Origin of the sequence: Sorangium sp. So ce124 (assembly GCF_051525235.1) — a bacterium.
GTDB lineage: Bacteria > Myxococcota_A > Polyangia > Polyangiales > Polyangiaceae > Sorangium > Sorangium atrum.
Genome location: NZ_CP150312.1, coordinates 9599310 through 9656980, shown reverse-complemented (window position 1 = coordinate 9656980; position 57671 = coordinate 9599310). Strand labels below are relative to the sequence as shown.

The 57671-nt window shown below is 71.8% G+C and carries 47 protein-coding genes (2 of these 47 cut by a window edge); 23 read left to right on the top strand and 24 right to left on the bottom strand.

Annotated features, from left to right (window positions below; all coding sequences use genetic code 11):
• The 7 genes from WMF19_RS36380 to radC form a co-directional block, all read left to right on the top strand.
• Positions 1-287 carry the final stretch of a hypothetical protein gene (locus WMF19_RS36380; protein ID WP_437894566.1) on the top strand. The gene continues 1924 nt to the left of window position 1, outside the view, so only the last 287 of its 2211 coding nucleotides appear in the window; its start codon lies off the left edge, out of view; its stop codon occupies positions 285-287.
• A 341-nt stretch (positions 288-628) separates the two neighbouring features.
• Positions 629-1438 carry a hypothetical protein gene (locus WMF19_RS36375; RefSeq protein ID WP_437894565.1) on the top strand — a complete coding sequence of 270 codons (810 nt, stop codon included), beginning with the start codon at positions 629-631 and terminating at the stop codon, positions 1436-1438.
• Positions 1439-1695: 257 nt separating this feature from the next.
• Positions 1696-2979, top strand: a complete 1284-nt coding sequence (locus WMF19_RS36370) for a hypothetical protein (RefSeq protein WP_437894564.1) — start codon at positions 1696-1698, stop codon at positions 2977-2979.
• A 311-nt stretch (positions 2980-3290) separates the two neighbouring features.
• Entirely contained in the window at positions 3291-4034 is a 744-nt protein-coding gene (locus WMF19_RS36365) for a hypothetical protein (protein ID WP_437894563.1), read from the top strand.
• Positions 4035-4277: 243 nt separating this feature from the next.
• Positions 4278-5186, top strand: coding sequence for a hypothetical protein (locus WMF19_RS36360; protein WP_437894562.1), 909 nt, complete (start codon positions 4278-4280; stop codon positions 5184-5186).
• Between the two features lie 187 nt (positions 5187-5373).
• Positions 5374-6288 carry a hypothetical protein gene (locus tag WMF19_RS36355; protein WP_437894561.1) on the top strand — a complete coding sequence of 305 codons (915 nt, stop codon included), beginning with the start codon at positions 5374-5376 and terminating at the stop codon, positions 6286-6288.
• Between the two features lie 138 nt (positions 6289-6426).
• Positions 6427-7206 carry a RadC family protein gene (radC, locus tag WMF19_RS36350; protein ID WP_437894560.1) on the top strand — a complete coding sequence of 260 codons (780 nt, stop codon included), beginning with the start codon at positions 6427-6429 and terminating at the stop codon, positions 7204-7206.
• Here the strand turns inward: radC and WMF19_RS36345 are convergent.
• The gene (locus WMF19_RS36345; RefSeq protein WP_437894559.1) at positions 7203-8399 is read right to left on the bottom strand and encodes a tetratricopeptide repeat protein; all 1197 of its coding nucleotides are present in this window, start codon (positions 8397-8399) and stop codon (positions 7203-7205) included. The genes radC and WMF19_RS36345 overlap by 4 nt on opposite strands.
• A gap of 91 nt (positions 8400-8490) precedes the next feature.
• On the bottom strand, positions 8491-9228 hold the full coding sequence (locus WMF19_RS36340; protein ID WP_437894558.1) for a hypothetical protein: 738 nt from the start codon (positions 9226-9228) through the stop codon (positions 8491-8493).
• Between the two features lie 264 nt (positions 9229-9492).
• On the opposite strand from WMF19_RS36340, the gene WMF19_RS36335 reads away from it, so the two are divergent.
• From WMF19_RS36335 to WMF19_RS36320, 4 genes are all read left to right on the top strand, one after another.
• Entirely contained in the window at positions 9493-10830 is a 1338-nt protein-coding gene (locus tag WMF19_RS36335; protein ID WP_012239102.1) for a Stp1/IreP family PP2C-type Ser/Thr phosphatase, read from the top strand.
• Positions 10831-10986: 156 nt separating this feature from the next.
• The gene (locus WMF19_RS36330; RefSeq protein ID WP_437894556.1) at positions 10987-12573 is read left to right on the top strand and encodes a hypothetical protein; all 1587 of its coding nucleotides are present in this window, start codon (positions 10987-10989) and stop codon (positions 12571-12573) included.
• A 62-nt stretch (positions 12574-12635) separates the two neighbouring features.
• The gene (locus tag WMF19_RS36325) at positions 12636-14111 is read left to right on the top strand and encodes a hypothetical protein (RefSeq protein WP_437894555.1); all 1476 of its coding nucleotides are present in this window, start codon (positions 12636-12638) and stop codon (positions 14109-14111) included.
• 5 nt (positions 14112-14116) lie between these two features.
• Complete coding sequence (locus WMF19_RS36320) at positions 14117-15061, top strand: RluA family pseudouridine synthase (protein ID WP_044966392.1); 945 nt, start codon at positions 14117-14119, stop codon at positions 15059-15061.
• Between the two features lie 85 nt (positions 15062-15146).
• Here WMF19_RS36320 and WMF19_RS36315 read toward each other — a convergent pair whose 3' ends face one another.
• A complete protein-coding gene (locus WMF19_RS36315; protein ID WP_437894554.1) occupies positions 15147-16055 on the bottom strand; it encodes a M23 family metallopeptidase in 909 nt (302 codons plus the stop codon).
• Between the two features lie 220 nt (positions 16056-16275).
• Between WMF19_RS36315 and WMF19_RS36310 the strand changes: the two genes are divergently transcribed.
• Positions 16276-17658, top strand: coding sequence for an LA_2272 family surface repeat-containing protein (locus WMF19_RS36310; protein WP_437894553.1), 1383 nt, complete (start codon positions 16276-16278; stop codon positions 17656-17658).
• Here WMF19_RS36310 and WMF19_RS36305 read toward each other — a convergent pair.
• From WMF19_RS36305 to WMF19_RS36290, 4 genes are all read right to left on the bottom strand, one after another.
• Complete coding sequence (locus WMF19_RS36305; RefSeq protein ID WP_437894552.1) at positions 17597-19897, bottom strand: CapA family protein; 2301 nt, start codon at positions 19895-19897, stop codon at positions 17597-17599. The two genes, WMF19_RS36310 and WMF19_RS36305, sit on opposite strands and share 62 nt — an antisense overlap.
• 417 nt (positions 19898-20314) lie before the next feature.
• Positions 20315-21424: an HPP family protein gene (locus tag WMF19_RS36300; RefSeq protein WP_437894551.1), complete on the bottom strand. Its 1110-nt coding sequence runs from the start codon at positions 21422-21424 to the stop codon at positions 20315-20317.
• A 118-nt stretch (positions 21425-21542) separates the two neighbouring features.
• The gene (locus WMF19_RS36295) at positions 21543-23459 is read right to left on the bottom strand and encodes a hypothetical protein (protein ID WP_437894550.1); all 1917 of its coding nucleotides are present in this window, start codon (positions 23457-23459) and stop codon (positions 21543-21545) included.
• 200 nt (positions 23460-23659) lie between these two features.
• The gene (locus WMF19_RS36290; RefSeq protein WP_272095417.1) at positions 23660-24202 is read right to left on the bottom strand and encodes a hypothetical protein; all 543 of its coding nucleotides are present in this window, start codon (positions 24200-24202) and stop codon (positions 23660-23662) included.
• A 36-nt stretch (positions 24203-24238) separates the two neighbouring features.
• Between WMF19_RS36290 and WMF19_RS36285 the strand changes: the two genes are divergently transcribed.
• Positions 24239-24853: a hypothetical protein gene (locus WMF19_RS36285; RefSeq protein WP_437894549.1), complete on the top strand. Its 615-nt coding sequence runs from the start codon at positions 24239-24241 to the stop codon at positions 24851-24853.
• 86 nt (positions 24854-24939) lie between these two features.
• Positions 24940-26718: a hypothetical protein gene (locus WMF19_RS36280; protein WP_437894548.1), complete on the top strand. Its 1779-nt coding sequence runs from the start codon at positions 24940-24942 to the stop codon at positions 26716-26718.
• 68 nt (positions 26719-26786) lie between these two features.
• Here the strand turns inward: WMF19_RS36280 and WMF19_RS36275 are convergent, their stop codons facing one another.
• The 6 genes from WMF19_RS36275 to WMF19_RS36250 all read right to left on the bottom strand — a co-directional run bounded on the left by WMF19_RS36275 (position 26787) and on the right by WMF19_RS36250 (position 31477).
• Positions 26787-27035, bottom strand: a complete 249-nt coding sequence (locus WMF19_RS36275; RefSeq protein WP_272095413.1) for a hypothetical protein — start codon at positions 27033-27035, stop codon at positions 26787-26789.
• Positions 27036-27265: 230 nt separating this feature from the next.
• Positions 27266-27748 carry a ribonuclease E activity regulator RraA gene (rraA, locus tag WMF19_RS36270; protein ID WP_437324342.1) on the bottom strand — a complete coding sequence of 161 codons (483 nt, stop codon included), beginning with the start codon at positions 27746-27748 and terminating at the stop codon, positions 27266-27268.
• 64 nt (positions 27749-27812) lie between these two features.
• Complete coding sequence (locus tag WMF19_RS36265; RefSeq protein ID WP_437894547.1) at positions 27813-29204, bottom strand: sigma 54-interacting transcriptional regulator; 1392 nt, start codon at positions 29202-29204, stop codon at positions 27813-27815.
• Positions 29205-29354: 150 nt separating this feature from the next.
• Positions 29355-30281: a Grx4 family monothiol glutaredoxin gene (gene grxD, locus WMF19_RS36260; RefSeq protein WP_437894546.1), complete on the bottom strand. Its 927-nt coding sequence runs from the start codon at positions 30279-30281 to the stop codon at positions 29355-29357.
• A 153-nt stretch (positions 30282-30434) separates the two neighbouring features.
• Entirely contained in the window at positions 30435-30953 is a 519-nt protein-coding gene (locus tag WMF19_RS36255; protein ID WP_437894545.1) for a hypothetical protein, read from the bottom strand.
• Positions 30954-31075: 122 nt separating this feature from the next.
• Positions 31076-31477, bottom strand: a complete 402-nt coding sequence (locus WMF19_RS36250) for a hypothetical protein (RefSeq protein ID WP_437324338.1) — start codon at positions 31475-31477, stop codon at positions 31076-31078.
• Between the two features lie 154 nt (positions 31478-31631).
• Here WMF19_RS36250 and WMF19_RS36245 point away from each other — a divergent pair, with 154 nt between their 5' ends.
• Positions 31632-32282, top strand: a complete 651-nt coding sequence (locus tag WMF19_RS36245; protein ID WP_437324337.1) for an RNA polymerase sigma factor — start codon at positions 31632-31634, stop codon at positions 32280-32282.
• Positions 32279-32539: a hypothetical protein gene (locus tag WMF19_RS36240; RefSeq protein WP_437793273.1), complete on the top strand. Its 261-nt coding sequence runs from the start codon at positions 32279-32281 to the stop codon at positions 32537-32539. Before WMF19_RS36245 ends, WMF19_RS36240 begins: the two co-directional genes overlap by 4 nt.
• Before the next feature lie 67 nt (positions 32540-32606).
• Here WMF19_RS36240 and WMF19_RS36235 read toward each other — a convergent pair whose 3' ends face one another.
• Entirely contained in the window at positions 32607-35624 is a 3018-nt protein-coding gene (locus WMF19_RS36235; protein ID WP_437894544.1) for a beta-propeller domain-containing protein, read from the bottom strand.
• A gap of 428 nt (positions 35625-36052) precedes the next feature.
• Here WMF19_RS36235 and WMF19_RS36230 point away from each other — a divergent pair, with 428 nt between their 5' ends.
• Positions 36053-36976, top strand: coding sequence for a hypothetical protein (locus WMF19_RS36230; protein ID WP_437894543.1), 924 nt, complete (start codon positions 36053-36055; stop codon positions 36974-36976).
• A gap of 196 nt (positions 36977-37172) precedes the next feature.
• On the opposite strand, the gene WMF19_RS36225 is transcribed toward WMF19_RS36230, so the two are convergent.
• Positions 37173-40061, bottom strand: a complete 2889-nt coding sequence (locus WMF19_RS36225; RefSeq protein ID WP_437894542.1) for an Hsp70 family protein — start codon at positions 40059-40061, stop codon at positions 37173-37175.
• A gap of 131 nt (positions 40062-40192) precedes the next feature.
• Here WMF19_RS36225 and WMF19_RS36220 point away from each other — a divergent pair, with 131 nt between their 5' ends.
• Entirely contained in the window at positions 40193-40702 is a 510-nt protein-coding gene (locus WMF19_RS36220; protein ID WP_272095399.1) for an OmpA family protein, read from the top strand.
• A gap of 653 nt (positions 40703-41355) precedes the next feature.
• Positions 41356-42018, top strand: a complete 663-nt coding sequence (locus tag WMF19_RS36215; protein ID WP_272095398.1) for a hypothetical protein — start codon at positions 41356-41358, stop codon at positions 42016-42018.
• 102 nt (positions 42019-42120) lie between these two features.
• On the opposite strand, the gene WMF19_RS36210 is transcribed toward WMF19_RS36215, so the two are convergent.
• Entirely contained in the window at positions 42121-43017 is an 897-nt protein-coding gene (locus tag WMF19_RS36210) for an NmrA family NAD(P)-binding protein (RefSeq protein ID WP_437894541.1), read from the bottom strand.
• Between the two features lie 140 nt (positions 43018-43157).
• Between WMF19_RS36210 and WMF19_RS36205 the strand changes: the two genes are divergently transcribed.
• Positions 43158-44090: a cupin domain-containing protein gene (locus WMF19_RS36205; protein WP_437894540.1), complete on the top strand. Its 933-nt coding sequence runs from the start codon at positions 43158-43160 to the stop codon at positions 44088-44090.
• A gap of 43 nt (positions 44091-44133) precedes the next feature.
• On the opposite strand, the gene WMF19_RS36200 is transcribed toward WMF19_RS36205, so the two are convergent.
• From WMF19_RS36200 to WMF19_RS36190, 3 genes are read right to left on the bottom strand one after another with little or no spacing between them, the layout of a single operon-like run.
• On the bottom strand, positions 44134-44964 hold the full coding sequence (locus WMF19_RS36200) for a MetQ/NlpA family ABC transporter substrate-binding protein (RefSeq protein WP_437894539.1): 831 nt from the start codon (positions 44962-44964) through the stop codon (positions 44134-44136).
• A gap of 60 nt (positions 44965-45024) precedes the next feature.
• Entirely contained in the window at positions 45025-45705 is a 681-nt protein-coding gene (locus WMF19_RS36195) for a methionine ABC transporter permease (protein WP_437894538.1), read from the bottom strand.
• Positions 45698-46720 carry a methionine ABC transporter ATP-binding protein gene (locus WMF19_RS36190; RefSeq protein ID WP_437894537.1) on the bottom strand — a complete coding sequence of 341 codons (1023 nt, stop codon included), beginning with the start codon at positions 46718-46720 and terminating at the stop codon, positions 45698-45700. Before WMF19_RS36190 ends, WMF19_RS36195 begins: the two co-directional genes overlap by 8 nt.
• Positions 46721-46985: 265 nt before the next feature.
• Between WMF19_RS36190 and WMF19_RS36185 the strand changes: the two genes are divergently transcribed.
• Together WMF19_RS36185 and WMF19_RS36180 are read left to right on the top strand one after the other, a co-directional pair.
• Entirely contained in the window at positions 46986-47957 is a 972-nt protein-coding gene (locus WMF19_RS36185; RefSeq protein WP_437894536.1) for an aldo/keto reductase, read from the top strand.
• Positions 47958-48306: 349 nt separating this feature from the next.
• Positions 48307-50748, top strand: coding sequence for a GH36-type glycosyl hydrolase domain-containing protein (locus WMF19_RS36180; protein WP_437894535.1), 2442 nt, complete (start codon positions 48307-48309; stop codon positions 50746-50748).
• A gap of 119 nt (positions 50749-50867) precedes the next feature.
• On the opposite strand, the gene WMF19_RS36175 is transcribed toward WMF19_RS36180, so the two are convergent.
• Positions 50868-52208, bottom strand: coding sequence for an amidohydrolase family protein (locus WMF19_RS36175; protein ID WP_437894533.1), 1341 nt, complete (start codon positions 52206-52208; stop codon positions 50868-50870).
• Positions 52209-52984: 776 nt separating this feature from the next.
• On the opposite strand from WMF19_RS36175, the gene WMF19_RS36170 reads away from it, so the two are divergent.
• Positions 52985-53443 carry a hypothetical protein gene (locus WMF19_RS36170; RefSeq protein WP_437894532.1) on the top strand — a complete coding sequence of 153 codons (459 nt, stop codon included), beginning with the start codon at positions 52985-52987 and terminating at the stop codon, positions 53441-53443.
• 177 nt (positions 53444-53620) lie between these two features.
• Here the strand turns inward: WMF19_RS36170 and WMF19_RS36165 are convergent, their stop codons facing one another.
• From WMF19_RS36165 to WMF19_RS36150, 4 genes are all read right to left on the bottom strand, one after another.
• Positions 53621-54499: a transglutaminase family protein gene (locus WMF19_RS36165; RefSeq protein ID WP_437894531.1), complete on the bottom strand. Its 879-nt coding sequence runs from the start codon at positions 54497-54499 to the stop codon at positions 53621-53623.
• 224 nt (positions 54500-54723) lie between these two features.
• Positions 54724-56601: an Hsp70 family protein gene (locus WMF19_RS36160; RefSeq protein ID WP_437894530.1), complete on the bottom strand. Its 1878-nt coding sequence runs from the start codon at positions 56599-56601 to the stop codon at positions 54724-54726.
• Positions 56598-57251: a DUF2760 domain-containing protein gene (locus WMF19_RS36155; protein WP_437894529.1), complete on the bottom strand. Its 654-nt coding sequence runs from the start codon at positions 57249-57251 to the stop codon at positions 56598-56600. Before WMF19_RS36155 ends, WMF19_RS36160 begins: the two co-directional genes overlap by 4 nt.
• Positions 57252-57352: 101 nt before the next feature.
• Positions 57353-57671 carry the 3' portion of a hypothetical protein gene (locus WMF19_RS36150; protein ID WP_437324324.1) on the bottom strand. 293 nt of this gene lie beyond the right edge of the window, so the window shows 319 of its 612 coding nt (coding positions 294-612); its start codon lies off the right edge, out of view; the stop codon is at positions 57353-57355.

Below are 57671 nucleotides of genomic sequence, written 5' to 3'. Positions count from 1 at the left end.
TCGTGACGGTGACACGGGGGGAGAAGCTGGCCGTGAGCGAGGCGAAGGGTGGGACTACCGTCAACGTCACCGAAGAAGCAATCCCTCAATTGACGAACGCGATGAAGAAACTGAAGGATAAAAAACTCGACGGAGACGTCGCCAGAGTCGAGATCCTCATCCAACGGGGAGCCACGCTGGAAAATAACTATGGTACCAAGGACGGGTACTTGTTCAACAAGATAACTGGCAAGACCGTCCAAATCGAAGGCTTTCCGCTCCTCTTCATCAAGGTCGTCAAGCTGTGAATGAATCGGGCCCTGAATTCTACGCATGGTGTGACGAGGCGGACAGGTACGACGCGTTTGCGGCGGCCCTCTCCGCCCTCGCCTACCCCGGGGGACGCTGCGACGTCAGCCTCTCGACGCTTGGAGCCTCTGAGGACTTGTGGCGCCATGGCGTCCCAGTCGACGATGCCCTCGCGGTGACGCGTGCCGCCTTCACGACAGGGTCGGAGGTGCGTGCGCAGTTCGGTGCGCGGTGGCGTTGGTTGGCCAGGACCGGCTTGAGTCTGGCGTGCTGGGGCGAAGCGTATGAACGCCGGTACCCCCACGGCCCTCTGCGCGTCGGGACGGGCGAGCGGAAGCATGTGTTCCCCTCCCGCCTCGCGATCGCCACCGGCAGCGGCGTGCGCTCCACGCAGGCCGAGGCAGCGATCTCATCGATGGAAGTCCAGCTGGAGATGGCGGAGATCTTGCTGGGCCTGTGCGCGCCCGACGGGCACGCCCGCGTCAGGGCCGGCGCGTGCACGGCTGTGTGGTGGAGCTGGCCCGCACCGCTCGAGGCATGCGCGACCTACCATGCGGACGCATGGGTTGCGCGCGATCTCGCCCTCTCCTGGGCGCACCTCTACGACGGCGACATCGTAGGGCGCGCCGCGCGCTTGTCGCTGGATGCGCTCGCCGCGCGTGTCGAAGCCGCTCCGAAAGGAGCACGAGTCGGCATCGCGACCAACCTCGAGCGCATCGAGGAGCACGTTCTGCTGGATATTGAGGCGTCCCGTTCGCGGACCGAACGGCCGACACGGCCCGACGCCATTCGACGCGTACCCCGCGCCGTCCTCCCGGGCGACGTCGAGCTCACACGCGAACAGGTCCTTCGGACGCTCTCCATCCCGCCCGTCACGCTACTCGAAGCGCTCGAAGCTTCGGCGGTGCCGGACGATGAATGGCGCTCCGCCGAAACACGCGCGCGCGAGATCATCAATGAGACAAAAGCCGGCGCGCCCACCTACGAGGCGGACGTCACCTCGCGCAAGCACGTCCAGTTCATCGAGCGCCACGCCCCCTACCACGTGCGTCGCCTCTCGAGCGGCGGCGTGGTGCTGGCTACGCACCCGTACCGCACGCTCTGGCCACTCTGGGCCGACGCCCTCTTCTTGCTGGGCATCACGTCCTGACGCGAGTTGCCCGCCTGCTCTCCCTCTCAGGTTTCCACCTGGATATGCGGGACGGCGCACCCCTCCCTGAGCGCGCGGAGCGCGCGATTAGGGAGGGGCGGACCGCGCGCAGGCGCGGAGCGCCGAGCACGGGCCGGGGGTGGGCATCCGCTCTCGCGGAGCCGTCCTCCGCCCTTGCGGAGCCGTCCTCATCGACGGCCAACCCCGAGGGGTGGAACCCGGACGATCCGTGGGCGTACGCGCTCGGGGAGAGCGAGGTGCCGTGGGTCGATGTGCCGGACATCGCGGAGGTGGAGGGGGCGTTCGAGGAGGGGAGGGACCCGTACGCGGCGTATGCGGACGGCGTGATCGCGGCGCTGGAGGCCGACGTGAGCGGCGGGGTGGTGGTCGCGCGGGCGGACTTCGTGGCGCACGTGCGGGCGTGGCGGGCGAACAGCGCGGCGCTGGAGATCGCGCTGCGCGACCGGATGGGGGTGTCGCTGGCGGAGACGAACGCGTTCCTGAAGGCGCAGAACCGGATCACGGCGGTCGTGCGGCGGTACATGGATGCGTCGGACTGGTTCGTCGACACGCCCGTCCCGGCGGACCTGCGGGCGCAGGTGGACACGGTGCTCAAGCCGCGGTTCGACGCACTCGCGGACCAGATGAAGGATAGCCTGAACCAGTGGACGGGGGACGGGCTCAATCTGGAGCAGACGCAGCTCTACCAGACGATCAGCGCGTTCGCGGGCGCGATGTCGACCGTCGCCGAGGGGTTCGGGGCGTACGCGGAGGTGATGCAGACGCTCGTGCACGCGACGACGCGCATCGGGGTGGGGTTCGTGCCAGTGGTGGGGCCTGCGCTCGACCTGTGCGAGGCGGTCACCGGGAAGGCGTGGTGCTTGCCGTCGGGGGAGGAGCTCAGCGACGAGGAGCGGATCTTCTCGGGGATGGGGTTCGGGCTCGGCGCGGTCGGGCCGATGTGGCGCGCGGTCAAGACCAGCAGCGGGCTCAGGCCGGCCGCGATCCGGGTGGCCGGGGAGATCGCGGAGATCGAGGAGGTGTTCGCCAAGATCGTGAAGACGAACCGCGTCAGGGGGTACAAGACGCTCACCGGGGCGATCACGAAGTTCGAGGTGAACATCTTCGAGAAGAAGGCGGCGAAGTTCCTGGTGGACGACGGCCGATCGCTCGTCGGGGTCGGCGACGACGGCGTGCGCGAGGTGGTCGGGATTCCGAAGACCTCGCGCCCCAAATCCAAGGAAGCGATGGCTCCCGACTTTGTGTCCATATCCCGGGGGCACAAGCTGATCATCAGCGAAGCGAAAGGCGGAAAGATCTATGTTGACGACGTGCGCAACCAGCTGTCAAACGCGATGAAGGCCCTGAAGAAGAAGAGGCTCGATGGAGACGTGGAGCGGGTCGAGCTCATCATGGAGCAGGGCGCGGAGTTCGAACCGAAAAAGTACACGGTCAAGGATGGCTACCTGTTCGATTCGGACGAGGGCAAGACCGTGCCCCTGATAGACTTCGACAAGTTCATCATGGTGATCCGCCTATGAGCGAATCAGGCCCCCACTTTTTTGCGTGGTGTGACGAGGTAGAACGGCTCGATGCGTTCGCCGCGGCGCTGTCGGCCCTCGTCATCCCGGGGGATCTCATCGGCCTGATGATGAGCGCGAGCATATCGCGCGAGACGCATTCGGTCGACGAGGTTCTCGCCATGGTCCGCGCCCACTTCGGAGGTTTGAAGAGCGCTCACATACTGTCCGGCGTGAATCTGCGCGATTCCGAGCGCGACATCTGTGCCGGCATCGCGTGCTACCCCGAAGAGAGCGAACGTCGCTCTCCAAGCGGCCCTCTCAAACTGCGAATGTGCGAGAAGCGGGATTTCTTCCCGTTCGAGATTGCCGTGGGCAGGTACAGCCCACGCTTCGTGGAGGCCGAGGCCGCGGTCGCCTGCCACCTGGTCCAAGGTGACATCGAGGACCTTCTGCTCCGCCTCTGCGCGCCGGACACGAGCGGGCGCGTGCTGACCGGCGCCTGCACTGACAAGGAGGACTGGCTAGCCCCCATCGAGATGTGCGCCACCTACAACGCAGACGCCGCGGAGATCGCGCGCGATCTGGCCCTCACGTGGTTGAGCCTTCACGACAAGGAGAGCGTTTCACGCATCGCAGGCACGTCTCTGGATGCGCTGCACGCGCGCATCGACGCCGCGCCGCGCGGGGCGCGCGTGCCCATGAAAGGCACGAGCGAGCTTACACGTTCCCTCTCGCGCGAGACCGTGCTCAAGGCGATCGCGACGCCGCCGGCTGCGCTGCTCGATGCCCTCGAGGCGGCAGCGGTGCCCGATGACACGTGGCGCGCCGCCGAGCCCGAGGCGCACGAGATCATGGCGCTGCTCCGCCAGCTCGGGGAGGCCCCAGCCGGCCAGGGGCCGCCCGCGTTTAGCGTGAGGGTCACGTCGGCTAGCCACGTCCGCTTCCTCGAAGAGCACGCGCCTTTCCACGTGCGCCGCCTGCCGAGCGGCGGCGTGATGCTGGCCACGCACCCGTACCGGACGCTCTGGCCGCTCTGGGCCGACGCGCTCTTCGTGCTCGGCCTGATGTCCTGACGCACGTCGTGCACCCTCTCGCTTCTCCGAACATCAAATGCCTGCGGCAGGTACCAGAGGGCGCACCCCTCCCTGAGCGCGCGGAGCGCGCGATTGGGGAGGGGCGGACCGCGCGCAGGCGCGGAGCGCCGAGCACGGGCCGGGGGTGGGCATCCGCGCTCCCGGAACAGTCCTCCTCCCTTGCAGATCGGTCTTCGTCGACGATCATCACCGAGGGGTGGAATCCGGATGATCCGTGGGCGTATGCGCTCGGAGAGAGCGAGGTGCCGTGGGCCGCGGTTCGACGCGCTCGCGGACCAGATGAAGGACAACCTGAACCAGTGGACGGGGGACGGGCTCGATCTGGAGCAGACGCAGCTCTACCAGACGATCAGCGCCTTCGCGGGGGCGATGTCGACGGTGAGCGAAGGGTTCGAGGCGTACGCGGAGGTGATGCAGACGCTGGTGCACGCGACGACGCGCATCGGGGTGGGGTTCGTGCCCGTGGTCGGGCCGGCGCTCGACCTGTGCGAGGCCGTCACCGGCAAGGCGTGGTGCTTGCCGTCGGGGCAGGAGCTGAGCGACGAGGAGCGGATCTTCTCGGGGATGGGGTTCGGGCTCGGTGCGGTCGGGCCGATGTGGCGCGCGGTCAAGACCAGCAGTGGGCTCAGGCCGGCCGCGATTCGGGTGGCGGGAGAGATCGCCGAGATCGAGGAGGCGTTCGCGCAGATTGTCAAGACGAACCGCGTCAGGGGGTACAAGAACCTCACGGGGGCGATGACGACCAAGCCGGTAAACATCTTCGAGAAGAAGGCGGCCAAATTCCTGGTGGACGACGGCCGGTCGCTCGTTGGGGTCGGCGACGACGGCGTGCGCACGGCGCTCGGCATTCCGAAGGAGTCACCGACCGGCACCATCGAGGGGAAGGCTCCCGACTTCCTCTCGGTGTCCAGCGGGCACAAGCTCATCCTGAGCGAGGCAAAAGGCGGAACGATCGACGTCTTCGAGGTGCGCAATCAGCTCACGAACGCGATGGAGGCGGTGAAAAAGAAGGGGCTCGCTGGAGACGTGCAGCGGGTCGAGCTCATCATGGAGCAGGGGGCGGAGTTCAAGCCGGATAAGTTCATCGTGAAGGACGGCTACCTGTTCGACACGGAAAGGGGAAAACCGTAACCCTGAAAGGCTTCGACACATTCATCATGGTGATCCGGCTATGAGCGAATCAAGACCTCACTTCTTCGCCTGGTGTGACGAGCCAGAACGTATCGATGCATTCGCGGCGGCGCTATATGCGCTGGTGATTCCAGGGGATCTCATGAGCGTGGACCTGAGCACCGATATTTGGTGCAAGACGTCCTCCATGGACGAAGCGCTCGCGATGGTCCGCGCTCACTTCGGAGGAAGGAACAGCGCTCACGTATCGTCCGGCGTGATGCTGAGCGATTCTGAGCGCGTCATGGTGTTCAGCGCCGCGTGCTACCCTGAAGAAAGCGAACGTCGTCGTCCCTTCGGCCCGCTCAGCATGGCGGCGGGTGAACGCAAGTGGGATTTCTACCCGTACGAGATCGCCGTGGGCAGCTACAGCCCGCGCTTCGTGGAGGCCGAGGCGGCGGTCGCCTACCACATGGTTCAGGGCGACATCGAGGACCTCCTAGTCCGGCTCTGCGCGCCGGATGCTAGCGGGCGCGTGCCGACCGGTGCGTGCACGGACAAGGAGGACTGGATCGCCCCGGTCGAGATGTGCGCAACCTACAACGCGAACGCCGGGGAACTCGCGCGCGACCTCGCCCTCTCGTGGGTGAGCCTCCACGAGAAGCAGAGCGTCTCGCGCATCGCACGCACATCGCTGGAGGCGCTGCACGCGCGCGTCGACGCCGCGCCGCGCGGCGCGCGCGTGCCGATGAAAGGCGGCAGCGAGCTCACGCGTTCGATCTCGCGCGAGACCGTGCTCAAGGCGCTCGCAACGCCGCCGGCAACGCTGATCGAGGCGCTCGAGGCCGCGGCAGTGCCCGACGACGCGTGGCGCGCGGCCGAGCCAAAGGCGCACGAGATCATGGATCTGCTCCGTCAGCTCGGGGAAGCTCCCGAGGGCGAGGGCCCGCCTGCATTTCGGGCAGACATCACGACGCGCGGGCACACGCGCTTCCTCGAAGAGCACGCGCCCTTCCACGTCCGCCGCCTCCCGAGCGGGGGCGTGGTGCTGGCCACCCACCCCTCCCGCACGCTCTGGCCGCTCTGGTCCGACGCGCTCTTCGTGCTCGGCCTGATGTCCTGACCCGCATCGGGACTGGCCAGACTCGCAACTGCCTGGCGGCCGCCACCCTCCGCCGCCGCTCCGCCGCCTCGCCGTCGCGCGCGCCCCCGCGGCGCCCCGGGCCGGCGGGCGGGCCCGCCGCGTGCTTGTCGCTCGCGCATGAGCCCGTGGAAGCGCGCCGCCTTGCTCCCCGATCACCTCCCCGAGACGTGTACCGACGACCCCGCGGCGCTGGCCGCCTTCGTCGGCCCGCGAGAGCGAGCGCTCGAGGAGGGGATCTGGTCGCTCGGCGACGCCGACCTGCTCGCGATCGTGCTGGGCACAGGGCTGGTCGGCACCCCCGTGACGCTCGTCTCCGCCGCGCTCCTCTCGCGCTTCGCGGGGCTGGAGGGGCTCGCGCGGCTCGGCCCGCACGCGCTCGCCGAGCACCCCGGCCTCGGGCTCGCGAAGGCGCTCCGGATCGCCGCGTCGCTCGAGCTCGGGCGGCGCGCCTTCGAGCGCGCCGTGCGCCCGCGGCCTCCGGTGCGCACCTCGGCCTCGATCGCGGCGTGGTGCGCGGCGCAGCTCGGTCCGCTCGATCACGAGCAGATGTGGGTGATCTCGCTCGACGGCCGCAACGGGATGAGGGGAGCGCGCAGGGTCGCGCAGGGCGGGCTCCACGGGTGCTCCGTCACGGCGAGGGACATCCTCCGCGCCGCGCTCTCCGACGCGGCCTCGGCGCTCGTCCTGGTGCACAACCACCCGAGCGGCGACTCGGCGCCGTCGCCCGAGGACGTGGCCATGACCAACGCGGTCGCCGCCGCCGGCGAGGTGATCGGCGTGCCGCTCGTCGACCACGTCATCCTCGCGCCGGACGGGCATTACTCCTCGTTGCTCGATCTCGGGATGATCGCGCCCGGCGATGCGCCGCGCGGCGCCGCCCCGCCGAGCCGAGGCTAGTCGCGCTGGCCGACCAGGAGGCCGTGCCGCTCGCCGCCGGGCGCCCCTCCGGTGCCTGGCACGCTCGCGAACCGCAGCGTCGCGCCGCCCCAGTCGACCGAGGGGCTCCCCTTCAGCAGCGAGGTATAGAGCGCGCTCGCCTGCGTCATGGGGCAGCCGATCGCCTCGCGCACGAGCGTGAGCGACGCGCCCGTCGCGTAGCTCACCGGCGCCTGCCTGCCGTCCTCGCCGATCACCGTGACCTTGAAGACGTCGTCCTCGGCGCGCGCGGCGCGGTCCGGATCGGTCAGCGCCAGGTGCAGCGCCTCGATCGCGCCGCTCCCGGGGCCATTGTTCGGGGAGTCGAGGGTCACGTGGAGCTCGAGGAGCGGCGCCGTGTAGCGCACGATCTGCCGCGCCGCCGCTCCCTCCGCCGTCGCGGGCGCCGCGCGCGCCTCGCGGCGCCTGAGCTGGGCCTCCATGACGAGCGCCGACCGCGCGAGCTCCCGCTCCGTCTTGCCGAGCAGCCGGCGCGCGCGCATCTCGGCGAGCGCGCGCTGCAGCACCTCGCGGTTCCTCGCCGCCTGCTCGTGGCTCCGCTCGCGCGCGAGCAGCGCCTCGAGCTCGCCCAGCGCTCGCTCGTGCTCCCCGATCGACGCGAGCGCGTCCGCGAGCGTGAGCCGGGCGTCGGCGAACGAGGGCGCGCGCCTCACCGCCTCGCGGTAGGCCGCGATGGCCGGCGCGATCTCCCGCCGCGCCTCGTGCGCGAGCCCGAGCGCGAAGGCCGCCCGCGCGTCCTCCGGCGCCGCCTCGCACGCGCGCGCGAGCCAGCGCGCCGCCTCGTCGTAGAGGCGCAGATCGTAGAGCACGACCCCGAGCTCGCGCAGCGCCCGCGGATCGGGCGGCTCGATCGCCGCGCCCCGCCGGAGCTCCGCGGCCGCCTCGTCGAGCCGGCCGAGGCGGACCAGGGCGCGGGCGTAGGCGAGGCGCGCCTCGATCTGCTCCCCTCCGCCGGTTTCCACCCCGCGCGCGAGCGCCCTCGCCGCGTCCGCCCAGCGCTCCTCCGCCGCGTACGCGGCGCCGAGCGCGAGCCACGCCCCCGCGTCGTCCGGCGCGCCCGTGACGTGCGCCTCGAGCCCGGCGATCCCGTCCGCCATGTCTCCGCGGCTCAGCAGATCGAGCGCGCGCGCTCGCTGCGCTCCGGACGACGTCATGGCGGCAGCGTACGCCGGCGCGGCGGCGCGGGTCGAGCGCCCGAGCGGGCCGGGCCTCGCCCGCGGCGGGGCCTCACCCGCGCCTTCGGCGTCAGTAGCCCTGCGGAAGATCGCCCGCCAGGCACGAGACGGTGTTCGGCGCCCCGCGCGACGACCACTTGGCGCCGGTCGGCACCCCGCCGGCGAAGCGCACGCCCTCGTGTGGATCCCACGACGGCGTCTCGCCCGGGCGCAGCGAATGTGTCCCGCTCTGGTAGAACGCGATGATGTACGTGTGCCCCGCGACGCGGCAGCCGAGCCGCCTCGCGAGCGCCTGCGCGAAGGACCGGCCGGTGTGCCCGAACGCGCTGCAGCAGCGGAGCCACACGACGGCGTCTGGCCCCGCGAGCTCGGCCCTCAGGGCGTCGAGCGCCTCATCGAGCGGCGAGCCGGGCCGGAGCGCGGCCTCGTCGAGCCGCGTCTCTCCCATGCGCATGTAGCCCCAGCCGCCGTGCCCCCAGGCTTGCAGCGACGCGATCTTCCGGCCGCGCTCCCGCGCTGCGCGCGCCGCCCAGCCGAGCGCCTCGGCCCAGCTCGCGGCGGACTGCCACGCGTCGGCCGCGCCCGTCATGCGGTGCAGGAGCGCACCGGCGCGCCAGATCGGCGTGAGCCCGATCGTCGCGCCCACGGCCTCGCCCAGGACCTCGAGGTCCCCGGTCTCGGCGGAACCGGCGGCGTCGGCCGCAGCTGGGCGCGCGCGCGCCGCCGCGTCATCGCGCCGCCTCGCGCCGTTCGCCCGCCGCGCGCTACCCCACCCGACGTCGGTGTTATCGAAGAGGACGAGCCGCATACAACCCCCATTCTACGCGCTCTGAATGTACCGCCGCTCGCAACCGCGGCCACGCGGTCGATTCCCCACCCGCCCCCCGAGCGTCTCCCGACGCCGCACGCCGCACGCGCCGCACGCGCCGTACGCCAGCGGCCACGCCCCGGGCGCGGTGAGGGCGCGATGGACGGGAGGAGGTCGTCCGTCGACGTCCTCCACCGCCTGGTTCGTGGTGGGCGCAATCGGTAGTGATTTCCTCCCGCGCCCTCGGTTAGCCTGCCCGAACCGATGGGCCTGTCCGAAAACATCAGGTTTTATGCGGCGACCGATGTCGGCCGCATGCGGGACCACAACGAGGACAACTACCTCGTCGACAAGAAGCTCGCGCTCTTCGTGGTCGCCGACGGGATGGGCGGGCACGCCGCGGGCGAGGTCGCGAGCGCCCTCGCCGTCCGCATCATCCACGAGGAGCTGAAGAAGGAGCGGGACCTCATCGAGAACCAGGCGCGCAGCAACGTGCGGCGCGCCGCGATGAAGGAGGTCCTCAGCCTGCTCGAGCACGCCGTCCAGCGCGCGTGCGCCCGGATCCACGAGGAAGCGAAGGCCGACACGACGAAGCGCGGCATGGGCACGACGCTCTCCGCGCTCCTCATCGCCGGCTCGCACGGCTACATCGCGCACGTCGGCGACAGCCGCATCTACCTCCTCCGCGAGGGCCGCATCCAGCAGGTCACCGAGGATCACACCGTCTACAACGAGCTCATCAAGCGCGGGAAGCTCACGCGCGATCAGATCGAGAAGGTCGCGCAGAAGAACGCGATCACCCGCGCCGTCGGCGTGTACGAGCGCGTCGAGGTCGACACGCTCACGATCGAGGTGCTCCCGGGCGACCAGTTCCTCCTCGCGTCGGACGGGCTCCACGGGTACATCGCGCACACCGCGGAGCTCGAGCCGTTCTTCGAGGAGGAGAACGGCGAGATCGCCGCCAACGGCCTCATCGATCTCGCGAACAGGAAGGGCGGCAAGGACAACATCACCGCGATCCTCGTGCGGCTCGGCCAGGGCGACCACCGCGACAGCGTCCGCGCCCGGCTGCTCGCCCTGAAGCGCGACGTGCTCGCGAAGATGCCGCTCTTCGCGCGCCTGCAGGAGCGCGAGATGCTCCGGGTCATGCAGGTCGCCGAGGTGCTCTCGTTCGAGCCCGGCCAGATCGTGGTGCGCGAGGGAGATCGCGGCGACGAGCTCTTCATCGTGCTCTCGGGCCTCGTCCGGATCATCCGCGGCGAATCGGTGCTGAGCGAGGTCGGCCCGGGCGAGCACTTCGGCGAGATGGCCCTCATCCGCAGCATGCCGCGCTCGGCCACCGTCTCGGCCGTGGAGCAGAGCGAGCTCATCGCCGTCCGCCGCGCCGATTTCTTCGAGATCCTCCGCAAGGAGCACGAGCTCGCCGTGAAGCTGCTCTGGCAGTTCCTGGGGGTGCTCGCCGACCGGCTCGACCAGACGTCGCGCGACCTGAGCACCGCCCGCGAGGAGCTCGCCGCGGAGGACATCACGAGCGAGATCTTCCCCGACAGCGAGGAGGGGAAGAGCCCGTTCGCCCCCGAGGAGCGCTCCTCGGCGCGCTGAACGGCGCCCCCGCGGCCGCGGACGACGCGGAACGACGCGGAACGGAGCGAATTGCTGCGGCGTGAGCGGCGGGGCGCGACCGCGCGAGCCGGGCGAGCGATTCGCGGATTGACACCCTCCTACCCCGGCCGGTAGCGTCCGTCCGACGGATAACCCATGAGCATGCACGGCAGAAGGTACTGCGAAGGCCATCTCGCTCGCGTCGCCATCAACGTGGCTGGGGGCTCGGCGTTCGCGTCGCTCGCGCTCGCCGCGGCGGCTCTCCTCGCCGCGTCCCCCGCGGCCGCCGACGAGCCGCGGAGCGCCACCGAGCCGCGGCTCATGATGGAGACGGGCGAGATCACGAGCGTCGTCGACGCGTTCGACGACGGCGACACCTTTGATCTGAACTTCAGCTTCGGCTTCGAGTACGCGTCGAAGAGCGCGAAGATCCGGCGCGAGACGAGCATCGCCGGGCCGGGGCTGTCGTCGGGCGGCTACACGTCGAACCTGCTCAACGTGGCGACCTACAACGAGGCGACCTCGAAGCTCAACCTGCGCCTCGACGTCGGCCTCTACCGGGACCTGGCGCTCTACCTCAGGATGCCGCTCATCCTGAACCACACGCGCGAGCTCACCGATCTCAACGGCAGCGCCGGGGCGGAGGCGCAGGCCGTCGCGCTCGCGGGAGCCCCGGGGGAGCAGCTGTTCCAGATGCCCTTCACGTCGCCGAACCGGAGCGGCATCGAGTACCTCGCCGTCGGCCTCGACGTGAACATCATGAACCAGGCGCGCGACCGGACGAAGCCGACCTGGCTGTTCGGGGTCGAGGGGCGCTTCCCCGTGAGCGAGCCGATGCACGCCTGCACCGAGGCGCCGAAGAGCGGCCAGGTGAAGTGCGCCGATCCGACGGACGTCAACCGGAACAACAGCAGCGACAGCGAGTTCGAGGGGGAGGGGATCGCCCAGCGCGACCCCGGCGTGTCGCGCGGCACCATCGGCCTCGAGGTCCACACGTACCTGTCGAAGCGGATCAAGTACGTCGAGCCGTACGGCGGGTTCAAGGCGCTGTTCGAGTTCCAGCAGGAGTCGAGCGACTACGGCCTCACCGACCTGAAGACGTCGCTGGTGAACCACCCGCCGCTCGTCGGCAGCGTGATGCTCGGCGTGATGATCGTCCCCTGGGAGAACCGCGAGAAGTACACCGGGCTCACGCTCGATCTGCGCTTCACCGGCGAGTACCACTCCGAGGGGCGCGACTACTCGGAGCTGTTCGACGCGCTCGGATCGAGCGACGCGAGCTCGCTGCGCCAGCCGCAGTGGGCGGCGTTCCGCGACAACGACGCGTACGATCCGGACCTGTGCAGGACCGGCGATGCGAGGGCCTGCTCGCCGTCGATCGTCGACCAGGGCTCGCAGCGGACGTACTTCACGGGGCTCAGCGACGTCCAGCCGTACGGCTCGTACCGCGCCTCGGCGAGCGTGACGTGGAGGGCGGCCGAGCTCGTGAAGTTCCAGATCGGCGCGGGCTTCCGCCACGATGGCGGGCACGGCATCGGCGGCGACCAGCCGTGCAACTCCCAGTACAAGGACAGCCTCGGGGCGGCAGGGCCTTGCCGCCGTCAGGACGCGGACGGGCGCCTCACCGTCACCGGCAGCCCGAACCCCAACTACCGCCCGACCATCAACGCGGTCGGCCGCCGCTTCTACGTCAACGACAGCAACACGTTCGACCTCTTCGCGAGCGGCACGATCATGTTCTGATCGACGCCCCGAGCGGCGTGGCCACCGCGGCGAGCGCCGCCTCTGGCCGAAGCAGCAACCCCATGATCGACCCCTGGCACCTCCGCGGTGGCGCGGGCGCCCTGGCGCTCGCCGCGGCGCTCGCCGCCGCGCTGCCAGCGTCGGCTCAGCCTGAAGACGCGGCGTCGGCCGCGCGCTCCGGAGGACACGAGCGATCGCCGCGCTCGGCGCAGCCGCCGCGACCCGCGCAGCCGTCGAGGTCGGCCGTGGTGCTCGCGACGGCCGTCGCGCCCGAGGCCGAGGAGCGCGCCGCGCCGCTCGCCAGCGCGCTCGACGCGCTGCTCTCGGACACGGCGCAGGACCTCGGCCTCTCGGTGGATCTGGCAAGCCGCGTCGCCTCGCGATCGCGGCCCGACGAGGCCGAGCTCATCGAGCGCGCGCGCTCCAGCGACAAGCTCTTCATCGCGCCGAGCCTCGAGCTGCGCGGCGACGAGGTGGAGCTCAGGCTCTCGCTTGCGTCGGGCGGATCGAGGTCGCTGAGGGTGCGGGTCGAGCGCGTCGCGCGCGATGACCTCGCGGTGCGCGCCGCGGTGATGCTCCGCGACCTGCTGGCCGAGCTCGACGTCGGCGCCGCCGCGGCCTCTGCGTCGGCCCGCGAGGCGCCGTGCCCCGAGCGGTGCCGCGGGCGCCTCGCCACGCCGGCGCGCAGCATGGGGAAGGCGACGCTCGCGGCCAACGCGACACTCTACGGAGGCCTCGTGGGCTTCTCGATCCAGCGATCGAGCGGCTCGGACGATCCGCGCCTGCTCTACCCGCTCCTGGCGGTCGGCGCCGGCATCGGGCTCGGCGGCGCGATCATCATCGCGGAGGAGTGGGACGTCGGCGTGGCCGACGCGTGGTACCTCGGGTCCGGCACGTGGTGGCCGACGATCGCGGGGCACCTGATCTACCAGGGCCGCTTCGCGCAGCACGCGGAGGATCCGGGCCAGGAGCGCTGGGCTTCCGGGCTGATCGGCGGGACCGCCGGGATCACGCTGGCGGCGCTCGGGCTCTCGCTGGGCCGGATGTCCGAGGGCGGCGCGCTGATGGCGCAGTCGGGCGGCGGGCTGGGGCTCATGCTGGGCGGGCTGGTCGAGTGGGCGGGGCGGGGCGACGTGCAGCGGACGCCGATCGCCGGGATGGGCTACGGCGCGGCGCTCGGCTGGCTGGCGGCGGCCGCGGCGGCGACGCAGCTCGACGTCACGCCGTCGGAGATCATCGCGATCGACGTGGGCGCGATGCTCGGCGGGCTGGGCGCCGCCGCGCTGGCCAGCCCGCTCGTGTTCGAGTCGCCGACCGAGGCGCAGCAGCGGGCCTGGGTCGGCGCCACGGCCGCGGGCTTTCTGCTCGGGGCGGGCGTCGCGTGGCGCGTGACCCGCCCTACCGCGGCCGGCGCCCGCAGCGCGGGCCCCTCGTGGAACCGGTTCGGCCTGCCCATGTTGGGAGTGATAGGAGAGAGCGTGGTCGGGAGCCGGCGAGCGCCCGCGCTCGGCCTCGGGTGGCAGGGGGCGATTCCGTAGGAGCTATGAAGATCACGATCACCGAGCTGGATGCAGGGACGCGCCTCGACAAGCTGCTCGTGCAGCTTCTCCCCGGGCTGGGGCGGGCGGGCGCGAAGCGGCTGTTCTCCGAGGGGCGCGTGCGCGTGCTCGGGGTGGGGAAGAGCGGCGCTGGCCGGCGCGCGTCGAAGGGCGACGTCGCGGCGGCCGGCGAGGTGCTGGAGGTCGACGTCGAGCCCACGGAGGCCTCCGGCGCGGCGACGCCGGATCCTTCCGCGCCGCTCGACGTGGTGCTCGAGCGCGACGATCTGGTGGTGGTGAACAAGCCCGCCGGGGTGCCGACGGCGCCGCTCCATCCGGGCGAGCGCGGGACGGTCGCGAACGCGCTCGTGGCGCGGTACCCCGAGATGGCGGGCATCGGCTTCTCTCCACGGGAGCCCGGGCTGTGCCACCGGCTCGACACGGACACGAGCGGCCTCGTGCTCGCGGCGCGCACGGCCGCGGCGTTCGCGGCGCTGGGCGCCGGGCTGAAGGAGGGGCGGCTCGACAAGCGCTACCTGCTGATCTGCCAGATCGGCGATCTCCCCGAGATGGGCTCGATCGAGGTGCCGCTCGCGCCGCACCCGAAGGACAAGAAGCGGGTCTACCCGTGCATCCACCCGCGCGACGTGGCGCGGTACGCCCCGAGGCCGGCCGCGACGATGTACAAGCGCGTGCGGCAGGTGGGGCTCTGGGAGCTCGTCGAGGCGCGGGCGCCGCGGGCGCTGCGGCACCAGATACGGGCGCACTTCGCGTCGGTGGGGCACCCGCTGGCAGGCGACGTGCTCTACGGCGGGCCCGCGGTGGAGGGGCTGAGCCGCCACGCGCTGCACGCGCACTACATCGGGTGGGGCGGCAGCGACGCGGTGCCTGCGTTCGTTGTGACGTCGTCGCTTCCCGCGGACATGGCGGCGCTGGTCGGCGAGGCCTGAGCCGCGGGCTCGCCCGGGCGCCGCGCCGCCTCAGGGCGCGCTCGCGCCTCGCCCGAGCGAGCGCGACACGCGCGCCTCGCCCGGGTCAGGGCGCGCTCGCCTCGACGACATGGCCGTCGACGTCGCGCGCCCGCGCCGTGATCTGGAGGTCGTCGGCCGACGCCGTCCCGCCGAGGTCGCTGAAGCGGAACGCGATCACGTACGCCGACGACTGCGCGTTGAACTTCGCCGGCTCGATCCGGATGCCTCCGAGGCTCTGTTCGTCGATGGTCGCGGCGTCTCCCTCTCCTGTATATTTGCGGTTCCACTCCTCGTAGTTGAACACCCGCTCCTCGATGACCTCTCCCGTCGACCGGCTGGACGTCGCGACCGCGACCTCGACGAGGCCCGGGGAGATGCCTGGCAGGGTGGCCTCGACCTCGACCGAGACGCTTGACGTGGAGTCCTCGTCGGTGCGGCGCGCGGAGAGCGCCGGGGGCAGCCCGCCCGGCGTCGGGAGGAAGCGGAGCGGGTGCACGCAGAACACCTTCTCGTGCCCTCCCTCGCGGATCTCGAAGTGCAGGTGGGGGAACAGGCTGCTGGCGGCGAGGCCGGTATAGCCGATGTGCTGACCGCGCCCGACCTGATCGCCGGTCTCGACGACCGGCATCGCCAGGTGGATATAGGTGCTGTAGAAGCAAGCGCCCGGCGGATCGCAGTGCTCGATCTGCACAACGACGTCCTCGAAATCCTGGTAGCGGCCTGCGCGTATCACCTTTCCGTCGGCGACCGCGTACACCGGGGTGCCCATGACGGTGGGGATATCGATGCCGCGGTGGAAGTCGTAGACGCCATCGCGCGAGGTCTGAAGGCGGGGACCGAAGCTCGACGACATCGGCTGGATCTCGTCCGTCCCCCCGATCGGCCACACGAGGTCTGGGCCTTCAGGCTCCGAGCCGCAGCCGGCGGCGAGCGCGGAGAGGGCCAGCACGGGCGCGAGAGACGATGGCTTCATGGTGGCGAGTCCGTGGTGCGTGGGCGAAGCGCAGGTGGCGAGTCCACGGCGCAGCGCCGCCCCCGCAGGGTATCGAAGCACCGCGCGGAAGTCGAGCCAGGGGTGCTGTGATGGATCCATGCGGCGCCGTGATCGACCCGCGCGGCGTGACGCCGCACCATGGCTCGATTCATCGCCTGCGGAGCAGCCTTTCGGCGCTGCACGCGTGTACGATGGTGCGATGTCGCGGTGCGCGCGCCGAGCGAGGTGTTCTCTTCGGACCGCGCCGATCGTCGCGGCCTGCGCGCTCGCCCCGGCCGTGCTGGCGCCGCGCAGCGCTCTCGCGCAGCAGCCGGCGGACGCGGCGCCCGGGCGCGCCGCGCCCCGATCTGCCGGGCCGAGCGACCCATCCGGCGCCGGCGGCGCGGGCGGGGAGCGGGCGCGCCGCGGCCCGGATACGCCGTATTTCCCCGTCAACCTGTCGCTCATTTTCCCGCTGAGCACCAACGCCACGGCGCCCGATCTCGCGACCCACCTCGATCTCGCGCTCCTGCTCGGGCGCGTCGGGTTCGTGGACGGCGCCCAGGTCGGCCTGTTCTCGTGGACGTCGGGGGATCTGCGCGGGTTACAGCTCGGGGTCGCGAGCGTCGTCTCGGGGCGCGCCGAGGGGCTGCAGCTCGCGGGGGGCTTCGCCTTGGCGGACGCCCCGCTCGCGGGGGTGCAGCTCGCGGGGCTCTTCGGCTGGGCGAGCACGACGGTCGCCGGCGCGCAGATCGCCGGCGTCGCCAACCAGACGTACGCCGACGTCGACGGCCTGCAGGCGGCCGGCGCCGTCAACGTCGCTCGCGGACAGGTGACGGGCGTGCAGGCGGCTGCCGTCAATATCGGCCGCGTCGATGGGCTCCAGATCGGCGCCATCAACGTCTCGCAGGAGCAGCGCGGGCTCCAGATCGGCATCATCAACGTGGCCCGCAAGATCGACGGCCTCCAGATCGGCGTCATCAACGTGACCGACAACCTCGAGGGGGAGTCGCTCGGCCTCATCCCGCTGCCGCGCGAGGGGGGGATCCGGCTCGCGCTCTGGGGGAGCACTGGCCTGCACGGCAACGTCGGCCTCAAGTTCTCGAGCCGGTATGCCTATACGATTTTGAGCTTCGGGCTCCACAGCGAGCCGCGCGCGCCGAACGCCGACGAGGGGCGCGCGGCGGAGCGCGAGCCCCTGTACGCCGTGGGCCTCGCGATGGGCTCGCGCCTGCCGCTCGACGTCGAGGACCTCTCGCTGAGCGCCGATGTCGGCGCCTACCACCGCGGCCCGTTCCAGGGCGATCTCCCCGGGCGAAACGAGGTGCTCAAGGCGCGCGTCTCGGCCTCGTACGCGCTGGCGGAGCGCCTCTCGCCGTTCGTCTGCGCGGGCGGCTACATGACGTTGCGGGGCCAGGGCGCGCTCGACGTCGGCGGCGGGCCCGAGCTCTGCCTCGGCGTCGAGCTCGGCCTGCTCGACGCCGCTCGGCGTGTTCGCGCGCCCGCCGCGCCCGCCGCCGTCGCGGGTCGCGGCGGCGCGCTCAGGGCGTCGCCGGGGCCAGCGCGTACGACCGGTGCGTCATCGTCACACCGAGGCTCGTGAGCGCGGGATCCGTGGCGGTGCAACGCACGAAGCTCCAGTCGTTCGGCGTGGCGAACCCGAACCCGAGGGAGCTGTCGGCGACCGTGCCCTCCCACTCGATGAGCGACACGTCGTCGAGGAACGAGGTGGCCTCGCCGCTCGCCGGCACACCCGCCCTGAAATAGAACCGGACGGAGCCCGCGTTCGCCGGCGGGGTCAGGTCGACGGTGAACGGCTGCCAGCCGTAGGTGCCGGCCGCGCGCGTGAACACGACGCTGTTCGACACGCTGGTCCCGCCGCTCGTGTACCAGTAGACCTGCACACGCATCTGGCCGGCGTTGTCTCCCTTCATGTAGCCGGTCAGGGTCAGCTTGCGGCCAGGCTCGAACTTGACCCGGTTGTTCATGTAGGTGGAGACCTCGGAGGTGCTGTTCGACTTGCGCAGGAACACCATCGCTCCGGTCCCGCCATGGACGACGCTGTTCTCGATGTAACGGTATTCGCTCATCGACCACATCGAGCCTTCGTGCGAGGTGTCGTCGACGTCGCCGTCCTCGAAGTCGCCGTAGAGCATGATCTCCCGGCCGTAATCGCAGCTCGCGGCGGCCGTCGTCCGGACGGCGGCGAGCGAGTCCGCCGGGCTCGAGCGCAGGTGCGCCAGGGGGGCTGTGCGGCGGCTCGTGAGCGGCGCGCTCCGCGTCTCCACGGCGTCGCTCGTCGTGTACTGCGAGGGGCTGCTCGCCGCGACGGCCCGCGGGCCGCTCGCGAACACGACGGCCCCGGTGAGGCCGTCCGCCGCTTCGCCGGGCGCGGGCGCCGCCGGCAGCGTCGTGGAGAGGTGACCGATATGGCGGATCGCCCGGCCGAGCCAGGCGCCGCCCACGAGCTTCGGGACGTAGTCCTCGTTCTGGAACGGGATGAGCTGCACGCGGTGCACCGCGCGGTTGCCGCTCGCGTCCTCGTCGATGTCGATGGCGGCGAGGTACGACTGGTACGTCTCGAAGACGTCCTGATCGAAGACCATGTTGCCGAGCGACATGAAGATGTAGCGGGGGCCGGCGCCGGCGTTGTACAGCCCGATGCCGTGGATCGTGTGCGGGTGGTGCGCCACGACCATGCCGGCGCCCTTCTGGACGAGCTGGGTGAACCGCCGCCGCATGCCGGACGACGGATAGTCGCTGTACTCGATGCCTCCGTGCACCACCGGGATGGCGAAGCGCCCGACCGCGTCCTGCGCCATGAAGTCGCTGATCTCCGTGAGGCCGAGCTCGAGCGCGCCCGCCTTGGGAGGAGGTCCGTCGGAGGCGGTGAGCGCGTACTCCGGGAGCGTCGTCCCGTCGTTGACGATCTGGTTGAACCCCTGGAAGGCCACGTCGACGCCGCGGAGCGTCCGGTAGAGCACGGTGCCCTTCGCCATCGTCTCGTCGAGCCCTGCGCCGAACCAGTCGAGGCCGGCGTTCGGGACGGCGGTGAGCGTGTCGGCGACGCCTGCCCCCAGGTAATCGAACATGTGGTTGTTGCCGAGGCTCACGGCGTCGACGCCGGAGAGCGTGAGCGCCCTGACCGTCTCGGGGTAGGAGAAGAACGTGAACGACTTGTAGGGGTGGGGCGTCTGCGGGTTGGCGGTGACGGGGCACTCCAGGTTGACCTGGGTGTAGTCGGCCGACGAGAGGACGTCGCGCAGGAAGGTGAGGATGGCGCTCGCGTCGGCTTGCCGCGTCGCGGGGCGGATCAGGTCGCCCACCTCTCCCTCGATGCCGTCTTCGTCGCTGTCGATGAAGCGCCGGCCGAACATCGTGTCGCCTCCCACGAGGATCCGCGCGCGGCCAGCGCGCTGCTCGGTCAGCACGACCCGGCCGACCCCGGCAGCCGCCTCGGCGAGCGGTTGGTGCAGGTCGGCAGGGATGATCTCGCTGTAGTACCCGTCGACCTCGACGCGCAGCAGGACCGAGCGCCGCGCGAGCGCCGAGAGCGTGAACGCGCCCGCGCCGTCGGTGAACGCGATCTCGCCGTGGTTGACCGCGCCGCTCCCCCAGCCGATGGCCGTCACCTCCGCCCCCGCGACCGGCGATCCCGCCTCGTCGACGACGACGCCGGTCACGTCGATGGGGGCCGCCGCGTAGGTCGCGTCGTACGCGGCCTCCGTGGCGTCGAACTGGTACGCCGCCGACGCATCGCCCGCGGCGAGCCAGGCGCAGGCCGCAGCGCACATGGACAGCGGCCTGGATGTGATGACGCGGACAATGGGTCTTTCTGCCATGTTCGCTCCCGATCGGTTGGGGCCTGTTCGAGGACGGATGACCGCAACAGGCGTGATGGGCGCCAGAGCTCCTTCAGGGCCGGTTGGACACGTGCAAATGTGCCGTGTGACCAGACTCCGAGGTGACCAAGGCCGACGATGGGGTCGCGAGCGTCGACTGGCCGCTCGACCCTCGCTGGAGAGGCCGCGAGAGCGCCGACCCATGCAGGATTCGATCCGTTTCAGCGATGGCGCTGGAGACAAAGACGATTATCTCGAGACTACCATGCTTCTGTCATCGTTCGCTATAAGCTCGAGCGGAGCAGCCTGCGATTTGTTGTTCTGACAAGGTGTTCCTGCACGTGAAGGCGTGTGCATGGATGGTGCGCTGTGGCGATGCGCGCCTGTGTCGCATGCGGGCGTACTGCCCTGGGCGCACTACCCGACCAGCGCCGAGCCTTTGGCGAGCTGCGCGCGGCCGATCACGGCCAGGAGATCCGTTTGGGTCACGATGCCGCGCAGGCGCATCTTGGCGTCGACGATCAGCGCTTCGTGCACGCGCCCTCGGGAGAGGAGCTGGAAGAGCTCGTTGATCGGCGTGTCCTCGCCGGCGGTCTCGAAGTAGATGGACGGCAAATCGCGCACGGTGGCCTCGGGCATGGCAGACGCGATCGAGACGTCGATCGCGCCGTGCACGACGCCTCGCTCGTCGACCACCGGCAAGACGCGCAGGGCGCGCTCGCGGAGGCGACGGAGCGCGAGCGCGCTCGGATCGTCGGGGTGAATCGTGACCAGATCGCGCGACATGATCTCGCCGCAGGTGAGGCCTCCGCGCAGCCGCCGGTGCGCCTCCTCTTCGACGTGCCGGACGAGGGCGATCAGGTCTTCGCGCTCGACGTCGAGCGGTGTACCCAGGCGCTCGAGGGCGGCGTCGATGTCGCTCGGCGAAAAGCCGACGCGGAGCTCGGGCGGGGCGTCGGCGGTGCCGTGGGGCGAGACCGGCAAGGTCACGACGTGCGGGTAGCTGCGGCGCACCAGGTTGTTGAACAGCAGCCCGGCTGCCACGAGCAGCAGGGAGTTGATGGCGACCGGCACGAGCGCGAAGTGATAGCCCAGGCTCGTCACGGCCGGGCCGCCGATGACCGCCGTGAGCGCCACCGCGCCCGCGGGCGGGTGCAAGCACCGGAGCATGCTCGTGACGGCGATGGTGAGCGCGACCGCGGCGGCGCCGGCGCACAGCGGATCGGGGATGACGCGAGCGGCCGTGACGCCGATGACGGCCGCCAGCACGTTGCCGCCGAGCACGGACCACGGCTGGGCGAGCGGGCTCGCGGGGACCCCGAACACGAGCACGGTCGAAGCGCCGATCGGCGCTATCAGGAGCGGAGCGTGCGCGGTGGGGCCAAGGCAAGCGTGCATCACGACCCCGGTGGTCAGCAGCCCGAGCAAGCCCCCGACAGCAGCGTAGATCCGCTCGCTGACGAGCAGCGGCGTGCGCATGGGCTGGAACCGCGTAAGAAAGCTCGAGCCCGCAACTCCGAAGCTCATCGCGCGGCCATATATCGAGATGTTTGCGCGCTGTCTACGAATGCTTACGAAGGCTTACGGACGCTGATGAGGGGCTCGCGGAGCGCGAAAGCGTGTCGGGACGGGGGCCGACTCGGCGCTACGCCGCAGCGGAGACCGCCTTCTTGCGCGGGCGCGGCGCGCGGGTCGCCCCGGCCGCGCCGGCGCCGGACGGCTTCGTCGGCGTGGCGCTCGCGGGCGGGGTGGACACGGCGCGGACCAGCGCGGCGGCGATGGCCGCCGTCATCCTCGCGGTCGGCAGGCGCGGCGTGAACGCGAGCACGCGCTCGCCGGGGCGCCGGCCGCGCGAGGAGCGGCCGCTCTTCGCGACCCCCTCGACGGCGCGCTCGCACGGAGAGCCGGGGGCGACGCGCAGCAGGACCTCGGGCAGCCCGATGGCGCCGCCGGCGCCGGGCGCGTAGACGACGCCGACCTCGATCGCGACGAAGCCGGGGAGCGCCGCGCGCGGCGAGAGGCCGAGCCGGAGCTCGTCGGCGTCGGGGCTGCCGTCCGGGATGCGGAGGCGGCCGACGACGCGGAGCTCCTGCGCCGCAGCCGCGGCGCCGGCGGGCGCCTTCCGCGAGCGCCGCACGCGCCGCGCGACGTCGCGCAGGAACGCGACCGGCCGCGCCGCCGGATCGGCGGGGAGCTCGGCGAGCCGGCCGGTGCAGAAGATCGCGAGCAGCGCCGTCGCGTCGAGCGCGAGCAGGTGGGCGTGGTACGGCGAGGCGGCCGCCACGGCGTGGACGCCCGCGCCGAGCGCGGCGAGCAGCGCGACGAGCAGCGCCTTGCCGGCGCGCGTCGAGACGTCGAGGTAGACGCCGCGCACCCGCGGCGGCTCGCGGAACGCCTCGGCCTCCGCGATGGGGAGCCACTTGCCAGGGCGCCGCAAGGTCGCGGCGGCGCGCTCCGGGCGGGGCGTGCGGTGCGCGGCGAGCGCGGTCGCCGCGGCCACGAGCGCGGCGCCCGGCGTGCCGTCCCTGAGCAGGAGCTCCAGGGCGACGCCCGCGACGAGCGCGAGCCCCGCGAGCGCGGCGCGCGGCGCGAGCGGGATCGGGACGAGGGGCCGCGGCGCGACGCCCGCGGCGCGGGCGAGGCGCTCGTGCTCGCGCGCCTTGAGCGCGACGAGGGCGCTGTAGAGCGCGAAGAGGACCACGCCCGCGGCCACGTAGAGGGTGCGGCTGCGATCGGGGCTGCCGGCCGCGGCGTCCGAGATGCGGCCGAGCGTGTCGGCCCCGGGCTTCGCCGCGGCGGGCTCGGGCTGGAAGGCGCGCGCGTCGGCGCGGACCGCCCACCGGATCGGCTCGGCCTTGGGGGCGTACGGGCGGAGCAGCTCCAGCTCGTCCTTGTCGAGCGCGCGGCGGAGCGTGGAGAGCGTCGTCGGCGCCGGGAGCGCGTCGGGGGACGCCGCCTCGTCGGTCCGCGCCTCGTCGACGCGCGGCTCGTCGGGCGCGGCCGGCAGCGCGACGGTGAGCCGCGCCGAGTCGTAGCCGTCGTCCCAGACGGGGCCGCTCCAGGAGACGCGGGAGCTCGGGCCGTCCTGCCGGATGAGCCCGCGCTTCATGAGGTCCGTGCGGTAGCGGAAGAAGAGCACGAACACCCCGCGGCTCAGCCCCTTGCCGTCGAAGCGGGCCCGCATCGCCGCCGGGCGGCGCGTGCCGTCCTCGCGCGGCCGGGGGTCGGGCGGCAGGAGCTCGATCGCGACCGGCGTCGCGGACGCGAGCGAGCCCGCCTCCGCGGCCTTGAAGGGCACGGCGTAGCTGCCCTCGTCGAGCTGGGCGTCCGGGTCGACGCCCTGGATGTCGAGCGCGCGGAGCGGCCCGCCCGAGATCTTCAGCGTGACCTTGTGCTCGACCGTGGCGGCGCCGGCCCGATCGATCGACAGCCGCACGTCGTCGCCGGCGACGTGCACCTCGACCCACGCGCGCGCGGGGAGGGCGAACGCGATCGACAGGAGCGCCGCCAGGAACGGGAGCAGCAGCGCCGGCCCGGGGCGGCGGGCGATGCGAGAGGGCATGGTCCAGGAGTCCCACGGCGCCGCGCGCGGGGCCAAGTTCCGGGGACGCCGCCGGCCGTGCCGGCGGTCGATCCGCGCGCCGCGCGCCGCGCGCGAGAGGTCCGCCGCCGGTCGCCTTTCCCGTGGCAGGCGCCGCGCTCACCCGCCGGGCCGGCGCCGCGTGCGGGCAGGCTGAGGCCACGAACAGGCGAGGGCGTCGATCAGAAGACGACGCCGAGCGAGAGCGACCCCATGAGCTTGATCTTCCCCGCCTTCTCGTAGAAGGAATACTGGTAGGGGCCCGCGGTGATCGTCACGGGATCGGCGAGCGCCACGCCGATCCCGAAGCCTCCCGACATGGCGAACCCGCCGTCTCGGCTGAGCACGTTCGTGCTCCCCACCATGCCGCCGAGGACGACGCTGCTCACATCGCCGCGGCCCTCGAGCCGCCCGGGAGGGGTGATGACCGCCTCGAACGACTCGTAGCCGATGCGCCCTTTCACCCAGAAGCCCCGCAGCGCCTTGCCTTCGACGTAGACACCGACGTCGGCCGCGAGCGCGTAGCCGGTCGTGTCGAGCGACGCATCCTCGAGCGAGCCCCAGATCCACGACGGCGCGATCCCGATGGTGAGCGGCCCGATGACGGCGACCTCGCCCTCGAAGGTCATCCTTCCGAACAGGAGATCCAGGGCGTTGTAGCGGACCGACCAGCGGCAGCAGGTGGACTCGGGGGGCTTCGGGGGCGGCGGCGGCCCGGCCGGCAAGGCGTAGCCCGGACCATAGCCCTGCTGAGGGTAACCTTGCTGGGGGTAGCCTTGCTGAGGATATCCCTGTTGAGGATACCCCTGCTGTTGAGGGTAGCCTTGCTGTTGAGGGTAGCCTTGCTGAGGATATCCCTGTTGAGGATACCCCTGCTGCTGAGGGTAGCCTTGCTGAGGATATCCCTGTTGCTGAGGGTAGCCCTGCTGAGGATATCCCTGCTGCTGAGGGTAGCCTTGCTGAGGGTAGCCCTGCTGCTGAGGGTAGCCCTGCTGCTGAGGATACCCCTGCTGCTGAGGGTAGCCTTGCTGAGGATACCCTTGCTGCTGAGGGTAGCCTTGCTGAGGATACCCTTGCTGCTGAGGATATCCGGACGGCATCTGGCCAGCTCCGCCGGGCTGCGCCTGGCCCTGCGGGAGCGGCTGAGCGTTCTGTTGCGCTGTCGCCGCTGGCGCGAGGAGGAGCGAGCCGAGGCCGAGAAGGAGGCCGCAAGCTGCCGGGTGGAGAGCTGCCCTGGAGGAGGGCGCGCGCGCTGGGCCCCGACCCGTGGTGAAAGCGCAATCCATGGCGGTGGACTGTACCGAATCCCGAGCACGCCGGCTACACGTGCGCCGCGAACCGTCGCTGCGCTCGCGCGCGCGATCTCCAGCCTGTAATCTCCGTGCCGATGCCGCCAGTCCCCGAAGTCGTCGCCGTCACAGAACTCGCGCCCGGAAGCGCCGCCTCGAGCGGAGCCGCGGCCGTGCCGGCGGTCGATCCGCGCGCCGCGCGCAGCGCCGAGACACCCTCGGCCGAGCTCGATCGTGCGCTGTCCGAGCTGGGCGACGCCGCGCTCGGGTTCGCTCGCATGCCGGCCCTCGAGAAGGCCTTCCTGCTCCGCTCGTCGCTCCCCGGCCTGCTCGCCGCCGCGCGCGCCGAGGTCGAGATGGTTTGCGCCGACAGGGGGCTCGATCCCGGCTCGGCGGCGAGCGGCGAGGCGTGGCTCGCGGGGCCTTGCGTCACGCTGTCGCAGGTGCGCCGCCTCGCGGAGGCGCTCGAGGAGATCGCCGCGCGCGGACGCCCCCGGCTCGGCCGCGGGGCGGTGCGCACCCGCGCGGACGGCCGGATCGAGGTGGAGGTGTTCCCGGCGCGCCTGAAGGACACCGCCCTGCACGGGCCCCTCCGCGCGCGCGCGCTGATGCAGCCCGGGGCGACGCGCGAGAGCGTCCGGGAAGAGCAGGCGCGCTTCTACCAGCAGCGCGACCCCGAGGGGGGCGTCGCGCTGGTGCTCGGTGCGGGCGACGTCGCCGGCGTCCCCCTCCGGGACGCGCTGCACGAGCTCTTCGTCGAGGGGCGCGTCGTGGCGCTCGCGATGAGCCCGCGGAGCGCGCCCCTCGGCGCGCTGGTCGAGCGCGCCCTCGCGCCGCTCGTCTCGCGCGGGCTCCTCCGCTTCGTCTACGGCGGCGCCGATGCGGGCGCCTACCTCGCGGCCCACCCCGCCGTCTCGGAGATCCACGTCACGGGCACGGCGGCCGCGCACGACGCGCTCGTCTGGGGGCCGCCGGGCCCGCCGCAGGCGCGCCGGCGGGCCTCGGGAGAGCGGCTGCTGGACAAGCCCGTCTCTTCCACGCTCGGCGGCGCCAGCCCGGTCCTCGTGATGCCGTGGCTCTACGGCGGCGACGAGCTCTGGTTCCAGGCGAGGTGCCTCGCGAGCCAGGTCGTCAGCGGAGCGTACGGCAGCCACGCTGCGAGCGTCCTCGTGCTGCCCCGGGGCTTCGCGCAGCGGCCGCTGCTCTTCCGGATGCTGCGCCGCGCGCTCGCCGCCGTGCCGCCGCGGCGCGCCGCCCACCCGGAGGCCGAGGCGCGGTACGCCGCGCTGACGGCCGGGCGCGCGCCGATCGAGCCCGAGCGCCTCGAGGCTTCCGCCGACGTGCCGCTGCCGTGCGGTGTCGCGCGCATCGGCGCGCCGGGGCCGGGCGAGCTCCCCTGGACGCTGATCGCCGGGCTCGCCGCGTCGGACGCGGCCGAGCCGCTGTTCTCGGCCGAGCCGCTCGGCGGCGTGCTCTCCGTCGTCGAGGTCGGATCGAGCGATCCGGTGGAGTTCCTCGAGGCGGCGACCCGCTTCTGCAACGACCAGCTCAGGGGCAGCCTTGGCGCGACGATCGTCATGCACCCGATGAGCGAGGAGGACCCCGCCGTCGGGGCCGCGCTCGACCGCGCGCTGCTCGATCTCCGGTACGGCGTGATCGCGGTGAACCAGGCGCCCGCCGCCGCGCACGCGGCCGTCGTCCCGCCCTGGGGAGGCCACCCGGGCTCGACGCTCGCCGACATCCAGAGCGGGCTCGGCTTCGTGCACAACACGGCGATGCTCGCGCAGGTCGAGAAGACGATCCTGCGCGCGCCGCTCACCACCTTCCCGCGGCCGCCCGGCTTCTACGATCACCGGCGCTCCCACGTCGTCGGGGAGAGGCTCGCGGTCTGCGCGGCGGATCCGCGGTGGGGAAGCGTCGCGCGCGTCGTGGCGGCCGCGCTGCGGGGCTGATCCGGCGTCGCGCCCCCACCGCGATCTCGTTGCGTTCCCGTCTCGATTCCGCCGCGATGACGCGGCGATCAGGACGGGAGCGACGAGCGGAACTCCTTCACCTTCTCCACGATCTCGCGAAGCGCGTTCCGCGAGGCCTCGGAGACGTCCTCGGCCAGCTTCTCGGCGTCGAGGAGCTTGGGTTCCAGCTTGTCCCAGGCGTCCTTCGCGTCCATGCCGGCAAGGTGGAGCCTTACGCGGATCTCGTCGCGCAGGGTCTGGAGCGACGACAGGCTCTTGTTCAGATCGCTCTTCAGTTCGGACGTGATGTTGCTCATTCTTGTCCTCCCGTTTCTACGAGGTGTTGATTGCTCCTCCTCCGCTGGTGATGCATTGGCCGCGCCAGTTGGCGCGCTTCGACGCACCGCGCGACGTTCGCGCGCCCCGACTGGATCCGAGCCCATCCAACCTGGGCGCAGCCGCCGCGCGACCTTCTCTCGATGTGTGGCGAAAGCGCCCAAGGACGTGCGTTTTGCCCCACCTCGGAGGCGAGCGCGCGTGCGGGCTCTCAGGCAAGCTGCTTCTGCGCGCAGACGATGCCGTCATGATCGGCATAGACGAGCTCGCCAGGAACCCACGTGACCCCGGCGAACGTCACGGCGACGTCGCGGTCCCCCGCGCCCTTCTTGGCGCTCTTCCTCGGGTGCGTCGCGAGGGCCTTCACGCCGATCGGGATGCGGGCGATCGCCTCCGCATCGCGGATGCAGCCGTGGACGATCACACCGGCCCAGCCGTTCTGATGGGCCATGGCGGCGATGTTGTCTCCGAGGAGCGCGCAGCGGAGGGAGCCGCCTCCATCCACGACCAGCACCCGCCCCTGGCCGGGCTCCTCGAGCGCCTTGCGGACGAGCACGTTGTCCTCATGCACCTTCACGGTGGTGATGCGCCCGTGAAACAGCCGAGCTCCGCCGTAATCCCGGAAGATCGGATCGGCGACCAGGACGTCCGGGTGCTCATCGCATAGATCCGTGGTTCTGATCTCTGAGCTCATGAAGACTCCCTGGCCATCTTCATAGGTTGTCGCCCGCCGGATTCAACCGCTCATCCGCCGCCGGTCACGAGGGCTCGTGGCGCTCGCCGTCCTTGGCGGCGGGGAGGGAGGCGCCGCTCTTGCGCTTGCCCGCGCCGGCGAACGCCGCCGAGTCGATGCCATGCCGGGCGAGCCACCGGCGCAGCTGGTTCCTGTGCATCCCGAGCGAGCGCGCCGCGCGCGTGACGTTCCCCTGCTCGCGCCGCAGCGCCGTCTCGATGGCGAGCCGCCGCATCTCCGGCGGCGCCGGCGTGCGCCTCGCGACCTCCGTGATGTCGAGGCCCGCGGACGGCGCGAGATCCGCCACCTCCACGGCGGTGCGCCCGGCCGCGAGCGCCGCGAGGCCCGCCTGCCGCACCTCGCAGAGCAGCTCCCGCACGTTGCCCGGCCACGCGCGCAGCGCGCAGCACTCCAGGAAGCTGGCGCCCGGCGCGAGCCGCGCGCCGGTGCGCCTGAGCTCCGCCGCCGCCAGCCAGGGGAGCTCCTCGAGGCGCTCCGTCAGCGACGGGATCCGCACCTCGGGCCGGCCGATCCGGTAGTAGAGGTCGTCCCGGAACCGGCGCGCCGCGACCTCGGCCTGGAGATCCTTCAACGTGGCCGCGCACAGGCGGAACTCCACCTTGCGCGGGCGCGTGTCGCCGAGCGCGACCACCTCCCGGGTCTCGAGGACGCGGAGCAGCTTGGGCTGAACCGACGGATCGAGCTCCGCGACCTCGTCGAGGAACAACGTGCCGCCGTGAGCCGCCTGGACATAGCCCTCGGCGTCGGCGGTCGCGTCCGAGTAGGCCCCGCGCCGCGCCCCGAAGAACAGCCGCTCCGCGAGGCCCTCCGGGATCGCGGCGCAGTTCACGGCGACGAAGGGGCCGCCCCGCCCCGTCGCCGCGTGGTAGGCGCGCGCGGCGAGCTCCTTGCCCGAGCCGCTCGGCCCGGTGAGCAGCAAGGTATCCCCGCGCATCCCCGCGCGGTGGATCGCCTCGCGGACCTGCCTGAGCGTGGGGCCGACCAGCCCGTCCTCGTGCTCCAGGACCCCGCCGCGCTGGAACGGCGCGATGTCCGCGGTGAAGCGCAGCAGCGTGCTCCCGAGCCGGATCACGCGCGGGAGCGACGAGAAGACCTGATCCTCGATCTGCGCTCCATCGACGAAGGTGCCGTTCCTGCTCCCGAGATCGGTGATCCGGAGACCGTCGCCCGACAGCGCGATGCGGGCGTGCCGGCGCGACACCTGCTCGTCCTCGACGACGACCGTGTCGTCCGCCGCTGCGCGGCCCAGCACGACCGCGCCGCCCTCGAGCGGGATCGGCGCGCAGGCAGGCTGGCCGCGGGCGAAGATGACCACCAGGCCAGGCGTCGCCCCCTCCGGCGACGCCGACGGCTCGGTGTCGGACGCCCTGATCGTCGACTGATCGTCGGCACCCACACCTTATGCATACATGATCCCACGCCGGCCCTGAAGGCTCTCACGTGTCGGACGGTGTGATCGAAAAAATCTACCGAGACACGATGCCTGCGTGTCTCTCGCCGCGGGTGTGCCGCTGCTCGTCGTGGGCGTGCCTCTTGGTCGAGGCGCTCAGTACCGCGGCACCGAGGGGTCGACATCTTGCGACCACGCATCGATTCCGCCCTGGAGGTTGTAAAGGTTCCTGTAGCCCTTCGCGAGGTAATGCTCGGCGGCCGCCTGGCTGCGGCCGCCGTGGTGGCAGTGGAAGACGATCCGCGCGTCCTTCGCGAGCGTCTCCAGGTGCCGCTGCCCTGCCTGGTCGAGGTGACGGGCCCCCTCGATCCTGGCGATCTTGCGCTCCTGCTCGGTCCGGACGTCGAACAGCTCGATCGCCTCGCCGCCGTCCATCAGGGCCTTGAGCGCGGCCGACGAGATCTGTTTGACCTTCGGCGGCTCGTTCGGGCTCTCCAGCTTGAAGCCGCCGCCGGAGGGGCCCTCGACGAAGTCGATCGACAGCCCCTCGGCGCGCCGCGCGCTCGCGCGGTCGAGCAGGAACACCGCCCCGCCCGCCTGGGCCTCGATGTCGCCTGCCTGCCGCGGTCCAAAATAAAGACCGTAGTTGTAGGACGGGTCGATCTCGATGTGGACGAAGTCGGCCTCGGACTCCTTCGCGGCCGCGAACGCCGCGAGCGCCGCCGCGGTCACGCGGAGCGTGGGCGGCGCCTGCCCCTCGCCATGCGCGAGCCCGAGCGCCTTCACGAGCTCCCCGGTCGCGTGCAGCTCCTTCACGATGTCGCAGCCGCCGATGAACTCGCCGCGGATGTAGAGCTGCGGGATCGTGGGCCAGCTCGAGAACTCCTTGATGCCGTCGCGCAGGGCGGGATCCGAGAGGACATCCACCGTCTGGTACTCGGGGAGGTGCTCGTCGAGGATGCTCACCACCGTGGCGGAGAACCCGCACTGCGGCGTGGTGCGCGTGCCCTTCATGAACAGGACGACATCGCTCTCGCGGATGATGGTGGCGATCCTGGCCCGTATGGGCTCGCTGAGGCTCATGTGCTTGCTCTCCCTCCGCGGCGGTGGCGGTGCGGTCGACTCCCGCGCGCGTTCGCGGGCCTCTCGCTAGCATGAGCAAAGCACGGCAGCGAGGGCCTCCTGCCGGGCTCGCCCGCGTCGACCGAGGGCGGAGCGAGCGACCTCCCTGCGCGCTCAGCGGCCGATCAGGAGCCCCAGGACCGCCGCGATCGCGGCGAGTGTCGCGATGAGGGCCGGCGCGCCGAGCCCGGCGCCGAGCACACCGAAGCGCCCGCCGCTCGCGCTCGGGGGGCGCGCGAGCGCGTCCGACGGGGGCGGCGTGACGCGGTGCACGCCCGGCGACGCCGCGCTGTCTTCGCGGAGCTCGACGAGGAGCTGATCGAGCGGGGCGAGCTCACCGAACGGACGCACGAGGCGGAGCGTCACGCCGCCGCTGAGATCGGGGGGGAGCCGGAGCCGCAGCGTCCTCGCGGCGATCTCCGTCGGGGCGCGGTGGGCGCCGCTCCGGGCGCAGCTGTCGCAGCCGCCGCCGTCGCAGCGGGCGCAGGTGACGCGGGCGGGCACGGCGACCTCGATGTCCGCGCCGTCGCGCGCCCACGCCGCCGGGACGGCGATCGCGAGGCGGCCTCGCGAGCCCTCCGAGGCGTCGAGGCCTTCGCGGTCGATCAGCTGCGCGAGCTCGGCTCTGCCCATGGACCTTGTGTGCCGCACCCGGGCCCCGGCGCCAAGCGCGGGCGTCGGGCCGGACCCGCCGCCGCGCTCCCGCCCGCCCTCTCCGCCGGGTGCGGGAGCCCTCGCGGCCGCGCGGCCGGCGCTCACGGATGCGCGTCGCGCGGCTCGCCGCGGCGCGCGCCGCCGTCCGCCGGCGCCCGGCCGGCGCGCAGGACGCCCACCGCCGAGAGCAGGCACGCGATGGCGAGCAGCAGCCCGCCGAGCGACCCGGGCCGCGTGCTCTCCTTCAGCCCCACGACGAGCACGCGCGCGATCTCGCCGTCCGGCACCTTCGCCGGGTCGGACAGGTAGCTGAACACAGCGCCGAGGTCGATCCACGTCGCGTGGATCGTCGCGACCAGCGTCGTCAGCCCCATCGCCGCGATGAACCCGAGCTTTCCGGGCTCCGGCCGCCGGGCGAACTGCAGCCCCGCGCCGACCGTGACCATCCCGAAGACAAGGATAGGCCACATCCCCCAGCCGCCCTCGACGAAGAAATCGAACATCGGTGTCTCCCTATCGTCTGCTCTTCTCTGCCTGCCGCGTGTCTCGTCGCCGCCGCCGTGTGCGCCGGCCTTCACGAGCCCCAACGCGGCGCCGCGGATCCCGTGACAGGAAAACTTCCTTGTCACGCCCGCCGCGCTCGCGCGTTATGTCGGCGTGGAGAGGGAGGGCGCAGCAGCTCCGTCCGACGCCGAGCTCGCGGCTCGCCTGAGGCGCCGCGATCCGCGCGCCTTCGACGCGCTCTACGCGCGCTACCACCCCCGGATCTTCAGCTTCCTCGTGCGCCTCTCCGGCCGGCGCGACGTCGCCGAGGACCTGTTCCAGGACACCTGGCTCGCCGTCGCGCGCCACGCCGGCCGGCTCGCCGAGGACACCGATCTCGCCGCGTGGCTGTTCACGATCGCCAGGAACCGCTACCGGAGCCACCGCCGCTCCGCCTTGCTCGACCTCGCCCGCGCCGCGCTGTTCTCCCGCGAGCCCGCGCCGGCCGCGCCCGAGCCCGAGGGCGCGGCGGACGCCCGAGCCGACGTGGCGGCGCTGGACGCGGCGCTCCGCGAGCTCGCGGCGGTGCACCGCGAGGTGTTGCTCCTCGGGGCCGTCGAGGGGCTCGACTCGGCGCAGGTCGCCCAGGTGCTCGGCATCCGCGAGGACGCCGCGCGCAAGCGCCTGTCGCGCGCCCGCGCCGAGCTTGCGGCCCACCTCGAAAGGCGAAATGCTGAGCGGACCCGGCGGGGATCGACGACCCCGATCTCCGCCGCGGACGCGACGGACGCTGTGGATAGACACGCGCGGAGAGGTTCTCGATGAAGCCGTTCTCAGGAGAGGATCCGCTGGCGAGGGGCCTCGCCGATCTGCCGCAGGTCGCCCCGCTCGATCCGGCCCGGGCCGACGCGGTCCGGCGCCTCGCCCGCGCCGCGCTGGTGGAGACGGAGCGCCCTTCGCCGAGCGCGCGGCTCTCGCTCGCCTGGTCGGCGGTGATCCTGCCGGGGCTCCTGCTGACCTCGGGTTGCGTGTACGTGTGGGATTCGGTGCAGAAGATCGGGCAGATCTACGGGGGAGGGTAGCGGCCGGGCGGCGCCTTCGCCGCGCTGCTCGTGACGAGCCGCGCGGGGCGAAGGAGCGGCGCGCGCATCAGTCGCCGATGTCGACGACGTCGAGCCCGTGGTACCAGAGCGCGCAGAGCGCGGTGTCGCCGGAGATCGTCACCTGCGAGGCGTACGACGAGAGCTCGCCCTTCGTTTCGAGCGTCAGCTCGTCGAGGTCGGCCGCGTCGAGCACCGAGAGCGCGGGCGGGCTGTAGCCGGCGAGGAGGAGGCGCGTCCCGTCCACGGCGCGCGGCCAGCCGGCGTCGGGGGCCGAGAGCTCCTGCATCGCGACATCGATGCTGCCTTCCACGAGCCCGCTGGCCACGAGGATCCCGGACGAATACGCGCCCCCGCCCGCCACGTCGCCCACGCCGTAGTACCCGGACGTGTACATGAACACGCGGTCATCGCCCACGAACACCTGGTCCACGCGGGTGTCGTCGTCGAGCGTGTGCTCGTCCCGGAGGCGCGCGCTCGCGCTGCCGACGTCGAGCAGCTTGAGGGTGTGGCGCGTCCCGCGGCAGACGCCGGGGCCATCGTAGTGCTCCTGGTCCGCCGGCACGAATTCAGCGGTGTAGCTGAACGCCCTGTAGCACTCCTGGTAGCTCGCGACCTCGATCTGGACCGCCTCGTAGTCGACCGTGAGCGCGCGGTTCAACGCGCCATCGAAGGCGAGCAGCGACCCGGGCACATTGACCGACGTCCGCACGACCGGCGATGAGGGATCGGCCACATCGATGCGGTCGAGGTAGAAGCGCGCCCTGGAGGGGTCGTTCGGCAGCGGCACCCAGTGCGACGTCAGCACGGTGGTGCCGTCGACCTGCAGGCCCGTGTAGCCGCCGCCGTCGGGCAGGGGGAGCGAGCGGTGCGTCGGGCTCGACGGGTTCGAGAGGTCGATGATCTCGAGCGACGGATCGCGGGGCTGCGGCTGCGCGCTGCCGTCCTCGTAGTAGTAGTACTCTTCCTGGACGTTGCGGAGCACGAGCGTGCTCCCTGCCTGGACCACGGCGCTGCCGGCGGAGACGATCCTGCCGTAGTACCCGTAATAGTAGAGCGCGTTGCTGTTGAACGGCAGATCGCGCTGGCTCGCGATCCGGGGGGCTTCGGGGTTCGTGAGGTCGATGACGGCGAGGCTCGTCTTCGTCGAGTCCGCGTACGAGGGCCAGAGCAGGTAGGCGTATTGCCCGTGCGCGAAGAGCTGCGCGCTGGAGAGGCCGGATCCATAGCAGTCGTCCGTCGATCCGGCGGCCAGCGTCGCGAGGTCGAGCTTCCCGATCGGCTCGGCGCGCCCCGGCTCCGCGGCGTACACGACATCGAGCTCTGCGGCCTGCGTCCACCAGTCCGCGCCCATGCGGACCACGAGATCTCCGGTGGCCACCGTGTTGCTGACGACCGTCGCCAGGGCCAGGTCGGCGGCCTCGACCGGGGCGTCGCGATCATCGATGTTGAACGTCCCGACCTCCTGGTCGGAGACGGCGAAGAGCCGCGTGTCATGGACGAACGCGCGGCGCGCCTGGCCGCGCGCCGGGGCGGAGCCGCGCTTCGTGAGCGTGTCGGCCGTGAAGTCGATCAGCTGGACGCCGCTCTTGTACGAGCCGCAGCCCTTGCCCTCGGCGATGTCCCAGCCGCTGTACGGCACGAGGAGGGTGCCGAGATCGTCGAGGATGGTGAAGGCCTTGTGGATCCGGTCCTGGTCCTCGGCGAAGCTCGCCCAGTCGCCGCCGAAATGGACGCGCTTCAGCATCGTGGGCTTCGCGAGATCGGAGACGTCGAAGAGGGAGACGTGGAGCGAGCCGTCGGTGGCGGCGTTGTCGAAGCCGAGGGCGAGCAGCCGGTCGCCGCGCGGCTCCATGTGGTAGACCCAGCCGGGCATCTCGAGCTCGCCGACCTGGGCGGGGTGCTCCGGGTCGCTGAGGTCGATGGTGAAGAGCGGGTCGGTCTGCTCCGCCGTGATCGCGTAGGCGCGGTCGCCGTCGAAGCGGACGGAGCGCAGCGTCTCGGGCTTGGGCAGGGTGAGCTCGGTGAAGCCGAGGGGCGTGAGCTCTTGCGAGGACGCGACGGTGAAGGTCTGGACGCCGGGCAGCGCGTTGGTCCGCCAGATGCCGGGCTGGCTGACGACGCGGAGGACACCCTCGTGCTCGTCCATCTGCCAGCGGCTCTGGATCTGGCCGACGGCCTCGACGCTCGCGCCCTCGACGAGCGCGCCGCCGGGGTCGGAGATGTCGACGACCTGGATGGTGGAGTGCCCCTCGTCGGTGCCGTCCCACTCGATGCCGGCGATGTACATGCGGTCCTGGGTGACGCTCACGCTGCGCTGCCACCCGTAGTCGTTGGGGTCGTCGTCGTAGCTCAGCTGATCGACCACGGCGATATGGGCGGGGTCGCCGACGGCCAGGGAGGTGACCGTGGTGTTCCGCGATTGCTTGCACCCCCAGCAACCGCCGTCCTCGAACGTGACGGTATAGAGCACGTCGCCGACGATGCGCGAGTCGGAGATGGCGCCCGGCAGGTCGAACGAGCCGATCTGCTCGATATCCGCCGGGTCGGAGACGTCGAGCGCCTCGATGTGGCTCGATTGCTCATAGGAGTATGAGCCGGTGGCCGCGTCGTAGACGTATTGAGTCCACGACGAGAACATCGCGTAGACGACCCCGTCGCGGAGGTACATCTCGAAGGGGATCCCGCTCGCCCGGTAGCGCCCGACGAGGCTCAGCCGGTCGCGCCGGGAGATGTCGATGATGCTGAGCCCCGAGTACTGCGAGAGCGCGTAGAGCTTGCCGTCCTTGACCTGGATGATGTCGGCCTCGGTGATCGCGCGCTCGGCGTCGCCATCGGCCGGGGGCGCGGTCGGGGCGCCGTCGCCGCCGGTGCCCGCTGCGACGCCGCCGCCATCCTCGGCCGTATCTCTTCCACCGCCGGCCCTCGGGTTGTCAGAGATGAAATCGGTCGAGCCGGTTTCGGAGGAAGGCCCCGTCGAGCCGTTCCCGCAGCCGGTGAGTCCGGCCGAGGCCGCCGCCGTCGCGAGGACGAGCCAGCCGGCGTAAGTTCTGGACAGGAAGGTCATTGTTCACCTCGTTGAGGACGAGACACAGGGCGTCATGTCTGCGCCCGTGCGCGTGCACTGTTCAGGTCCCGTGCCCGGCGCACTTAGCAAGCCGCGGGCCATGCGGAACCCCACGAAAAAGCCAAGGAATTTGCGTGTATTCCCGCGGCTTGTGCCAGAGTGTGCGACCGGCGGGCCGCCGGCGGTCAGGGACCTGCCCGCAAGGCGTGCGCCGTGGCGCTGGTCGATGCCCTGATCTCGGCGTGAGCCCTCATGACCAGGAGGCGGCTCACACCGCTTGTGGGCATCTGTTCGTCACCGCGGGAGCATCGCGCTTGCGCGCGGGGATGCGTGGGGGGGCGCCGGCGCCGCGCTTGGCACGAAGTGTGAACCCTGGCGCCTGCGGCTGCCGAATGGCACGGTCAGTTTATCTCTTGATAGGAGGCTTGATGATGGATCTTTTCAGCAAACGTCACCGGCTCGTCGTTGCGATGCTCATGCTCTTCGTACCTTTGCTCACCGGCGCCAAGGGCAAAGGCTGTCAGGGCCCGATCGAGGGCGGGGGGGCTGGCCCTGGGGGAGGCGGGGTGGCGGGCGGCGAGCCGGCCTCGTGCAAGGTGACCGGCTGCAGCGGTCAGGTCTGCGCGGATGCCGATGAGGACGTGGTCACGACCTGCGAGTGGCGCGAGGAATACGCGTGTTACAAGGAGCACGGCGTGTGCGAGCGGGGCGCGTCGGGCGAGTGCGGCTGGCGCGCGACACCGGAGCTCGAGGCGTGCCTTGGCGGCGACGAGCCTGCCCCGTGCGTGGTGACCGGCTGCAGCGGTCAGGTCTGCGCCGACGCCGATGAAGACGTGGTCACGACCTGCGAGTGGCGCGAGGAGTACGCGTGTTACAAGGAGCACGGCGTATGCGAGCGGGGCGCGTCGGGCGAGTGCGGCTGGCGGGCGACGCCGGAGCTCGAGGGGTGCCTCGGCGGCGACAAGCCCGCCCCGTGCAAGGTGACGGGCTGCAGCGGTCAGGTCTGCGCCGACGCCGATGAGGAGGTGGTCACGACCTGCGAGTGGCGCGAGGAGTATGCATGTTACAAGGAGCACGGCGTATGCGAGCGGGGCGCGTCGGGCGAGTGCGGCTGGCGCGCGATGCCGGAGCTCGAGGCGTGCCTCGGCGGCGACAAGCCCGCCCCGTGCAAGGTGACGGGCTGCAGCGGTCAGGTCTGCGCCGATGAGGAGGTGGCCACGACGTGTGAGTACCGGGAGGAATATGCGTGTTACAAGGAGCACAGCGTGTGCGAGCGGGGCGCGTCGGGCGAGTGCGGCTGGCGGGCGACGCCGGAGCTCGAGGCCTGCATCGAGGCGGCTTCCGGCGAGTAGAGCGGAGCGCAGGTTCGGGCGCCGACTTCGCTGCTGACCGTTGCGGCGCCGATCTCTTTCATGATCTCCCTCCGGGCGACGGATCTCGACATGTGACCGCCTGAGCCCGGAGGTGGCCTGCGGGTGCGTGGACCGCGCCTGCTCTCTCTGGAAGTGAGACCGTCAGTCGATCTCGAAGCGTGCAGAAGCGCTTTCCCTACTCGCTCACGAGCCGCAGCCCCACCGGCAGCCCCTCTCCAAAGAACGCCGCGCGCTCGGACTCCTCGACGGCCACCACCTCGCGCACCGCCTTGAGCCACGCCTCGGGCGCGCCCGCCTTGGCGAGCCGCCGCTCCACCTCGCCGCGGACCCGGTCCGAGACGTCGCGCGCCCGGTCCCCGGTCCTGCGCGCGAGCTGCACCGCGGCCGGCGCCGCGGACGGAAGCTCCTGCCACTTCTCGCGCAGCAGGTGGTCGAGCCACCGCTCGGCCGCCGCCGGCGACACCACATGGTGAACGCTCGCGTAGGCCGGAACGCGCGCGCCGAGGCGGCCGATCGCCGCCCAGAGCCGCGCGTCGCGGTCGGTCCATGTGCGCTCCAGGATCCACGCGCCGAGCTCGCTCCGCCGGCCGGCGGGCACGCGCTCCAGCGACGCGCAGAGCTCGAGCAGATCGTCGAGCGCCTCCGGCTTCACCCCCTTCGGCTTCTTCAGCCGCTGCTCGGCCGGGGCCAGGAACGGATCCGCCAGATCCCGGATCGCGACCTGCAGCGGCTCGTCGAGGCCGCCCGCGATGCGGCGCCAGGCGATCCAGAACTGCTGCCAGGAGCGCGCCTCCTGCGGGAACGCCAGCCGCTCGGCGAAGAGCGGCGCGAGCGCGGCGATGCGCGCCGAGTCGCCCGCGTCGCCGAACCCGGGCCGGAGGCAGTAGCCGGCGAGCGACCAGAACACGCGCTCGTGATCGGCCGAGCGCCGCCGCGAGCGCGCGCTCGGGACGAGGGTGTCGAGCAGCGCCCGCGCGGTCTCCGTCGTCCAGGCGGCGCGCTCCCCGAGGACGCGCTCGAGCTCGCGCACGAGGTTCTTCGCCTCCCGCGGCGCCACGTCGGGCCGCCCCTTGCCGAACACCCGCTCGATCGCCTCCCGGGCCTCGTCGAGGCGCTTGCCGCCCGGCGTCGCCGCGGCGTGAGGCCTCGCCTGCGCCCGCTCCGCCGGCGCGCCTCCCTCGGCCTCCGCCGCGCGCGCGCCGCGGCCGTCCTCGCGCAGCTGGAACGCCAGCCGGAAGCGGCGCGGCGCCGCGGCGTCCACCTCGACGCAGGCGAGATCCAGGGTGCCGATCGCGGTGAGCTCCCCCTCGATCTGCACCCGCACCTCGGCCTGCTTTCCGGTCGCGGCGCGCGCCGCGTCCCCCGCGTCGAACGCCACAGCGATCGGCGGCAGCGCATCGAACCGGTCGTCCTCGAGCGGGACGAGATCGCCCGCGCGATCGGCGCGCGCGTCGTCCGACGCGAACAGGTCGAACCGCACCGGGCGCCCCACGACGAGCGCGAACGTCCGCCCGGCCGCCGCGTGGACGCTGCCCTCCTTCGCGCCGCGCGGCACGACGCAGACCGCCGGCCGCGGCCCCCCGGCGGCGGGCGGCTCGAGGCCGACATAGTAGCCGCGCGCCGCGCCCCCCTCGATGCGCACGCCGCGGCCCGCGAGGGCGAGGCCGTAGGCGACCGCGCCCCGCGCCACCGCGAGGTCGGGATCGGCGTGCGGCAGCAGATCGAGCGGCGGGCCGCCCCAGCGCTCGACGACCTGCGCGAGGCGCTCCGCGACGCGGCGGGCGCGGAAGACGCCGCCGTTCAGGAGCAGCGCGGTCGGCCCTCGCGCCTCGGGGGCGTGGCGCGCGAAGAACCAGGCCACGTGCCGGGTGATCGCGACGTCCCGCTCGTAGGGCAGGCCGAAGGCGACGAGCCCGCTCCGCCCGCGCTGCGGCCGGGCGTCCCGCGGCGCCTCCGGGAAGAAGCCGTCCAGCACGACGCCCTCGACCTCCTCGCGGCCGAGGCGCGTCGTCAGCGCGCCGCCGACGAGCCGCGCGCCGTGCGAGAGCACGGTGACCGGCGCGTCGTCCGGCGGCGACGGCGCGGCGCTGCCGGCGCCGCTGGTCGACGCGGCGCTGCCGGCGCCGCCCGACGACGCGCCGCCGGCGAGCAGGCGCTCCTTGGCGGCGCGGCAGGCCAGCACGAGCTGCCCGAAGCGCGCCGGGTCGAGCTTCTCCCCTGCGCCCACGAGGCGCGGCTCGCAGAGGTGGGCGAGCGCCAGGTCCATGTTGTCGCCGCCGAGCAAGAGGTGGTGGCCGACCGCGACGCGCGAGACCTCGGGGCGGCCCCTGGCCGCGCCAGCGCCCTGGGCCACCCGGATGAGCGACAGATCGGTCGTGCCGCCGCCGACGTCGCAGACGAGGACCATCGCCTCGCCGCCCGAGCGGGCGAGCAGGGCGTCGAGGCCCTCGGCGCCGGCGAGCCGCATGAAGTCGTAGAACGCGGCCTGCGGCTCCTCGAGGAGGCGCGCCGAGAGGCCGGCGCGGCGGGCGGCTTCGACGGTGAGCTCGCGCGCGACCTCGTCGAACGAGGCCGGCACGGTGAGCACGACCTCCTGCGCCGCGAGCGGGCGCTCGGGGAAGGCGTCGTCCCAGGTGCGCCGCACGTGGGCGAGGATCCGGGCGCTGGCGTCGAGCGGCGAGACGCGCGGCAGGGAGGCCGCGTCCTCGGCCGCGCCCCATGGCAGGATGGGCGCCGTGCGGTCGACGGCGGGGTGGCAGAGCCAGCTCTTCGCCGAGGCGATGAGCCGCCCGGGGATCTCGCCGCCGCGCCGGCGCGCGTGCTCGCCGATCGCGAAGGGCGCGTCGCCGAACGGATCGGCCGGCGCCTCGCCGGGGAGGGGCGCGTAGAGCAGCGACGGCAGCAGCGGGCGCGCCTCGATCTCGGTGGCCGTCACGAGCTGCGGGATCGAGAAGACGCGGATCGCGCCGGGATCGGCGTCGCGCTCGGCCCACGCAACCACGGTGTGCGTGGTGCCGAGGTCGATTCCGACGATCAGGCTCGAGCTCTTCGCGGGGGCGGACATGCGTGCGCGCAGCAACGATACTGGATCGCCGCGGCGCATTCCGCAGGTCCGGCGCGCCGCCGCGCCGGCTCGCGCGCGCCCGCGCGCTTCTTCCGGTTCTTCCGGGCGATTCCCCGTGCTAGAGCCGCGAAATGCGAGCGAACCGAGCGATCTGGCTTGTGGTCCTTGGCGCCCTTGCGGCGGGGTGCGGGTCGGCGAAGACCGAGATGTCGGTGGCGGCGAGCGCGGCGCCGCCGCCGCCTCCTCCTCCGGTGGTCGTCCAGCCGGCGGCGCCTGCCGAGGCGGTCATCGAGGGGGATCGCATCAAGATCGCCCGGCCGATCTTCTACGACCTCGACAAGGACGAGATCCGGCCGGAGTCGTTCTCGGTCCTCGACGCGGTGGCGAACATCCTGCGCACGCACCCGGAGATCACAGCGCTCACGGTCGAGGGGCACACGGACAACCAGGGCAGCGTGGATCACAACATCAAGCTGTCCGAGCGCCGCGCGAACGCCGTGGTCCGCTACCTCGTCCAGCACGGCGTCGCGACGCCGATGACGGCGCCGGGCTACGGCGCCGGCGCGCCTCTCTGCTTCACGAACGACGAGGGCTGCCGCGCCATGAACCGGCGCGTGGAGTTCCGCATCAAGTCGAAGTGACCGGCTGGCGGCCGACCGAGGCCGCCTGCCCGTCGCTCCAGGTCCGACACGCCCCTCCCGCGCCTGCTCCCTGAGCTACCCGAGCCTCGGAACAACAGGCCAGGTTAACACAGACCCTCATTCGAAATCGACCGATTTCGATCGACGTAAGCGCGTGTCCTGGTTTGTCGCCGGGGTACGGCGCACTGGCCCGCTGGTTGTTGGTTGCGTCGGTTGCCTCAGTTGCGTCGGTCACGTCGGTTGCCTCGGCTTCGCGCGTTGCCCCCATTACGCTCGTCGCCCTTCCGTCCGTCCTCGCGCAGCTCACCCGCGCCGCGCTCTCTAGCGCGTCGCCGTGCGCCCCGCGAGGCGCACGGCGCGAGAGGATGCCTGTCCGTCTGTGCGCCTGTGGGACAAGCGACTCCCAAAGATGATTGTGCTGCAAATTTGTATTGAACGGCGCCTCTCGATCGTACTTAATACATCACGGGAATCCGCGCGCTGAGTGCGACGCGCCAGTTCGAGCAACTCATTGCATTCCAAGGTGGATCATGGCGAGCGTTCGTCGTCGTATGCTGGAGATCGCTTGTCTCGTCCTTCCGGGGCTCGTGTGGATTTCGCCGCGCACCGCGGCTGCGCATCACGTCGACCATCTCAGGTGGGCGGAGAGCCTCGTGGACAACGTCAGCTCGGAGAACAACGAATACAACTCGAGCCCCAGCTTCATCAGCTGGGCTGGTGTGGCCGGCGCGCGCCGCTACGCGAACCGGACGCAGTGCGCCACCTTCCTGACGGAGCTGCTCAAGCGGGGCTACGGGTTCACCGAAGCATCGTTGAACGACTGGCTGGGCAGCCGGAGCCCGAGCGCGGCCGCCTACTACGACGCCATCGTCGAGGAGAATGGATTCAAGAGGATCCACGACCCCAGGGACGCGCGCGCCGCCGACATCATCGCGATCCGCTACCCCGCTGGCGAGTCGTCGACCGGGCACGTCGCGATCCTCCGCCGGGCGCCGAGGGCGAAGCTCCCCGTCAGCCCCCTCGTCGCGGGCACATTCCAGTTCGAGGTGAGCATCGTCGACTCGACGAGCACGCATCACGGCTCGTCCGACTCCAGGTACGCGTCGAGCGGCCGGGGGGCCTCCGGCGCCGGCTACGGGACGATGCGGCTCTACACGAACACCTCGGACACCATCGTCGGGCACACCTGGAGCACGGCCGCCGTCACGGCCTATTATCCCGCGGCGGTGCGCCAGGTGGTGATTGGCAGGCTGGTGTTCGAGGACGACGATCGGGGCAGGGGGTCGGACGACGACGACTCCGACGACCGGTGGTAGGGAGGGACTGAGGGCTATTTCCGGGTGCCCAAGGCTCGTCCCCGAGGCCGTGGGCGGCCGGATCATTGGCCCGCTGAGCTCGGCTCTACCGAGGCCCGATGCTCATTGCGCGCCGCTGCGCGACGTGACCGGAATGCGCGCGGCGCCCCCTTCTTCGAGCCAGGTCGCGAGCGTCTTCAGCGTCGGGTGAAGCGCGCGGAGCGAGGCGACGTCGATGTCGACTCGGAGCTTGAGCGCGGCCTCGACGATGCGCTCGAACAGGGGATTTTGGCGCAGGGCCTCGGCCGGAAAGCGCGCATAGGCGAGCGGCTGCCCCGTCGCGCGCCCGAGCGCGGCCGCCGTCTCGACGCCGGTGAGCACGTCGCCGCCGAGCTCGAGGGTTCGGCCTGCGAAGGCGTCGGGCGCCGCGAAGACCGCGGCCGCGATCGCGCCGATGTCCTCGGCCGCGATGAAGGGGATACGGTGCTCCGGTGGGTAGAAGAACGTGAACTTCCCCGGCGCCGCGTAGAACTGCGGCTGGGTGAGCAGCTCGAAGAACGCCCCCGGGCGCAGGATGGTGAAGGGCACGTCGAGCGAGCGAACGTACGTCTCGATCTGCCACTTGCTCTCGAAGTGGCCGACTCCCGTGCCCGGCTCGAGGCCGGCCATCGAGGTGTACACAAGGTGCCGGACCCTCGCCGCGCGCGCGGCGTCGGCGACGTTCTTGCCGAAGCGCGCCTCGTCCTCCGAGGTGACGCCGTACTGCGGTTGCCCCTCGCTCGGCTGCACGCTGAAGACGGCGTCCGCCCCCCGGGCCGCGGCCTCGAGCGAGGCGCGGTCGCCCAGGTCGCCGCCCACGACCTCTGCCCCGAGCCGGCGCAGCGCCGCGGCGGGCTCTCCCTGGGGATCTCTGACGAGAGCACGGACGCGAACGCCGCGCGACAGCAGCGCTCGCGCCGCGCCGCCGCCCTGCTGTCCGGTAGCGCCGGTGACGAGGACGAGCCTCTCCTTCGTGGTCATGACTGGGTCTCCCTTCGCGTGGATCGGGCCCGTGGCGCCGCAGCGCCGGCCCCCACGCGCTCCACGATAAGGGCTCGCGAAGAGACGAATAGCGCTGTATCGTCCATAGAAATAGTTCGATCGTCCAGAGAGGAAGATGCATGGACGTCCTGACGGAGGCGCTCCGCAGCGTCCAGCTGCAGAGCCAGATCTACGGTCGGCTCGAGCTGAAGGCGCCCTGGGGCATGCGGATCGACGCGCACGACGTGACGACGTTTTACGCGCTCTCGCGGGGCGGCTGCGTGCTCGACGCGGGCGAGCGCCGCCTGACGCTCGCGCCCGGCGACGTCGTCTTCTTGCGCGCCCGGCTCGCGCATACGCTGCGCGACCGCCCCGGCTCGCGCGCCGTCTCGCCCGAGGTGGTGTATGCGCAGCGCGGGGGCCGATGCGGGGGCATCGTGCACTACGGCGGCGATGGGGCGCCGACGACGATCGTCGCGGGCGGCCTTCACTTCACCGACGCGCGCCTGAACCCGCTCCTCGCGAGCCTGCCCGAGCTCATTCACGTGCAGGGCGACGGCGGCGTCGCGACGCGGTGGATCGAGTCGACGTTGCAGTTCGTCGCCGCCGAGATGGACGCGGAGATGCCCGGCTACGAGCTCGTCGCGGGCCGCCTCGCCGACGTGATGTTCGTGCAGGCGCTGCGCACCCATGTCGCGGGCGTCACGTGCGGACAGCCGGGCTGGCTTCGGGCGCTCTGGGACCCTACCCTCGGCGTCGCCTTGCAGCGGATGCACGAGCGGCCTGCCGACCCGTGGACGGTCGAGGCGCTCGCGCGCGCCGCGGGCGTGTCGCGCTCGGCCTTCGCCGCACGCTTCAAGGGGGCGCTCGGCGTCGCTCCGCTCGAGTACCTGACGCGCTGGCGCATGCACCGCGCCGCTGAGATGCTCGCCGACGAGGCCGCGAGCATGGCGTCGGTGGCGGGCGCCGTGGGGTACGCCACCGACGGCGCGTTCGTGAAGGCCTTCAGGCGCCACATGGGCGAGACCCCGGGCGCCTACCGGCGCAAGGCGCGCGCCCGGCCCGACCGGTAGCCAGTAGCGCCCGCCCTGGAGCGTCGGCCGGCGCGCGCCCACCTCAGAACGCCGGCACCACCGCGCCGCCGTAGTGGGACTCGATGAAGCGCCGCACGTCGTCGGAGTGCAGCGCCTTGATCAACGCCTGCACCTCGGGCCGCGTCTCATCGCCCTTCCGCACCGCCAGCACGTTCGCGTACGGGTTGCCCTTGGCGGACTCGCGGGCGAGCACCTTCGCGTCCAGCTTCAGGTTCTTCTGCGCCTCGAGGAAGTAGTTGCCGTTGATGACGGCGGCGTCGACGTCCGCCAGCGTGCGCGGCTGCTGCTCGGCATCGATCTCGCGCAGCGCGAGCTTGCGCGGGCTGTCGAGCACGTCCTTCACGGTCGCGGCGACCCCCACCCCCTCGCGGAGGCGCAAGAGCCCGTGCTGGGCCAGGAGCTGGAGGGCCCGGCTCCCGTTGGTCGGGTCGGCAGGGATCGTCACCTGCGCTGCCTCGGGCAGGTCCTCGAGGCGAGCGTGCTTGGTGGAGTAAAGGGCCAGCGGCTCGAGGTGCACGGCCGCCGCGCTGCTCAGCGAGAGCTGGCGATCGGCGCTGAAGCGCTCCAGGTAGGGCACGTGCTGGAAGTAATTGGCGCCGAGCTGACCGTCCGAAAGCGCGATGTTCGGCTGGATGTAGTCGGTGAACTCGACCACCTCGATCTTCACACCCTCCCGCTCGGCCAGCGGCGCGGCCGCCCGGAGGATCTCCGCGTGCGGCACGGGGGTGGCGCCGACCTTCAAGGTGCGGCTGCCGCCGACGCCGGCCGGTTCGTCCGGCTTACCGCAGCTGGAGAGCAGCGCCGTCACCGAGAGCAGGAGCGCTGAGACGACGATCGCTGGGGTTCCCTTCATGGTCAGTCCTCCGGAGGGTTCATGGGGCGAGGCGGCGCGGGCAAGGCCGCTGGAACAGGGTCAATCGCGGGCGCCGGCGCCCCGGGGGCTCGTGCGGTCGAGCCGGGAGGCGAGGCGATCCCCGAGCAGCTGGACGCCTTGCACCAGCACGAGGAGCACGACGAGACAGCCCAGCATCACATCCGTGCGAAAGCGCATGTAACCGTATTTCACGGCCAGGTCGCCGAGGCCGCCGCCGCCCACGGCGCCCGCCATGGCGCTGTATCCGAGCACGCTGATCACCATGAGCGCCGTGCCGCGCACGAGGGACGGCAGCGCCTCGGGCAGGAGCACCCGGAGGATCACCTGCCGGTGGGTGGAGCCCATCGCCACCGCCGCCTCCAGGAGCCCAGGGTCCACCTCCCGCAAGCTCTGCTCCACGACGCGCCCCATGAAGGGGATCGCAGCGACGACCAGCGGCACGATGGCGGCCGTGGTGCCGATGGTGGTGCCGACGAGGAGCCGGGTGAGCGGCACGATGGCCACCATGAGGATGATGAACGGCACGGAGCGCCCCACGTTCACGAGCGTGCCGAGCGAGCGGTTGAGCAGCGGCCGCTCCCAGAGCCCGCCGCGGTCGGTGATCACCAGCAGCACGCCGAGCGGGAGCCCGGCGAGCACGACCAGGATCGCGGAGACCGACGCCATGTAGAGCGTCTCGACGGTGGCTATCCACAGCGACGCCACGAGCTCGCTAGGCATGGGCGACGGCCTCCGACAGACAACGCTGCTCGCGCAGGTGGCTCAGCGCCTGCTCCAGCGCGTCGGGGGCGCCGGTGAGCTCGACCAAGAGCCGGCCCACAGGGACGCCTCCAACCCGCTCCACCGTGCCTTCGAGCAGGGTGGCGTCCACGCCGAAGCGGCGGGCCAGTATGGCGAACACCGGCTGAGCGGCAGCGTCCCCGGCGAGGGACAGGCAGACGAGGCGGCCTCCGGGGCGGCCTCCGGGGCGGCCTCCGGGGCGGACAGACCAGCTGCCCGCGGCGAACGGCGGATAACACAGCGCGCTCAAGCGCGCGCCGGGGAGCGCCAGCAGGTCGATGACTTTGCCTTGCTCGACCACCCGGCCACGCTCCAGCACGGCCGCCGAGTGGCAGATCTCCTTGAGCACCTCCGTCTGGTGGGTGATGAGCAGGATGGTGAGCCCCAGCTGCCGGTTGATGTCCCGCAGCAGGCCGAGCACCGCGCGTGTCGTCTCCGGATCGAGGGCGGAGGTGGCCTCGTCGGACAGCAGCACGCGCGGCCGCGGCGCGAGCGCCCGGGCGATCCCCACCCGCTGCTTCTGGCCGCCGGACAGCTGGGCCGGGTAGGCCCACGCCTTGTCCGAGAGGTCGACGAGCGAGAGGAGCTCGTCCACCCGCTCGCGGATGCGTCCCGGCGGCCAGCCCGCGATGGCCAGCGGATAGGCGATGTTCTCCGCCACGGTTTGCGCGGAGAAGAGATTGAAGTGCTGGAAGATCATGCCGATGCCCTGGCGGGCCTGCCGGAGCTCCCGCGGGCCGAGCGCCAGCATGTCCCGTCCCTCGACCTTCACCTCGCCCGCGGTGGGCCGCTCAAGCAGGTTGACGCAGCGGATGAGGGTGGATTTGCCCGCGCCGCTGTGCCCCAGCACCCCGAAGACCTCGCCCGGGGCCACGCGCAAGGAGACCCCCTCCAGCGCCGTCACCTCGCGCCCGCCGTGCCGGTACACCTTGCTGACGCCACGCAGCTCGATCACGGCCGATGATCACCTCCCACCCGCCCCGCAGGAGTCTCCGGGAGCGGGCCGCCAGCGGAGAGCGACAGCCGTGTCGCTCGCGCAGAAGCTGTGAGTCCGCTTGTAGCGTCCACGTCGTGCCATAGCAACACGAGGCCCCACGATTGCTGCCCACGCAGCAGCGCACCCACGCGTGGGACCGGTCGCCGGAGCCGTGACTGCATGGATCCTGCCCCCGGTTTACGTCTGACCCTTCGGTTGATAGAGTTGTCCCCAGGAGGGCCCTATGCGCGAGCCGAGCGAGACGGGAGGTGCCGACGGTGGCCGTCATGACGTGCTGGGAGCGGTCGCCACGACCGCAGCGGCCATGGCGGTCGGGGCAGCCGGCCGCCCGTCGCCGGCGGCGCCTGCGGCCGCCGGGGGGCCGGCCCGCACGCTCGGGCGGACCGGCGCGCAGGTGGAGCCGGTGTCGCTCGGGGGCGAGGGGATCCTCCGCACGACGGGCCGTCACCGCGAGGCGGTGCCCGTGATCCTGGAGGCCCTGCGCCTCGGGGTCAGGTACTGCGACACCGCGCCTGCATACCAGCAGAGCCAGGACTACTACGGTGAGGCCTTCCGCGCCGCCGGCCCGAAGGCGCGCGAGCAGGTCTTCCTCGCCTCCAAGACCCATGCGCGCGATCGCGACGGCGCGCTGCGGCTGCTCGACGACAGCCTGCGTCGGCTCGGGACAGACCACCTCGATTTATGGCAGCTGCACGATCTGCGGGAGATCGAGGAGCTCGACGCCATCTTCGGCAAGCGGGGCGCCATCGAGGCCGTGGAGCAGGCCAGGGCGGACGGCCGCGTGCGCCACGTCGGGATCACCGGCCACCACGACCCGCGGATCCTCCTGGAGGCGATGCGGCGTTATCCTGTGGACACCGTGCTCTGCGCGGTAAACCCTGCAGATCCGGCGCGGCGACCGTTCCTGACGACCGTTGTCGAGGAGGCGCGGCGGCGCGGAGTCGGCGTCATCGGCATGAAGATCATGGCCGCGGGCCGCCTGCTCCAGGATCGCGCCGCGAGCGCGAGCGAGCTCATCCACTACGCGGCGAGCCACGCCGACACGGTGATCATCGGCTGCTCGTCGATCGCCGAGGTGCGCGAGAACCTGGGCGCGCGGTCCCTCTCCTTCCCGATGCCGCCCGCGGAGCGCGCAGCGCTGGAGGCGCGCGTCGCGCCGCGCGCCGGCCGTTACGACACGTTCAAGGCCGGTTGAAGCGGCGGATACGCGGCTCCGCGAGCGAGGCGCGGCCCGCGGAGCTTCGGTGTGTAAAATTTCTCCTTCACTGCAATCCTGCGTTGTCTGCCGCACACCAACCATGCGCCAACGCGCAACACAGCGCGACGGAGTGCGACGGAGTGCGACGGAGCGCGGCGTTCTCCCTGGCAAAACGCCGGCGAGCGCGCCCCCAGGCCCCGTTGACAAGCGGAGGCGCCGGGGTCTAGAGTGGCGGCCCTCTGAGCTCGCTCGGAGGCCCCAGGCCTGACAATCATCGGCTTATCCGACCCGGGGCAGCGCTGCCTCCGGGTTTTTTTCTGTCGCTATCCACGGAGACCGCGCGTCCATGAGCAATCAGTACGGCCACTTCGACGACGAGAGCCGCGAGTACGTCATCACCCGGCCCGACACGCCGCTGCCCTGGCTCAACTACCTGGGCTCGGACGAGATGTTCGGCCTCTGCACCAACACGGCGGGCGGCTACACGTTCTGGAAGGACGCCAAGCTGCGCCGGTTGACGCGCTATCGGTACAACAACGTGCCGATGGACCTCGGCGGGCGCTACCTGTACGTGAACGACGGCGGGGTCGTGTGGAACCCCATGTGGAAGCCCCTCAAGACGGCCCTGGATCGCTACGAGTGCCGCCACGGCCTGGGTTACACGAAGATCACGGGCGAGAAGAACGGCGTCGAGGTGGAGGTCCTCTTCTTCATCGTTCCCGGCGAGAACGTGGAGATCTGGCGCACCCGGGTCACCAACAAGAGCGGCTCGAAGAAGGACATCCAGCTCTTCTCCTTTCAGGAGTTCTGCTTCTTCGAGGCGCTCAACGACATGACGAACTACCAGCGCACCTACTCCATCGGTGAGGTGGAGATCGAGGGGAGCGCCATCTACCACAAGACCGAGTTCCGCGAGCGCCGCTCCCATTACACGCTCTTCGCCTGCACGCGCGCGATCGACGGGTTCGACACGAGCCGTGACGCCTTCTGCGGCAGCGTCCACCATGGGCTGCACGAGGCCCAGGTGCCGGCCAAGGGGAAGGCCACGAACTCCAAGGCGTTCGGCTGGAACCCGATCGGCAGCCACCAGGTGAGCCTCTCGCTCGAGCCCGGCGCGAGCGAGATGATGAGCTTCGTGCTCTCGTACGTGGACCACGGGGACCTGCCCAAGTTCAAGGCGCCCTTCGTCCTGAACAAGCAGAAGGGCAAGGAGATCCTCGCCAAGTACTCGGCGCCCGGCGTGGTGGACGGCGCGTTCGCTCAGTTGAAGTCGGACTGGGCCGGGATCCTCTCGAACTTCCAGGCCGACTGCCCGGACGAGCACGCGACACGCATGCTCAACACCTGGAATCAGTACCAGTGCATGGCGACCTTCAACCTCTCTCGGTCGGCCAGCATGTACGAGACCGGCATCGGCCGGGGCATGGGCTTCCGCGACTCGAACCAGGATCTCCTGGGCTTCGTGCACCTCGTCCCCGAGCGCGCCCGCCAGCGCATCCTCGACATCGCGGCCACCCAGCTCAGCGACGGCACCTGCTACCACCAGTACCAGCCGCTGACGAAGAAGGGGAACGCCGACATCGGCGGCGACTTCTACGACGATCACCTGTGGCTGATCCTCTCCACGTGCGCGTACATCAAGGAGACCGGCGACAAGGCCATCCTCAAGGAGGCTGTGGGCTACGCCGACAAGCCGGGCTCGAAGGAGGACCTCCTTCACCACCTGGAGACGTCCATCGCCTACACGATGAAGAAGCGGGGCCCGCACGGCCTGCCGCTGATCGGCCACGCGGACTGGAACGACTGCCTCAACCTGAACTGTTTCAGCACAGAGCCCAACGAGAGCTTCCAAACCGCGGGCGACGTGAAGGACTCGAAGGCCGAGTCCGTGATGATCGCCGGCCTCTTCCTCTATGCCAGCCGCGAGATGGCCGGCCTCTACGACTGGATGGGCCAGAAGTCCGACGCGGCGCGCATGCGCGACCACTACGCGGAGATGCTGGCCGTTGTCGAGAAGGAGGCCTGGGACGGCGAGTGGTACCGCCGCGCCTACGACGCCGAGAGCCGGCCGGTCGGGAGCAAGGAGAACGAGGAGGGGAAGATCTTCATCGAGAGCCAGGGCTGGTGCGTCCTGGGCGGCGCCGGCGCGGACAACGGCCGCGCCAAGCAGGCGATGGAGAGCGTGCACAAGCACCTCTACACGAAGAACGGCATCGTGCTGCAGCAGCCCGCATACACGACCTATCACCTCGAGCTCGGTGAGGTGACCTCGTATCCGCCGGGCGTGAAGGAGAACGCGGGCATCTTCTGCCACAACAACACCTGGATCCACCTCGGCTGGTGTCTCCTCGGCGAAGGGGAGCGCGCGCTGGAGTATTATCTCTCCATCTGCCCCTCGGCGAAGGAGAGCCAGATCGAGACCTATCGCGCCGAGCCCTACGTCTATGCGCAGATGATCGCTGGCAAGGACGCCCCGGTCTTCGGCGAAGCCAAGAACGCCTGGCTCACAGGCACGGCGGCCTGGACGTTCGTGTCCGTGAGCCAGGGGATCCTCGGCGTGCAGCCCCAGTACGACGGGCTGAAGCTCGATCCCTGCGTGCCCAAGGCGTGGAAGAGCTTCTCCATCTCCCGCCGATTCCGCGGCGCCACCTACGAGATCAGCGTCAAGAACTCGGGGGTGTGCAAGGGCGTGAAGAAGCTGACCGTGGACGGCAAGGCCGTCGCGGGGAACGTGATTCCCCTGTCGCCGGCCGGCTCGACGGTGCGCGTCGAGATCGAGATGGGCTGAAGGCCCTCTGTCGGAGCGCGCCGCGCGGTGGCGGCGGCGCGCTCCGCGTGCGCTCGTCCTGTCCGCGCAACTCCACGTAACGAGCGCGCCGAGCCCGCGGCGGCGAGCGCGCATGCGGCTCACTCGGCCTGAGCCGGGCCGACCCACCTCCCGTTCAGCATGACCCGCTTCACGCGGCGCATCGCCCGGATGTCCGCGAGCGGGTCGCCTTCGACCAGGACGAGGTCGGCGAGCTTGCCCGGCTCGACGCTGCCGAGCCGGTCGTCGACGCGAAAGTACCTGGCGTTCTCCAGCGTGCCAGCGACGAGGACCTCCATGGGCGAGAGGCCGCTCTCGACGAGCAGCTCCATCTCGTGCTGGTAGGCCCAGCCCCGCTCGGCGCCCGGCGCCTTGCCGTGGGAGCCGACGACCACCCGCACGCCGGCGCGGCGCGCCGCGAGGGTGAGCTTCATCATGTTCTCGAAGCCGCGCACCTCGGTCTCCGTCGCGCCCGTGTCGCCGGCGCGGCGCTCGAAGATGGCGAGCGTCGGGGTGAGGAAGGTGCCCCGCGCCGCGAGCAGCCCGAGCAGCGCTCGGGTCCGCGGCGCGCCGAGGGAGATGCCGCGAAAGATCTCGTAGCGCCCCGGAAAGCGCGCGTCGTTGTCGGCGATCACCGACTGGCGGTAGCGCTCCGCCTCGCGCGGCGGCACGAGCGCCGTGCCGAGCGACGTGATGTGCTCGATGCCGTCGAGCCCTGCGCGGACCGCGGCCGCGGCGTCCACGGTCTCGAGGTGCGCGACGGCGATCACCCCGCGCGCGTGCGCGGCCTTGGCGACCTCCTCGACGAGCCCGAGGGGCAGGCGGAAATAGACCTTGATCGCCGACGCTCCGTGCTCGACCAGCTGATCGACGGCCCAGCGCGCCTCGGCCGCGTCGCGCACCAGCATCGCGCCCTCCGGATAGGCCGGATACGGACCGTCGAGCAGCGGCCCCGCCAGGAAGAGCCGCGGCGTCGGGCCGAGCTTGCGCGCGGCGTCGTACGCCTCGATCCAGTTCCCCGGCTCGCGCAGCGAGGTGACGCCGCGCTGCAGGACGACGCCGGGCAGCCCGTCATCGCCCTCGAGGTGGAAGTGCGCGTCGATGAGGCCGGGCAGCACCCAGAGCCCCGCGCCGCGGACGACCTCCGCGCCGGCCGGGACGTCGGTGGCGCCGCGCGCGCCCGCGGCGACGATGCGGTCGCCGCGGACCACGACGACGGCGTCGCGCACGGGCGGCCCTCCCCGGCCGTCGATGAGCGTGGCCCCGACGATCGCCGCGCAGTGCGCGGCGTCCGGCCGCGCGACGGCGTTGATCTCCCGCGGGGGCGGGAGCTTCGGCTGCCCTTCCGGCGAGGCCCATTGCACGGGCGTGCTCGCGCAGGCGGACAGGCCCGCGAGCGTCGCCGCCAGACACACGCGCAACACGCGCAACCGAATGCTCATCGTGCCCTCCCCCGTGACGCGCGACGAGCCCCGCGCGTCGCCGTCGCTGCGCGGCGCGCGTGGGGCCGTATCGCTGGCGCCCGTCGCGCGCGATCGCAGCGCGAGGCCGGGCTCTGCGATCGCGCACGACGCAGGCGCCGCGCCTCTGATCATAGCAGAGCCGTGCTCCAGGGCAGCTGTCACGAGCGCTTTCCAACTTCCACCTTCAAGTCGTCGAAGGCGCGCGCTCCCGGCGACGTCCGCCGCCATCTCCAGATTCGCTCGAGGCATCGAGATCGCGCAGCGCTGCGCGGGCGGCGGCGGCGCGGGCGGCGGCGCTCCCGGCGACGGGGCGGCGTTCCGTGGAGCACAAGGAGGCTCGGAACTCGCGACTTGCGGGATTCGGTGCGACGCTCGCGGTGAGCGTGAGCCGCAAGCCCCCGGCCACGGCGGCGCGCGCGGCTCGCGACGCGCGATTTCGGTGCTGTTTCGTCGGGGCGTCCGAGTCGGGCGATCCCCGAACCGCGGGCGCTGGTCGGCTCGTCCTCAACGCGCATGCCATGGTGTTTGGGGTCGCTCGAGCGGACCAGGCGCGGTCAGCCGTTTCGCGCGCCGCATAGAAGATAGTTGAGCGTCACAGCCTGGGTAGAGTAGTGTGCCGCCGCCGGCACGCGGGGGTTGTCGCGACCGGCGAGTCCCCTTGGGACTGACAGATGAAGCGACGATCGACGACGGGCGCTCGTTCGAGCGCGCCGGAGGACAACATGCGTAACATTAATCTTGTCAGCATTGGCTCGATGGCTCTCATCCTTGGCGCGACCGCCTTCTCCGCGGGGTGCGGGGACGACACCGAGACGACGGGCTCGGGCGGCGGGACCACCGCGAGCACCTCGGCCGGCGAGGGCGGCAGCGGCGGCACGGGCGGCAGCGGCCAGGGCGGCAGCGGCCAGGGCGGCAGCGGCGAGGGCGGTGCCGGCGGCACCGGCGGCGGCGCGGACTGCGTGACCTGCTCGGCGCCCCTCCTCACCGGGGCTGATCCGGCGGACCTGTGCGAGTCCTCGATCCCGAAATACGAGGCGGTCACGGAGTGTATCTGCGGGGCCTGCGGCGCGGAGGAGGGTGACCCCTGCTATACCGCGTGCACCACGGACGAGGCGGCGGACGACGCGTGTAACGAGTGCGGCAACATGGCGGCTGCCTCCGCGGAGGGCGCGTGCATCGCGGAAGGCACCGCCTGTCTCGAGGACGGCCAGTGATCTCGACGCGCTGAGGTCTTGCGGATCGGTCCGACCGGCCTCGGCGATTCGTGCTGGGGCCGCAGGGAGAGGCGGGATGCCTGCCTCCCCCGCGGCCGCCATTTCGCGCTCTCCCATGTCGTTGTGTGCTCGCTGCGACAGGCGCCTGTCGGTGAGCGGGCGAGCCAGCGGAGAGAGCTAGTCGACCTCGGCCACCGTCACATCGACGCTCATCGTCTCGGCGGCGGCTGTGTAGAGCGTCCCCGCTGTCGGCGTTGCGTCCATGTAGTTGCGGCCGTAACCGACCCGCACGTGGTCGAGGCTGGCCAGCACGCCGTTCGTGGGGTCGAACCCCTTCCAGCCGATGTTCGGGATGTAGAGCTGCACCCACGCGTGGGTCGCGTCGGACCCGGCGCGGCTCGTGCCGACGTTGCCGGTATAGAGGTATCCGCACACGTAGCGCGCCGGAATGCCGAGGAGCCGCGCCATGCAGATGAACAGGTTCGCGAAATCCTGGCAGACCCCGCGCCGGTTCACGAAGGCGTCATACGGGGTGGTCGCCAGGTTCGTGGAGCCCGGCACGTATCGGTATTCGCGGAAGAGCGTCAGGTTGATCGCGAAGAGCGTCTCCATCAGGTCCGCGTCGCTCTTCTCGACGAACGACATGGCGTAATCGAAGAGCTCCTGGAGCTGGGTGTCGGGGAGCTCCGCCGGGCGCACATACGGCGCGATGATCGCCTGCTCCCAGGGCATCCAGACGAGGGGGAACGCGGGCCGGATCTTCTTCTTCGCGAACGCGAAAGGATCGGCGTCGCAGAGCTCCACGATCGAGTCGGCCGAGATCGTGAGCGCGGTATACGGGGTGGTGATCTCGAAGCGTGTGACCCGGTTCCCGAAGACGTCCTCGAACTCCGCCGTGGGCACGTGGGGATCGATCGTGAGCGTGTGCGAGAGCACCCGCTGATCCCAGTCGTGCACCGGGCAGAGATGCAGCTTGTGCACGCTGCGCTCCACCGGGCGATCGTAGGTATATTTCGTGGAATGGACGACGCGGAGCCTGCGAATCGTCGGTGCCATATCGTGTCCTCGATGAGCGCGCTCCGGCTTGCCTTCGCGCTCCGCTTCTCGCTCCTTGGCCTCCTGCATGCTGCGGCGCGTCGTGAGGGTAGCGCGCACGGGCGCGCTGCGCTTCAGGATGGACGGCGGGCCGTGCCGCTTCAGGCTGCTCCGGACGCGGGCGCCCCGCGCTCACACCTCGGCGCGCGCCGATCAGGCTGCTCCGGACGCGGGCACCCCCGCGCTCACGCCTCGGCGCGCACCGACAGCTCGATCCGCCAGCGCTCGTTCGGCTTCTGCGCCTCGCGGGGGATCGCCTCCAGGAGCAGCGTCCCCACCTCGGTGACCGACGCGCGCAACTGCACTGGGACCATGTCGCCCTCCCGGCGGCCCTCCGCGGGCAAGGTGACCTCGATCGGCGAGAGCTCCTCGAGCTCTCCGGGCTTCCAGCTCTCGAGCTCGGTCCCGGCCTGGTCATCCCGGCGCACCGACGAGCTGAAGAAGCGGAAGCGCACCGGCTCGCCGACCACCACGCCGAACTCCTGCGGCAGCAGCGTCGCCTCGGTGCCTTCCTCCATGCCGAACGGCGCGAGGCAGAGCGCCGTGATCGGCGGCTCCAGGCCGGGCACCGCGGGAACGGCCCCCTCGATGCCCACGTAGTAGGCCCGCGCTGTCCCGCCGCGGATCCGGAGCCCACGGCCGCGCCGCGCGAGGCCGTAGGCGGCGGCGCCCCGCGCGACCGCGAGATCCAGGTCGTCGCTCGGGAGCACCCGCGGCCGGGGCGCGCCGTCCTGCTCGAGCCAGGCGCCGAGCGTCGCGACGAGCCGCTCGCGCAGCGCCGCGCTCTTCATGACGCCCCCGTTGAAGAGCACCGCCGTCGGGTGCAGGAGGAGCGGTGCGCGGCCGGGCTCGGCGTTCGCCCCTCCCTGTGGGGCGAAGCCCTCCAGCTTCGACGTCGCGCCGGCCTGCCGCCCCAGGAACGCGGCCAGGTGGCGGGTGATCGCCGGGTCCTGCGCGTACGGGAGGCCGAGCTGCGTCAGGCCGGCGCGCGCGCGGGTCGCGGGGCGCGCGGACGAGGGGACCTCGGGGAAGAACCCGTCCACGAGCGTCCTCGTGATCTCGTCCCGCGTGAGCTCGGTCCGGATCGCCGCCCCGAGCAGCTTCGAGCCGCGGCCGGCGATCGCGATCGGCGCCTCGCTGATCGACGGATCGCCGAGCAGCCGCTCCTTGGCGACGCGCGCGGCGTGGGTGAGCGACGACATCTGCCAGCGATCGAGCTCCTTGCCCTCGGCGGCGAGCTTCGCCTTCACGACGTGCGCGAGCGCGAGGTCCATGTTGTCGCCGCCGAGCAGGATGTGGTCGCCGACCGCCACGCGGACGAGCTCGAGCGAGCCGTCGCGCGGGACCGCGGCGATCGCGGAGAAGTCGGTGGTCCCGCCGCCGACGTCGATCACGAGCAGCACGTCGCCCGGCTGGAGGTGCTTGCGCCACGCCTCGCCGGCCGCGTCGATCCAGGCGTACACGGCGGCCTGCGGCTCCTCGAGCAGGGTGAGGTCCTCGAACCCCGCGGCGCTCGCGGCCTCGACCGTGAGATCGCGCGCGGCGGCGTCGAACGACGCGGGCACGGTGATCACGATCTCCTGCTTCGCGAGGGCGAGCGCCGGATCGTCCTTCGCGAACTGGTGATCCCACGCCTCGGTGAGGTGCTCGAGGTACCGCCACGACGCCTCGACGGGCGAGATCTTCTCGATGTCCTCGGGCGCGCCGAGCGGGAGCGTCGAGCCGCGCCGGTCGATGCCAGCGTGGCTGAGCCAGCTCTTCGCGCTCGAGATGAGGCGCGCCGGCGCGTCGACGCCGCGCGCGCGGGCGTGCTCGCCGACGGCGAAGCGCCGCTCGGCGTCCCAGGGCAGCGCCTGGGGGCCCTCGCTCTCGTGAGGGATGTACATGAAGGAGGGCAGGAGCGGCCGCGCCTCGAGCGTCCCCTGCGCCACGAGCTGCGGGGCGGCCATCACCTCGGGCGACGGCGCGAGCCGCGCGTCGGCTCCGTCCTCGGGCAGGCGCGCATAGGCGAGCGCGCAGTGGGTGGTGCCGAGATCGATGCCGATGATGTAGCGCGCGCTCATAGCTCGACCTCCGCGGGGGCGATGATGCTGGCGTCGTGGCCGGCGACCGGCGTCGGCAGCGAGACATCGTCGGCGCGCCAGCCCCGGTGGCGCAGCACCCCTCTGTAGGGCGCGGTCCCGGACACGTTGCCGATGAGCTTGATCTCGGAGGGGTTGTAGCCGGCCTCGAGCGTCACCTTCGCCCCCTCGTCCTCGCGCCGCACGGGCGCGAGCTTCGCGTGGCTTCGCAGCGCCTTGCGGCAGCCCTCGTGGACCATCCTCGCCGCCACGCCCACGTCCGCGTCGCCGAACGAGGTGATGTCCTGCTCGAGGAAGTCGACGAGCCGCCCCTCGCGCTGGAGCAGCGAGAGCAGCTGGAGCGCCGAGCTCACCGCGGGCGCTGTCTGCGGCGCGGGCGCGGTGACCGGCGCGGGGGGGGGCTCCCTCGCCGCAGCCGCGGCCGCCTCGGGGGCGGCGGGCGCGCCGCCAGCTCGATCTCGCTCGAGCTGCCGCGGCTCGGCGTGCTCGGCCGGCTGCAGGGCGGCGACCGCCTCGCGCGCCTGCCAGGCCCGCTCGGCGAACTGGGGATCGAACAGCACGCGGAAGAAGCACGCGAAGGCGAACCAGAGCCGCGTGGACCAGGGGAGCGGAGGATCGTGGAGGTCGGCCACGGCGAGAGCCTAACGCCGAGCGTAGGGATCGGCACAGAGACCGGCGCGCGGGGCAGGGGGGCGCCTGCCCCGCGCCGCCGCCCGGGGCGACCCCGGGCCCCTCAGAAGGTCGCCCGGAGGACGGGGACGCGGACCTCGTGCCCCTGCGCCACGCCGAACTTGAACATCTCGTCCTGGGAGTAGAGCGGCTTGAGCGAGAGCGCGGGCACGCCGAGCGCGACCCGGCGCGGCGTGATGTCGACGAGGCCGAGCCGGGGCTCTTCCCGGCGGGCTCGCCGGAGGACCTGCGCTGCGTCCGTCGTGAGCTGGACGTTGATCCCCGGCTGCGCGGGCTCCGCGGCCGGCTCGTTGCGGATCGGCTCGCTCTGGTCGGACTCGGGGGGCTTGTACGCGGTGGCGTTCAGGGTGACGACGAGGGTC

What these genes read in the sequence shown, in the direction of transcription:
- WMF19_RS36365 (WP_437894563.1), top strand. Translation starts at nt 3,291, where the DNA reads ATGTGCGAGAAGCGGGATTTCTTCCCGTTCGAGATTGCCGTGGGCAGG.
- WMF19_RS36360 (WP_437894562.1), top strand. Translation starts at nt 4,278, where the DNA reads ATGCGCTCGGAGAGAGCGAGGTGCCGTGGGCCGCGGTTCGACGCGCTC.
- WMF19_RS36355 (WP_437894561.1), top strand. Translation starts at nt 5,374, where the DNA reads ATGGACGAAGCGCTCGCGATGGTCCGCGCTCACTTCGGAGGAAGGAAC.
- radC (WP_437894560.1), top strand. Translation starts at nt 6,427, where the DNA reads ATGAGCCCGTGGAAGCGCGCCGCCTTGCTCCCCGATCACCTCCCCGAG.
- WMF19_RS36345 (WP_437894559.1), bottom strand. Translation starts at nt 8,399, where the DNA reads ATGACGTCGTCCGGAGCGCAGCGAGCGCGCGCGCTCGATCTGCTGAGC.
- WMF19_RS36340 (WP_437894558.1), bottom strand. Translation starts at nt 9,228, where the DNA reads ATGCGGCTCGTCCTCTTCGATAACACCGACGTCGGGTGGGGTAGCGCG.
- WMF19_RS36335 (WP_012239102.1), top strand. Translation starts at nt 9,493, where the DNA reads ATGGGCCTGTCCGAAAACATCAGGTTTTATGCGGCGACCGATGTCGGC.
- WMF19_RS36330 (WP_437894556.1), top strand. Translation starts at nt 10,987, where the DNA reads ATGAGCATGCACGGCAGAAGGTACTGCGAAGGCCATCTCGCTCGCGTC.
- WMF19_RS36325 (WP_437894555.1), top strand. Translation starts at nt 12,636, where the DNA reads ATGATCGACCCCTGGCACCTCCGCGGTGGCGCGGGCGCCCTGGCGCTC.
- WMF19_RS36320 (WP_044966392.1), top strand. Translation starts at nt 14,117, where the DNA reads ATGAAGATCACGATCACCGAGCTGGATGCAGGGACGCGCCTCGACAAG.
- WMF19_RS36315 (WP_437894554.1), bottom strand. Translation starts at nt 16,055, where the DNA reads ATGAAGCCATCGTCTCTCGCGCCCGTGCTGGCCCTCTCCGCGCTCGCC.
- WMF19_RS36310 (WP_437894553.1), top strand. Translation starts at nt 16,276, where the DNA reads ATGTCGCGGTGCGCGCGCCGAGCGAGGTGTTCTCTTCGGACCGCGCCG.
- WMF19_RS36305 (WP_437894552.1), bottom strand. Translation starts at nt 19,897, where the DNA reads ATGGCAGAAAGACCCATTGTCCGCGTCATCACATCCAGGCCGCTGTCC.
- WMF19_RS36300 (WP_437894551.1), bottom strand. Translation starts at nt 21,424, where the DNA reads ATGAGCTTCGGAGTTGCGGGCTCGAGCTTTCTTACGCGGTTCCAGCCC.
- WMF19_RS36295 (WP_437894550.1), bottom strand. Translation starts at nt 23,459, where the DNA reads ATGCCCTCTCGCATCGCCCGCCGCCCCGGGCCGGCGCTGCTGCTCCCG.
- WMF19_RS36275 (WP_272095413.1), bottom strand. Translation starts at nt 27,035, where the DNA reads ATGAGCAACATCACGTCCGAACTGAAGAGCGATCTGAACAAGAGCCTG.
- rraA (WP_437324342.1), bottom strand. Translation starts at nt 27,748, where the DNA reads ATGAGCTCAGAGATCAGAACCACGGATCTATGCGATGAGCACCCGGAC.
- grxD (WP_437894546.1), bottom strand. Translation starts at nt 30,281, where the DNA reads ATGAGCCTCAGCGAGCCCATACGGGCCAGGATCGCCACCATCATCCGC.
- WMF19_RS36255 (WP_437894545.1), bottom strand. Translation starts at nt 30,953, where the DNA reads ATGGGCAGAGCCGAGCTCGCGCAGCTGATCGACCGCGAAGGCCTCGAC.
- WMF19_RS36250 (WP_437324338.1), bottom strand. Translation starts at nt 31,477, where the DNA reads ATGTTCGATTTCTTCGTCGAGGGCGGCTGGGGGATGTGGCCTATCCTT.
- WMF19_RS36240 (WP_437793273.1), top strand. Translation starts at nt 32,279, where the DNA reads ATGAAGCCGTTCTCAGGAGAGGATCCGCTGGCGAGGGGCCTCGCCGAT.
- WMF19_RS36235 (WP_437894544.1), bottom strand. Translation starts at nt 35,624, where the DNA reads ATGACCTTCCTGTCCAGAACTTACGCCGGCTGGCTCGTCCTCGCGACG.
- WMF19_RS36230 (WP_437894543.1), top strand. Translation starts at nt 36,053, where the DNA reads ATGATGGATCTTTTCAGCAAACGTCACCGGCTCGTCGTTGCGATGCTC.
- WMF19_RS36225 (WP_437894542.1), bottom strand. Translation starts at nt 40,061, where the DNA reads ATGTCCGCCCCCGCGAAGAGCTCGAGCCTGATCGTCGGAATCGACCTC.
- WMF19_RS36220 (WP_272095399.1), top strand. Translation starts at nt 40,193, where the DNA reads ATGCGAGCGAACCGAGCGATCTGGCTTGTGGTCCTTGGCGCCCTTGCG.
- WMF19_RS36210 (WP_437894541.1), bottom strand. Translation starts at nt 43,017, where the DNA reads ATGACCACGAAGGAGAGGCTCGTCCTCGTCACCGGCGCTACCGGACAG.
- WMF19_RS36205 (WP_437894540.1), top strand. Translation starts at nt 43,158, where the DNA reads ATGGACGTCCTGACGGAGGCGCTCCGCAGCGTCCAGCTGCAGAGCCAG.
- WMF19_RS36200 (WP_437894539.1), bottom strand. Translation starts at nt 44,964, where the DNA reads ATGAAGGGAACCCCAGCGATCGTCGTCTCAGCGCTCCTGCTCTCGGTG.
- WMF19_RS36195 (WP_437894538.1), bottom strand. Translation starts at nt 45,705, where the DNA reads ATGCCTAGCGAGCTCGTGGCGTCGCTGTGGATAGCCACCGTCGAGACG.
- WMF19_RS36185 (WP_437894536.1), top strand. Translation starts at nt 46,986, where the DNA reads ATGCGCGAGCCGAGCGAGACGGGAGGTGCCGACGGTGGCCGTCATGAC.
- WMF19_RS36180 (WP_437894535.1), top strand. Translation starts at nt 48,307, where the DNA reads ATGAGCAATCAGTACGGCCACTTCGACGACGAGAGCCGCGAGTACGTC.
- WMF19_RS36175 (WP_437894533.1), bottom strand. Translation starts at nt 52,208, where the DNA reads ATGAGCATTCGGTTGCGCGTGTTGCGCGTGTGTCTGGCGGCGACGCTC.
- WMF19_RS36170 (WP_437894532.1), top strand. Translation starts at nt 52,985, where the DNA reads ATGGCTCTCATCCTTGGCGCGACCGCCTTCTCCGCGGGGTGCGGGGAC.
- WMF19_RS36165 (WP_437894531.1), bottom strand. Translation starts at nt 54,499, where the DNA reads ATGGCACCGACGATTCGCAGGCTCCGCGTCGTCCATTCCACGAAATAT.
- WMF19_RS36160 (WP_437894530.1), bottom strand. Translation starts at nt 56,601, where the DNA reads ATGAGCGCGCGCTACATCATCGGCATCGATCTCGGCACCACCCACTGC.